At 51.8% G+C, this 57,671-nt stretch carries 44 protein-coding genes, 1 tRNA gene and 2 pseudogenes (1 of these 47 running past the window's edge); 29 read left to right on the top strand and 18 right to left on the bottom strand.

Annotated elements, in window-relative coordinates:
* Both CIK94_RS01205 and mnmG read right to left on the bottom strand, forming a co-directional pair.
* Positions 1-132, bottom strand: the beginning of a protein-coding gene (locus tag CIK94_RS01205; RefSeq protein WP_094389232.1) for an adenine phosphoribosyltransferase. It extends 399 nt beyond the left edge of the window; only the first 132 of its 531 coding nucleotides appear in the window; its start codon is at positions 130-132; its stop codon lies off the left edge, out of view.
* Between the two features lie 43 nt (positions 133-175).
* On the bottom strand, positions 176-2,047 hold the full coding sequence (gene mnmG, locus CIK94_RS01200) for a tRNA uridine-5-carboxymethylaminomethyl(34) synthesis enzyme MnmG (RefSeq protein ID WP_094389231.1): 1,872 nt from the start codon (positions 2,045-2,047) through the stop codon (positions 176-178).
* Between the two features lie 221 nt (positions 2,048-2,268).
* Between mnmG and CIK94_RS01195 the strand changes: the two genes are divergently transcribed.
* Genes CIK94_RS01195 through CIK94_RS01185 form a run of 3 tightly spaced genes read left to right on the top strand, consistent with a single transcriptional unit; the run spans position 2,269 to position 5,742 of the window.
* Positions 2,269-2,946: a succinate dehydrogenase/fumarate reductase cytochrome b subunit gene (locus CIK94_RS01195; protein ID WP_094420834.1), complete on the top strand. Its 678-nt coding sequence runs from the start codon at positions 2,269-2,271 to the stop codon at positions 2,944-2,946.
* Positions 2,947-2,995: 49 nt separating this feature from the next.
* Positions 2,996-4,978, top strand: coding sequence for a fumarate reductase/succinate dehydrogenase flavoprotein subunit (locus tag CIK94_RS01190; protein WP_094420832.1), 1,983 nt, complete (start codon positions 2,996-2,998; stop codon positions 4,976-4,978).
* Positions 4,979-4,983: 5 nt separating this feature from the next.
* Entirely contained in the window at positions 4,984-5,742 is a 759-nt protein-coding gene (locus CIK94_RS01185; protein WP_094420830.1) for a succinate dehydrogenase/fumarate reductase iron-sulfur subunit, read from the top strand.
* Between the two features lie 241 nt (positions 5,743-5,983).
* Here the strand turns inward: CIK94_RS01185 and CIK94_RS01180 are convergent, their stop codons facing one another.
* The 3 genes from CIK94_RS01180 to CIK94_RS01170 form a co-directional block, all read right to left on the bottom strand.
* On the bottom strand, positions 5,984-6,763 hold the full coding sequence (locus tag CIK94_RS01180) for a TerB family tellurite resistance protein (protein ID WP_094420828.1): 780 nt from the start codon (positions 6,761-6,763) through the stop codon (positions 5,984-5,986).
* A gap of 263 nt (positions 6,764-7,026) precedes the next feature.
* On the bottom strand, positions 7,027-9,408 hold the full coding sequence (locus tag CIK94_RS01175; RefSeq protein WP_094420826.1) for a hypothetical protein: 2,382 nt from the start codon (positions 9,406-9,408) through the stop codon (positions 7,027-7,029).
* Between the two features lie 316 nt (positions 9,409-9,724).
* Entirely contained in the window at positions 9,725-9,907 is a 183-nt protein-coding gene (locus CIK94_RS01170) for a hypothetical protein (protein WP_094420824.1), read from the bottom strand.
* A 303-nt stretch (positions 9,908-10,210) separates the two neighbouring features.
* Between CIK94_RS01170 and CIK94_RS01165 the strand changes: the two genes are divergently transcribed.
* The 5 genes and pseudogenes from CIK94_RS01165 (at position 10,211) to CIK94_RS01150 (ending at position 15,426) form a co-directional block, all read left to right on the top strand.
* On the top strand, positions 10,211-11,578 hold the full coding sequence (locus CIK94_RS01165) for an ATP-binding protein (RefSeq protein WP_094420822.1): 1,368 nt from the start codon (positions 10,211-10,213) through the stop codon (positions 11,576-11,578).
* 163 nt (positions 11,579-11,741) lie between these two features.
* Positions 11,742-12,779, top strand: coding sequence for a Holliday junction branch migration DNA helicase RuvB (ruvB, locus tag CIK94_RS01160; RefSeq protein WP_022311211.1), 1,038 nt, complete (start codon positions 11,742-11,744; stop codon positions 12,777-12,779).
* A complete protein-coding gene (gene coaD / locus CIK94_RS01155) occupies positions 12,776-13,222 on the top strand; it encodes a pantetheine-phosphate adenylyltransferase (RefSeq protein ID WP_022311210.1) in 447 nt (148 codons plus the stop codon). The genes ruvB and coaD overlap by 4 nt, the downstream gene beginning before the upstream one ends.
* Positions 13,219-13,638: pseudogene (gene ybeY / locus CIK94_RS14530) on the top strand (rRNA maturation RNase YbeY); the annotation flags it as partial. The gene coaD and the pseudogene ybeY, both read left to right, overlap by 4 nt.
* Before the next feature lie 51 nt (positions 13,639-13,689).
* Positions 13,690-15,426, top strand: a complete 1,737-nt coding sequence (locus tag CIK94_RS01150) for an alpha-amylase family glycosyl hydrolase (protein WP_173845652.1) — start codon at positions 13,690-13,692, stop codon at positions 15,424-15,426.
* A gap of 180 nt (positions 15,427-15,606) precedes the next feature.
* On the opposite strand, the gene CIK94_RS01145 is transcribed toward CIK94_RS01150, so the two are convergent.
* Complete coding sequence (locus tag CIK94_RS01145) at positions 15,607-16,629, bottom strand: helix-turn-helix transcriptional regulator (protein ID WP_158216489.1); 1,023 nt, start codon at positions 16,627-16,629, stop codon at positions 15,607-15,609.
* Positions 16,630-17,067: 438 nt separating this feature from the next.
* Here CIK94_RS01145 and CIK94_RS01140 point away from each other — a divergent pair, with 438 nt between their 5' ends.
* From CIK94_RS01140 to CIK94_RS01075, 14 genes and pseudogenes are all read left to right on the top strand, one after another.
* Complete coding sequence (locus CIK94_RS01140) at positions 17,068-18,645, top strand: hypothetical protein (protein ID WP_158215071.1); 1,578 nt, start codon at positions 17,068-17,070, stop codon at positions 18,643-18,645.
* Between the two features lie 80 nt (positions 18,646-18,725).
* Entirely contained in the window at positions 18,726-21,806 is a 3,081-nt protein-coding gene (locus CIK94_RS01135) for a SusC/RagA family TonB-linked outer membrane protein (RefSeq protein ID WP_094389218.1), read from the top strand.
* Positions 21,807-21,819: 13 nt separating this feature from the next.
* The gene (locus tag CIK94_RS01130) at positions 21,820-23,220 is read left to right on the top strand and encodes a RagB/SusD family nutrient uptake outer membrane protein (protein ID WP_094420816.1); all 1,401 of its coding nucleotides are present in this window, start codon (positions 21,820-21,822) and stop codon (positions 23,218-23,220) included.
* A 7-nt stretch (positions 23,221-23,227) separates the two neighbouring features.
* The gene (locus tag CIK94_RS01125) at positions 23,228-23,686 is read left to right on the top strand and encodes a Calx-beta domain-containing protein (protein WP_022310115.1); all 459 of its coding nucleotides are present in this window, start codon (positions 23,228-23,230) and stop codon (positions 23,684-23,686) included.
* Between the two features lies 1 nt (position 23,687).
* Positions 23,688-25,202 (top strand): hypothetical protein, encoded by a 1,515-nt coding sequence (locus tag CIK94_RS01120; protein WP_094420814.1) that lies wholly within the window; start codon positions 23,688-23,690, stop codon positions 25,200-25,202.
* Positions 25,199-26,701, top strand: a complete 1,503-nt coding sequence (locus CIK94_RS01115; protein ID WP_094420812.1) for a calcineurin-like phosphoesterase C-terminal domain-containing protein — start codon at positions 25,199-25,201, stop codon at positions 26,699-26,701. The genes CIK94_RS01120 and CIK94_RS01115 overlap by 4 nt, the downstream gene beginning before the upstream one ends.
* Before the next feature lie 83 nt (positions 26,702-26,784).
* Positions 26,785-27,105 (top strand): metal-sulfur cluster assembly factor, encoded by a 321-nt coding sequence (locus CIK94_RS01110; protein ID WP_094387609.1) that lies wholly within the window; start codon positions 26,785-26,787, stop codon positions 27,103-27,105.
* A 12-nt stretch (positions 27,106-27,117) separates the two neighbouring features.
* Positions 27,118-27,882 carry a UDP-2,3-diacylglucosamine diphosphatase gene (locus CIK94_RS01105; RefSeq protein WP_022310111.1) on the top strand — a complete coding sequence of 255 codons (765 nt, stop codon included), beginning with the start codon at positions 27,118-27,120 and terminating at the stop codon, positions 27,880-27,882.
* Positions 27,883-27,921: 39 nt separating this feature from the next.
* Positions 27,922-28,272, top strand: coding sequence for a Fic family protein (locus tag CIK94_RS01100; RefSeq protein ID WP_216821923.1), 351 nt, complete (start codon positions 27,922-27,924; stop codon positions 28,270-28,272).
* Between the two features lie 298 nt (positions 28,273-28,570).
* The gene (gene fucI, locus CIK94_RS01095; RefSeq protein ID WP_094387610.1) at positions 28,571-30,346 is read left to right on the top strand and encodes an L-fucose isomerase; all 1,776 of its coding nucleotides are present in this window, start codon (positions 28,571-28,573) and stop codon (positions 30,344-30,346) included.
* 134 nt (positions 30,347-30,480) lie between these two features.
* Positions 30,481-31,785, top strand: a complete 1,305-nt coding sequence (fucP, locus tag CIK94_RS01090; RefSeq protein WP_094389214.1) for an L-fucose:H+ symporter permease — start codon at positions 30,481-30,483, stop codon at positions 31,783-31,785.
* A 213-nt stretch (positions 31,786-31,998) separates the two neighbouring features.
* Positions 31,999-32,808, top strand: coding sequence for a hypothetical protein (locus CIK94_RS01085; RefSeq protein ID WP_144008238.1), 810 nt, complete (start codon positions 31,999-32,001; stop codon positions 32,806-32,808).
* Between the two features lie 822 nt (positions 32,809-33,630).
* Positions 33,631-36,327, top strand: a pseudogene (locus CIK94_RS01080) (SusC/RagA family TonB-linked outer membrane protein).
* A gap of 12 nt (positions 36,328-36,339) precedes the next feature.
* Positions 36,340-37,956, top strand: a complete 1,617-nt coding sequence (locus CIK94_RS01075) for a RagB/SusD family nutrient uptake outer membrane protein (protein WP_094420810.1) — start codon at positions 36,340-36,342, stop codon at positions 37,954-37,956.
* 89 nt (positions 37,957-38,045) lie between these two features.
* Here CIK94_RS01075 and CIK94_RS01070 read toward each other — a convergent pair whose 3' ends face one another.
* The 3 genes from CIK94_RS01070 to CIK94_RS01060 are packed head-to-tail and all read right to left on the bottom strand — an operon-like array spanning position 38,046 to position 40,419.
* On the bottom strand, positions 38,046-38,879 hold the full coding sequence (locus CIK94_RS01070; protein ID WP_094420808.1) for a CPBP family intramembrane glutamic endopeptidase: 834 nt from the start codon (positions 38,877-38,879) through the stop codon (positions 38,046-38,048).
* Complete coding sequence (locus CIK94_RS01065) at positions 38,876-39,808, bottom strand: bifunctional riboflavin kinase/FAD synthetase (protein WP_094420805.1); 933 nt, start codon at positions 39,806-39,808, stop codon at positions 38,876-38,878. The genes CIK94_RS01070 and CIK94_RS01065 overlap by 4 nt, the downstream gene beginning before the upstream one ends.
* A complete protein-coding gene (locus CIK94_RS01060; protein ID WP_371591638.1) occupies positions 39,805-40,419 on the bottom strand; it encodes an HAD family hydrolase in 615 nt (204 codons plus the stop codon). The genes CIK94_RS01065 and CIK94_RS01060 overlap by 4 nt, the downstream gene beginning before the upstream one ends.
* Positions 40,420-40,724: 305 nt before the next feature.
* On the opposite strand from CIK94_RS01060, the gene CIK94_RS01055 reads away from it, so the two are divergent.
* The 7 genes from CIK94_RS01055 (at position 40,725) to CIK94_RS01025 (ending at position 46,873) form a co-directional block, all read left to right on the top strand.
* A tRNA-Ile gene (locus CIK94_RS01055) sits at positions 40,725-40,798 on the top strand.
* A gap of 617 nt (positions 40,799-41,415) precedes the next feature.
* The gene (locus CIK94_RS01050) at positions 41,416-41,730 is read left to right on the top strand and encodes a DUF3853 family protein (protein ID WP_173845650.1); all 315 of its coding nucleotides are present in this window, start codon (positions 41,416-41,418) and stop codon (positions 41,728-41,730) included.
* A gap of 1 nt (position 41,731) precedes the next feature.
* Positions 41,732-43,132 carry a virulence-associated E family protein gene (locus tag CIK94_RS01045; protein ID WP_094420801.1) on the top strand — a complete coding sequence of 467 codons (1,401 nt, stop codon included), beginning with the start codon at positions 41,732-41,734 and terminating at the stop codon, positions 43,130-43,132.
* A 251-nt stretch (positions 43,133-43,383) separates the two neighbouring features.
* Complete coding sequence (locus tag CIK94_RS01040; RefSeq protein WP_094420799.1) at positions 43,384-44,088, top strand: hypothetical protein; 705 nt, start codon at positions 43,384-43,386, stop codon at positions 44,086-44,088.
* Positions 44,089-44,321: 233 nt separating this feature from the next.
* The gene (gene mobC / locus CIK94_RS01035; RefSeq protein WP_094420797.1) at positions 44,322-44,750 is read left to right on the top strand and encodes a plasmid mobilization relaxosome protein MobC; all 429 of its coding nucleotides are present in this window, start codon (positions 44,322-44,324) and stop codon (positions 44,748-44,750) included.
* 14 nt (positions 44,751-44,764) lie between these two features.
* On the top strand, positions 44,765-45,943 hold the full coding sequence (locus CIK94_RS01030; protein WP_094420795.1) for a relaxase/mobilization nuclease domain-containing protein: 1,179 nt from the start codon (positions 44,765-44,767) through the stop codon (positions 45,941-45,943).
* Between the two features lie 3 nt (positions 45,944-45,946).
* Positions 45,947-46,873, top strand: a complete 927-nt coding sequence (locus tag CIK94_RS01025; RefSeq protein ID WP_094420793.1) for a hypothetical protein — start codon at positions 45,947-45,949, stop codon at positions 46,871-46,873.
* A gap of 141 nt (positions 46,874-47,014) precedes the next feature.
* On the opposite strand, the gene CIK94_RS01020 is transcribed toward CIK94_RS01025, so the two are convergent.
* The 9 genes from CIK94_RS01020 to CIK94_RS00980 are packed head-to-tail and all read right to left on the bottom strand — an operon-like array spanning position 47,015 to position 57,459.
* Positions 47,015-48,223 carry a PDDEXK nuclease domain-containing protein gene (locus CIK94_RS01020; RefSeq protein WP_216821922.1) on the bottom strand — a complete coding sequence of 403 codons (1,209 nt, stop codon included), beginning with the start codon at positions 48,221-48,223 and terminating at the stop codon, positions 47,015-47,017.
* A gap of 18 nt (positions 48,224-48,241) precedes the next feature.
* Positions 48,242-48,763 (bottom strand): very short patch repair endonuclease, encoded by a 522-nt coding sequence (locus tag CIK94_RS01015; protein WP_256388330.1) that lies wholly within the window; start codon positions 48,761-48,763, stop codon positions 48,242-48,244.
* Positions 48,756-50,948 carry a DUF2357 domain-containing protein gene (locus CIK94_RS01010; protein ID WP_094420789.1) on the bottom strand — a complete coding sequence of 731 codons (2,193 nt, stop codon included), beginning with the start codon at positions 50,946-50,948 and terminating at the stop codon, positions 48,756-48,758. The genes CIK94_RS01015 and CIK94_RS01010 overlap by 8 nt, the downstream gene beginning before the upstream one ends.
* A 6-nt stretch (positions 50,949-50,954) precedes the next feature.
* A complete protein-coding gene (locus tag CIK94_RS01005; RefSeq protein WP_094420787.1) occupies positions 50,955-52,559 on the bottom strand; it encodes an McrB family protein in 1,605 nt (534 codons plus the stop codon).
* The gene (locus CIK94_RS01000; RefSeq protein WP_044079554.1) at positions 52,552-53,274 is read right to left on the bottom strand and encodes a hypothetical protein; all 723 of its coding nucleotides are present in this window, start codon (positions 53,272-53,274) and stop codon (positions 52,552-52,554) included. Before CIK94_RS01000 ends, CIK94_RS01005 begins: the two co-directional genes overlap by 8 nt.
* Positions 53,271-54,521 carry a DNA cytosine methyltransferase gene (locus CIK94_RS00995; protein WP_094420785.1) on the bottom strand — a complete coding sequence of 417 codons (1,251 nt, stop codon included), beginning with the start codon at positions 54,519-54,521 and terminating at the stop codon, positions 53,271-53,273. Before CIK94_RS00995 ends, CIK94_RS01000 begins: the two co-directional genes overlap by 4 nt.
* A 7-nt stretch (positions 54,522-54,528) precedes the next feature.
* Positions 54,529-56,172, bottom strand: coding sequence for an ATP-binding protein (locus tag CIK94_RS00990; protein ID WP_094420783.1), 1,644 nt, complete (start codon positions 56,170-56,172; stop codon positions 54,529-54,531).
* Positions 56,159-57,256 (bottom strand): DNA cytosine methyltransferase, encoded by a 1,098-nt coding sequence (locus CIK94_RS00985; RefSeq protein ID WP_094420781.1) that lies wholly within the window; start codon positions 57,254-57,256, stop codon positions 56,159-56,161. The genes CIK94_RS00990 and CIK94_RS00985 overlap by 14 nt, the downstream gene beginning before the upstream one ends.
* 2 nt (positions 57,257-57,258) lie before the next feature.
* Positions 57,259-57,459 carry a helix-turn-helix transcriptional regulator gene (locus CIK94_RS00980; protein WP_044079560.1) on the bottom strand — a complete coding sequence of 67 codons (201 nt, stop codon included), beginning with the start codon at positions 57,457-57,459 and terminating at the stop codon, positions 57,259-57,261.
* Between the last annotated feature and the right edge of the window lie 212 nt (positions 57,460-57,671).

Genomic DNA, 57,671 nt, shown 5'->3' with positions numbered 1-57,671 from the left:
TACCATCTCATTGGTAATAATCCTAAGACATTCGGCGCTCTTGAAGAGCGTGGTTACATCTCTGAAATTTACGCCCTTGATTGGCCAGTCGGGAATGCAGCGTAAATTCTTCATTAATACTTCGTTGTTCATTGCAATTATAATATTTATAGATTTATCCTTGTTTCACGTGAAACTACCTTCCCATAAGTACCAGCAGCACATTGATGTCGCTGGGTGACACTCCAGGGATGCGGCTTGCCTGTGCCAGGGTCTCGGGGTTAATCTTCTCGAGCTTCTGGCGACCCTCGGTCGAGATTTCGTGGAGCTCGCTGTACTTGAAGCGACCCCTAATCTTGATATTCTCCAGTCTGTGCATCTTGTCGGCAATGATGCGTTCGCGCTCGATGTAACCCTTATACTTGATTTTGATTTCTGCCGCCTCGCTGGTTTCCTCCTTGCGGTTGGGCAGACCCTCTATCAGTGCGCGGAGCTGGGGCACGGCGTCGGCCATCTGCTGGATGCTCACCTGGGGACGGCTGACGAGGTCGGCGACCTTGCATCCCATGCGGAGTGGGGTAGTGCCGATGCTCTCGAGCCACGGGTTGATGTCGGCGGGCTTGACGCTGGTGCTGGCGCAGAAGTCGATGATGCGCTCTATGCCCTCGCGCTTCTGCAACCACCAGTCGTAGCGCTCGCGCGATGCCACTCCGAGGTGATAGGCACGCTCAGTGAGTCGGGCGTCGGCATCATCCTGTCGCAGAAGTATACGGTATTCTGCGCGCGAGGTAAACATGCGGTAAGGCTCGTCGACCCCCTTGGTGGTGAGGTCGTCGATGAGCACACCTATATAACTCTCGTCGCGCGCCATGACAAACGGCTGGCCTCCGCCACACTTGATGGCAGCGTTGATGCCCGCCACGAGACCCTGTCCTGCAGCCTCTTCGTAGCCCGTGGTGCCATTGACCTGTCCGGCGAGGAAGAGCCCGCTGACGACCTTGGACTCCAGCGAGTGGTCGAGCTGGGTGGGGTCGAAGTAGTCGTACTCGATGGCGTAGCCCGGGCGATAGAAGCGCGCGTCGCGCAGTGCGGGGATGGCGTGGAGTGCCTGCAGCTGTATGTCGATAGGCATGCTCGACGAGAAGCCATTGAGATACATCTCATTGGTATTCTCCCCTTCGGGCTCGAGAAACAGCGGGTGCTGCTCCTTGCCGGGAAAGGTGACGAGCTTGGTCTCTATCGACGGGCAGTAGCGCGGTCCGGTGCTCTGTATCTGCCCGTTGAAGAGCGGCGAGTCTGCCAGTCCGCTGCGGAGTATGTCGTGAGATTGCTTGTTGGTATAACAGGTCCAACAAGGCAGTTGCTGCAGTGTGCGGAGAGGAGCCATATAACTGAACTGATGAAATCCCTGTTCGCCGGGTTGCTCCTCTGTGTCTTCGAAGTGTACACTTCGTCGGTCGATGCGTACGGGCGTGCCCGTCTTCATACGCCCTACGCGTATGCCGTGGCTGGCTATGCTCTCGCTGAAGTTCAGGACAGCCGGCTCGGCGCATCTGCCACCCGGCACCTTATGCTTGCCGATGTGCATGAGTCCGTTGAGGAATGTGCCTGCCGTCACCACCACCGCGCGGGCATGGAATGTTACTCCCCAGATGGTGGTAACTCCCACAGCCACACCGTCTTTGACGATGAGTGTGTCTGCCTGGTCCTGCCAGATATCCAGATTGTCGGTGTGGTCAAGTATTTCGCGCCATTTCCAGATGAACTTTCCCCTGTCGCATTGCGCCCTTGGCGACCAAACGGCTGGGCCTTTTCCCTGATTGAGCATTCTGAACTGTATGGCAGTGGCGTCGGTGACGATTCCGGTCTGACCGCCGAGAGCATCAATCTCCCTGACTATCTGTCCTTTAGCTATGCCACCGATGGCCGGGTTACAGCTCATCTGTCCAATCTTGTTCATGTCCATAGTAATCAGGCACGTCCGAGCGCCCATCCGGGCAGCTGCGGCAGCGGCTTCGCAGCCTGCGTGTCCGCCTCCGATTACTATCACATCATAATCAAATTTCATTATGTTGTAATATTTTCCGCAAAAGTAAGAAATTAAATCCAATTTTTTGATGGTTTTGCTTTGAATTATAATAAAAATATAGTATTTTTGCATCCGCTGAGCCTCTATCATACCTTATAATAATGTGCGAGCAGTCATTTTAGGGTCTATGGTAGTGGCTCTCGGTAGTATTGTCATGATATAACATTACTAACAATTAAATAATTAAATTACAATCATTTATGTGGTTAATCAATTCATCTATTGGTAGAAAGGTAGTGATGTCTGTAACCGGCATTGCGCTTATCCTTTTTCTGACGTTCCATTGCTGTATGAACGTTGTAGCCCTATTTTCGGGTAAAGCCTACAACATGATTTGTGAGTTGCTTGGTGCCAACTGGTATGCCCTCGTGGCTACTCTTGGTCTGGCTGCTCTCGCAGTGTGTCACATCGTGTATGCGTTTATCCTCACCGCACAGAACCGTCGTGCGCGTGGCGCTTCACGCTACGAGGTAACCGTCAAGCCCGAGAAGGTAGAGTGGGCTTCGCAGAACATGCTCGTGCTGGGTATCATCATCCTGCTGGGTCTGCTGCTCCACCTCTTCAACTTCTGGTACAACATGATGTTTGCCGAGCTTACCGGTATGGCTGTTGGCCATCTGCCCCACGAAGGCTTCGCCTTCATCCAGGACACCTTCAAGAATCCTGTTTATGTAGTGCTGTATCTCGTGTGGCTTGCCGCTCTGTGGTTCCACCTCGCTCACGGTTTCTGGAGTTCTATGCAGACCCTCGGCGTAAGTGGCAAGGTATGGTTCAAGCGTTGGCAGTGCATCAGCGTGGTTTACACCAGTCTGCTCATGCTCGCCTTTGTAGTAGTGGTTCTGGCTTTTGCCTTCAATTGTGCCCCCAGCCTCTGCTGAATCGCCTAAGTAATTAATTCATGTAACAATCGAAAAAGTAATAGTAATTATGGCTAAGACTTTAAATTCAAGAATACCCGAGGGTCCAGTAGCTGAGAAATGGACCAATTACAAGGCTCATCAGCGCCTGGTTAACCCCAAGAACAAACTCAAGCTCGATGTCATCGTCGTAGGTACAGGTCTGGCTGGTGCCAGTGCTGCCGCCTCACTCGGTGAGATGGGATTCAACGTGCTCAACTTCTGCATCCAGGACTCTCCCCGTCGTGCTCACTCTATCGCCGCCCAGGGTGGTATCAATGCCGCCAAGAACTATCAGAACGACGGCGACTCAGTATATCGTCTTTTCTATGACACCGTAAAGGGTGGTGACTATCGTGCCCGCGAGGCCAACGTATACCGTCTGGCTGAGGTGTCTAACAATATCATCGACCAGTGTGTAGCCCAGGGTGTACCTTTCGCCCGCGAGTATGGTGGTATGCTTGCCAACCGCTCTTTTGGTGGTGCCCAGGTATCACGTACCTTCTATGCCAAGGGTCAGACCGGCCAGCAGCTGCTGCTCGGTGCCTACTCTTCTCTGAGCCGCATGGTTCAGGCTGGCAAGGTGAAGCTCTACACCCGCTACGAGATGGAGGATGTGGTAATCGTTGACGGCCACGCCCGTGGTATCATCGCCAAGAACCTGGTGAGCGGCGAGCTCGAGCGCTTCTCTGCCAATGCTGTGGTTATCGCCACCGGTGGTTATGGCAACACCTACTTCCTCTCTACCAATGCTATGGGTTGCAACTGTACCGCTGCCGTTCAGTGCTACCGCAAGGGCGCATACTTTGCCAACCCCTGCTACGTACAGATTCACCCCACCTGTATCCCCGTTCACGGTGACAAGCAGAGCAAGCTGACCCTGATGTCTGAGTCGCTGCGTAACGACGGCCGTATCTGGGTTCCCAAGAAACTTGAGGACGCCAAGCGTCTGCAGGCTGGTGAAATCCAGGGTTCTGATATACCCGAGGAAGACCGCGACTATTACTTGGAGCGTCGCTATCCTGCCTTCGGTAATCTCGTTCCGCGCGACGTGGCCTCACGTGCAGCCAAGGAGCGCTGCGACAAGGGCTATGGCGTTAACAACACCGGTCTGGCCGTATTCCTCGACTTCTCTGAGTCTATCAACCGTCTCGGTATCGACGAGATTCTCCAGCGTTACGGCAACCTCTTCGACATGTATGAGGAGATTACCGACGTCAACCCCGGCAAGCTGGCCCGCGAGATTGACGGCGTGAAGTACTACAACCCCATGATGATCTTCCCCGCCATCCACTACACTATGGGTGGTATCTGGGTAGACTATGAGCTCCAGACCACCGTTCCCGGTCTGTTTGCTATCGGTGAGTGTAACTTCTCTGACCACGGTGCCAACCGTTTGGGCGCTTCTGCCCTTATGCAGGGTCTGGCTGACGGTTACTTCGTACTGCCTTACACCATCCAGAACTACCTGGCTAACCAGGATCTCTGGCCCCGTCTCTCTACCGACCTGCCCGAGTTTGCTGAAGCTGAGAAAGGCGTTCAGGCTGAGATTGACCGCCTGATGAACATCCATGGCAAGCGTTCTGTCGACTCTATCCACAAGGAGCTGGGCCACATTATGTGGGAGCATGTGGGTATGGGCCGCACCAAGGAGGGCCTTGAGAAAGGTCTGCAGCTGCTCAAAGGCATCCGCGACGAGTTCAATACCAACCTCTTCATCCCTGGCACCAAGGAAGGGCTTAACGTCGAGCTCGACAAGGCCATCCATCTGCGCGACTTCATCCTCATGGGCGAGCTTATCGCCTACGATGCCCTGCACCGCGAGGAGAGCTGCGGTGGCCACTTCCGCGAGGAGCACCAGACCGAGGAGGGCGAGGCTAAGCGCGATGACGAGCACTTCTTCTATGTAGGCTGCTGGGAATACCAGGGCGACGACAACAAGGCCCCTGAGCTCATCAAGGAGCCTCTGGAGTACGAGGCAATTAAGGTTCAAACACGTAACTATAAGAATTAATAATCATGGCTAAGAATATATCATTCACACTAAAGTATTGGAAGCAGAACGGACCCAAAGACAAGGGCCATTTCGATACACACGAGATGAAGAACATCCCCGACGATACCTCGTTCCTTGAGATGCTCGACATCCTCAACGAGGAGCTTATCGAGGCTGGTCAGGAGCCTTTCGTTTTCGATCACGACTGCCGCGAGGGTATCTGCGGTATGTGCTCACTCTACATTAACGGTGTGCCCCACGGCAAGACCGAGCGTGGCGCTACCACCTGTCAGCTCTACATGCGCCGCTTCAACGATGGCGATGTCATCACCGTAGAGCCCTGGCGCTCGGCCGGTTTCCCTGTTATCAAGGACTGTATGGTAGACCGTGGTGCCTTTGACAAGATTATCCAGGCTGGCGGCTACACCTCTATACGTACTGGCCAGGCCCAGGATGCCAACGCCATCCTTATCTCTAAGGAGGCTGCCGACGAGGCCATGGACTGCGCTACCTGTATCGGCTGCGGTGCCTGTGTAGCCGCTTGTAAGAACGGTTCAGCCATGCTCTTCGTAAGCTCTAAGGTTAGTCAGCTGGCTCTTCTGCCCCAGGGCCGTCCCGAGGCAGCCAAGCGCGCCAAGGCTATGATTGCCAAGATGGACGAGCTGGGCTTTGGTAACTGTACCAACACCCGTGCTTGCGAGGCTGTATGCCCCAAGAACGAGTCTATCGCCAACATCGCTCGCCTCAACCGCGAGTTTATCTCTGCCAAGTTGGCCGACTAACCGTCGGACATGGTATACAATCAACAGCCCCGCAACGGCATTTGCTTGCTCGTTGCGGGGCTTTTTCGTGTCTGCGGGTGATGTATAGTCCTGTGCCGCGAGAGTCGCTCTGAGCGCAGCAGAATGGCTCTTGGCGCAGTTTTATCTGCCGTCCGTCGCCATCAGGATGCCAGTTGGTGCACGTCGGTATTGCTCTATCGTCGGCTGTTGCTGCCTGCCGCATGGCAGGCGTCGCCAGAGCCTACATGTTTCTTGCCTGATAGATCATCTCCTTGGCGCGGTTTATCTCCTGCAGTTTGCGTGTGGCGGCTTCCTTGACGTCGTCGCCGAGCGTAGCCACACGGTCGGGATGGTTGAGTTTGACCATATTTCTGTATGCAGCCCTCACCTCTTCGTTGGTGGCGCTTGGCGAGATGCCGAGCACGCGGTAGGCGTCGTCAAGCGAGTCGCCGCCGAGCGACAGCATCTGGTTGACCATCTGTTCGGTGACGCCCAGGTTGACGGCCACCTGCTTTACGGCTTCTATCTCTGCCGGATGCACGGTACCGTCGGCCTTGGCGATGACGATGAGGAAGTCTATGAGCTGCAGTCTGTGCTCTACGGGCATAAAACCAGCAATCTCATCACACACTTTGCGTATCTCCTGCTGCCATTCGGCCTCACCTCTGTTTTTGCGGTATTCGAAGAGTTTCAGCAGGATGTTGTTGCCCTCTTCCACACTCGTTTCGCCGAACGTATTGCGCAGGAATTTCCTCACCGTTTCCATCTCCGAGTGCATGATTTTGCCGTCGGCCTGTATTACGTGCGACGCCAGCACCATCAGCGAGAAGAGAAACCTGCTACGGCTGTCTTCCGCGCTCGTGCTTGTCGTCTCTGTGCTGCTTTGTGCTGCCGTCGGCTTGCTGTCGCCACTCCATATACTGTCGATAACCGAACCGATGACAAAACCGGCGATGGCTCCCAGCACACTCTGTGTCTGGGCAAATCCGCTAAAGAGTCCTATCCACTTGATAAATCCCATAGTTGTACTTATTTTGCCTGCAAATATATCGGTTTCTCATGTCATAGCCAAACAAATCACCCGAAATCGTCCTTTCCCCGTGCTGTTGGGCCCCGTGTCGGTGCCCGTTTTCCCCTGTTTTGTCGCCGGTTGCAGTCTCGCCGACGCCCCCAGGCTCCGTATTCATTGCCCCGCCGATGGCGCTTCTCTGGATATAGATAAACCCCAAACGGGCTAATGACCGTTTGGGGTTTATGATACATCGTATGCTTTTTTGAGAGTTTCTATTTCAGAATGTCCAGAAGCCCTTTCACGCCTTTTTTCATCATGCTGGAGCCCTTCTTCTTGTCTTTCTTTTTGCCTCCGTCTACTATCTTCTTGACGGCAGCGGTGCCTTCGTTGGAGCCTTTCATGTAGTCTTTGCCCATCTTTGCGCGTATGGGGTGCAGTGCTTTTGCGTCGACATAGCAGCGTGAGCCGGTGAAAGGTTCTATTGTAGGCAGACTGTTGTACATTCCGTTCTTTACGCGCGACGCCCAGATGCGGTCGCCGTTGCCGAATGTTGATACGAAGGTATAGTGGTTGCGTTCGCCTGCGGCTGAGCAGAAGTCTTCCAATTCGCCGGGAGACACAGCCTGATACCAGCCTGTGCGGTGTGCCATGGTGGCGCGTTCTGCGGTGGTGAGTGCGAACTCAATGGTGCATACTTCGTTGGGTGCGAGTGTCGTTGCTGTCTTGGGGTCAATCACTTCCAGGGCGTTGCAGAACGCCATAGGCTCCTTTGCCCATTCCTTTATCTGTGCGCGGTCGGTGTATTTCGGCAGTCTCGACTCGTATTCGCTGTAAGCCAGTTCGGAGTTCTGTTCCAAGTAGAGCAGTGTGCGGTGTATGTATGCCGCCAGTTCCTGCCGTGTCACGCTGCCGCTCTGTGGCAGTGAGGCGTCGTCGAGTCCGATGGCACTGGCTGATGCGTCCTTTCCAGACATCTCCTTCACGAGCAGTGTCATGATGGAGCGAAGCTGTTTGCGGGTGACGGGTTTGGTGTAGTCGTTGCCGAGCACGGCGTCGTCGATGAGGTTGTCGCACAGTGCGCGGTTTACGCCGTCCTGCGCCCACACGCTCATCTTGGCTTCCGACTTGCGTGGCAGTATGAACATCTGGTCGCTCGGCAGCTCCGTCTCCAGCAGGCATATATCTTCCTCGCTCTTCATACTTTCGAGCGTTGAGACTTTGAAATCTTCGAAAGAGCCTTCCATACCCATCATTTTCTGGTCTCTGGGTGTGAGGTGTCTCATGTGATAGCTGTGTGAGATGCCGCAATAGATGCAGCTCTTCCAGTAGAGGTGCTCACCGGCTGCGTTTACGCCGATGTATGCCTGGTCGTTGGCTATGTTCTCGTTCATGTCGTGCCATTCCAGTACTTCGGCTGCCGGTCTGGCGCTGAAGGTGTGCGCTTTGTTTCGTTCGCACTTGCCGCAAACCTTGCATGAGTAGTACCATTTGAACGGTTGCTTGCATGTGTTGTACTGGCACACGCGGTCGGCAGCCTCTATCTTGGCTGTGAACACATGCTTGGTGCAGGTGAGAAGTTTGGTGGCTGCCACGCCAGCCTTCTGTGCCTCAAACACATCGCCGCGGTATGTGCGTATGGTGTATGTCGGCTCGGTGGCGTCGAGAGCCAGACAGTCGAGCACAGCCTTGCCTGCGTTCTCGGGGATGAACAATGTGCCCTTGGCGGTGTAGAGCTTTGTGCTCTGTTCCATATAATTGCGTCCCCATTTTGACAGCCGCTCGACGGTGGCCTCGTTGAGGTCTTTTACGTATTTCACGGCATCCACCTTGGGGCTAAGCCACACCTCTTTCAGATTGAATGTGGAGGAGAATGGGGCACCGAGTGTATTTGCGAATTCTGAGATGTTGTAGTTTTCCGCCCCGTTGCTTACGTCGATTATCAACTTGGTCATCAGCAGGGTGTTGTGATTTTTGTATGCATGTCCGCTCGACGAGATGTATTTCTCATGCATGAATTCGTAGAGCTGATCGATCTTGTCGACTACGAGCACATCCAGCGGGTGGTAGTGTGGATATACTTCGTCGGCCTCTTTGCGCGATATGTAGGGCAGGGTGGAGCGGTATTCCTTCTTCAGCACGTCGTAGTCGGAGAAATGGTCAACTTTCTCCTGCGGTCCGGCCTTGCCACCAGGTATGGTAAATTTCACCTCCATAATGGGGAAGTAAGGTGCGCTTGTGAGCACGCGTGCCGGTATCCCGTTCACCGTGGCCTTGAAGTTTTCGGTCGACAGAACGTTGGAACCGTCTCTCTTTACCCATTCGGTCTGGTAATCTCCGTCTGGGTCTATCACTATCTCAATTGTGGCTATGTAGGGGTATCCAGCCTTCAGTGTGGGGATGCCCTCCTTGTTCTCGCCGAACTCGCCATCCCATGAGATGTCGCGCATTGTGATGACACCGCTCTTGAACAGGTCGCCGTAGGCGGTGTTCACCGCTTTCAGGGCGAGTTTTTCGGCTTTCTCTAAGTCCATTCCTGGAGTAGGGGCGTCTATCGTTATCTCCACCGATTTTATTTTCTTTTTGGCGGTGTCGGCCCACAGCGTGGCGGGCAGCAGAAGCAGAGCCGCTGCAAATGTCAAAAACAGCTGTTTCATATTGTGATTAATTTGATTGTGTTATGTTGAATTGTTATTTATGGTGTTTGGTTACTGTTAGTTTTTGATGGATACTGGTCGCATATGCAAACTTATCCTTAATTCCGCAACACTATTACAAATTAAACTCTTTAAGTACCTGAGCAACAAAAAGTTCTCAGACAAGCCAAGCGGCAGAGCCGAGCGCCCCAGGATTTTGCCATGTCGAAGAATTCACTTATCTTAGTGTTGCACAAACAAACAAGAGAATCTGACGATAGACATGGCAAAAATACAAATTAAATCTGAGAAACTCATTCTTTTTGGAGGAATGTTTTCAAGTAGGAAACTTTTTTAATCGTTTTTTCAAAACTGATAGACACATTGTGGCTGTCTGCTTGCTGCCGCCACTCCATATACTATCGATAACCGAGCCGATGACAAAACCGGCGATGGCTCCCAGCACACTCTGTGTCTGGGCAAATCCGCTAAAGAGTCCTATCCATTTGATAAATCCCATAGTTGTACTTATTTTGCCTGCAATTATATCGGTTTCTCATGTCCTATCCAAACAAATCACCCGAAATCGTCCTTTCCCCGTGCCTTTAGGCCCCGTGTCGGCGCCCGTTTATCCTTGTTTTGGCGCCGATTGCGGTCTCGCCGACGCCCCCTGGCTCCGTATTCATTGCTCCGCCGATGGCGCAAGTCGATGGATAATAGTTAAATAATGAAAGAAAAGTCCCTTTTTGTTTGTTATTATGTTCCGAAAACATTATTTTTGCAAAACATAATAATTGTAGTCAGATATAAAGAGCGTAGAGTTATGAAGTTTGTAGACAGAATTGACGAACAGCGACGTCTCCACGACGCCCTCCATGGCGACCATCCATCTGCCCTTGTCGTGGTGTATGGCAGGCGAAGGCTCGGCAAATCCACCCTCATCAAGAAGGTGCTCCGAGATGATGATGTCTATTTTATGGCCGACAACTCCGAGTCCGTTCAGCAGCGCAGGCTGTTGGCCAAGGCTTTGAGTTATCATTTAGCGGGATTTGACAAGGTCGAATATCCTGACTGGGAATCGTTGTTCCAGCAGCTTAACTACCGCACTACTGGGCATTTCACCCTCTGTATTGATGAGTTCCCCTTTTTAGTGAAGGTAGATAGTACCTTGCCGTCTGTCCTTCAGAAGCTCATCGATACCAAGGCTCTGAAATACTCCATACTCCTTTGCGGTTCGTCGCAGCAGATGATGCAAGGGCTGGTGCTCGACGCCGCCGAGCCACTCTATGGCCGCGCCGACACCATCATTCAGCTGACACCCATCAAGATTCGGTTCTTGCAGGAAATCCTGCAGAGCGACGCCGTGGCCACCATCGAGGAATATGCCGTATGGGGAGGTGTTCCCCGTTATTGGGAGCTTCGCGAACGCGAACTTTCGCTGATGGAGGCGGTGCGTTATCATATCCTTGACGTCAACGGCACACTCTATGAGGAACCTTCCCGCCTCTTTATGGATGACCTCACCCAGACCACGCTCTCTTCCACGCTTCTTTCTCTTATCGGCAACGGCGTCAATCGCTTGTCCGAGATAGCCGGCAAGATGGGTAAGCCTTCCACGGAACTGAGTCGGCCTCTGGGCAAGCTCATCAACCTGGGATTTGTAGAGCGCGATATCCCCTTCGGGGAAAGTCCGCGCAGCACCAAGCGTAGCATCTACAAGGTCGCCGACCCGTTTATGAACTTCTTCTACCATTATGTCATCCCCAATCGTTCGTTGATAGCTTTGGGCAGGTCAGAGATGGTCTGCCGGATGATACAGTCGGGCCTGTCCGATTATGTGGCAGCCTGTTGGGAGATGCTCTGCCGTCGTGCCGTGAGCGGAAATGTCATTGACGGAACAATATGGAATGTCGCCGGAAGATGGTGGGGTAGCGTTTCCCGCGACAAGAGTGTAGAACTCGATATCGTGGCCGAGTCGCAAGACAAGAAGCGCGTGCTTATAGGCGAATGTAAATGGACCGAGGGCGAATATGCCGAGCGCCTGTTTGATGACCTTAAGGAGCGCGCTCGTCTCTGTCCTTTCATCAAGGGTCGGCAGGTGGTTTATGTCCTGTTCCTCAAGCGTCCGGCTAAGGATGGCATCACCACCAACGTGTTCCTGCCCCAGGATGTAATCAACGACGAGTTCTAATAAGTGTCTCGTTACTTGTAGACGCTATGCCCGTCGCCCCCACGGCTATCGCCGTGAAGTTAGGCTGCGTCTCGGCAATAAAAATAAACGAGTTTATTTTGTATTTCGCTCGACTTGCACTAACTTTGCACCATACATTATTAATTATTAATAAGACTATACATTGAGAGACGATTTTGATATACGGGAGGAGTCGATGTCTTCTTCTGAGAAGGAGTTCGAGAACGCGCTCCGACCACTTCGCTTCGGCGATTTCTCGGGCCAGAAGAAGGTAGTCGAGAACCTTGAAGTTTTTGTCGAGGCAGCCAAGTACCGCGGCGAGCCCCTCGACCACACCCTCTTGCACGGCCCTCCCGGACTGGGTAAGACCACGCTGAGCAACATCATCGCCAATGAGTTGGGAGTGGGATTCAAGATTACCAGCGGCCCCGTGCTCGACAAGCCAGGCGACCTTGCCGGCATACTCACCTCTCTCGAACCCAACGATGTGCTCTTTATCGACGAGATTCACCGCCTTTCACCCGTGGTCGAGGAGTATCTGTACTCGGCGATGGAAGACTACCGCATCGACATCATGATAGACAAGGGTCCCTCAGCCCGCTCCATACAGATAGACCTCAATCCCTTCACCCTCGTGGGAGCCACCACCCGCAGCGGCATGCTCACCGCCCCGCTGCGAGCCCGCTTTGGCATCAACGCCCACCTGGAGTATTACGACCCCGAGACCCTGAAGCGCATCATCAGCCGCTCGGCAGGCATCCTGCGTGTGCCCATCGACGACGATGCCGCCCTGGAGATCAGCCGACGCTCGCGCGGAACGCCCCGTATCGCCAACGCCCTGCTGCGGCGTGTGCGCGACTTCGCCCAGGTCAAGGGCAACGGACGCATCACCACCGAGATTACCCGCTTTGCCCTCAGTGCGCTCAACATCGACCAGTATGGTCTCGACGAGATTGACAACAAGATACTCCTCACCATCATCGACAAGTTCCGCGGCGGACCCGTGGGACTCTCCACCATCGCCACCGCCATCGGCGAAGACATGGGCACCGTCGAGGAGGTCTACGAGCCCTTCCTCATCATGGAGGGATTCATCAAGCGTACTCCCCGTGGCCGCGTAGCCACCCCATTAGCTTACCAGCATCTGGGCCGCAACCCTCTGGGTGGCGAACCCCTCATGCAAGACTTGTTCGGACAATGAAGACAGCACTATTCACAGGCACTTTCGACCCCTTCACCATCGGCCACCACTCAGTGGTGACGCGCGCCTTGCCCCTCTTCGACCGCATCGTCATCGGTGTGGGCGTCAATGAGCGCAAGCAGACCCGGCTCAGCGCCCAGGAGCGCCGTGAGGCCATCGAGCGCCTCTATGCCGACGACCCCCGTGTCGAGGTAGTCACCTACACCGGTCTCACCGTCGAGCTCGCCCATAGCGTGGGCGCCTCGTGTATCCTCCGCGGCGTGCGCTCTGTCGCCGACTTCGAGTATGAGCGCCAGCAGGCCGACCTCAACCGCCGCATCGGCCACATCGAGACCCTCCTGCTCTATGCCGAGCCCGGTATGGACAGCATCTCGTCGAGCGCCGTGCGCGAACTCGAGCATTTCGGTTATCCTACAGACTCTTTTATTCCCCATAAGCAATGATTACATACAATGTAGAGGGCGTGCGCATGCCCGCCATAAAGAAGCGCGCCACCAATGCCTGGATCAGGGCCGTAGCTGCCAGCCACGGACGTCGTGTGGGCGAGGTGGGATATATGTTTGTTGACGACGAGAAGATACTCGAGGTCAACAATGAGTACCTCGGTCACAACTATTATACCGATGTCATCACCTTCGACTACGATGAAGACGACGTCATCAACGGCGACATTGTCATCAGCCTCGACACCGTGCGCTCCAATGCCGAACTCTTCGGCAAGACCTACGACGACGAGCTCCACCGTGTCATCATCCATGGCATCCTCCACCTCTGTGGCATCGATGACAAGGGTCCCGGCGAGCGCGAGCTGATGGAAGCCGCCGAAAACCGTGCCCTCGCCCTGCTCAGCGACATGCAGCGTCAGGGCAGAGGCTCCCAGCCCCGCTCTGGCTTGCTTTATCCTTCTTCCATGAAACGACAGTTTCTCCCCATCCTGCTGGCGGCATTTCTTGCAGCCTCCGGCGTCCAGGCCCAGCCATCCGCCAAGGGCCCCGAATGGCTTTCACGCGCCATTTTCTATCAGATATACCCTTCTTCCTTCCAGGATAGCGACGGCAACGGCATCGGCGACCTGCCCGGCATCATCTCCCGCCTCGATTACATCCAGTCTCTTGGCGTCAATGCCCTTTGGCTCAATCCTGTCTATGAGTCCGGGTGGTTTGATGGTGGCTACGACATCATCGACTTTTACCGTATAGACCCCCGATTCGGTACCAACAGTGACATGGTGCGTCTCATCGACGAAGCCCACAAGCGCGGCCTGCGCGTGTGCCTTGACCTGGTAGCCGGCCACCCCTCCGACCGCTGCTGGTGGTTTGTCGAGTCGGCCACCGCCGACCCCAACAGCCGCTACAGCGATTACTACATCTGGCCCGACTCCATCTCTGCCGACGAGCGCGAGCAGATACGCCTCCGCCATGCTTCTGCCCATCCCGCCAGCGACACCCGTGGCCACTATGTCGAGAGCCCCTATCCCCGTGCCCGCTACTATATGAAGAATTACTTTGAGTGCCAGCCCGCCCTCAACTATGGCTACGCCCATCCCGACCCCTCCCGACCCTGGGAGCAGGCCGTCACCGCGCCCGGTCCGCAGGCTGTGCGCCGCGAGCTGCGCAACATCATGGCGTTCTGGTTTGACAAGGGAATCGACGGGTTCCGTGTCGACATGGCGTCGTCGCTCGTCAAGAACGACCCCGACCGCTCTGCCATCCGCCAGTTGTGGCAGGAGATGCGGCAGTGGCGCGACAGCCACTACCCCCATTGCGCCCTCATCGCCGAGTGGGCCAACCCCGCCATGTCCATCCCCGCTGGCTTCGATGTCGACTTCTTCATGCACTTCAACCGCCCCGGTTACCCCTCTCTCTTCTTCGACCGCGACACCCCTGCCGGCAGCCGTTCGCCCTTTGAGTACAGTTACTTCAACCGCAACGGCCGTGGGCGCATCGACCAGTTTATCGACAATTTCTCCGAGTGCTACCGCCTCACCCGCGACCGTGGCTATATCGGTCTGCCCACCGCCAACCACGACTTCCAGCGCCTCCGTGCCGGCAGCCGCAATACCCCCGACCAGCTGCGCGTGGCCATGACCTTCCTGCTCACCATGCCCGGCATACCTTTTGTCTACTATGGCGACGAGATAGGCATGCGCTACCAGCCCGACGCCCCCGATGTCGAGGGAGCCACCGACCGTGCCGGCAGCCGCACCCCCATGCAGTGGGAGCCAGGCCCCACTGCCGGCTTCTCCACCTGCGCCGTCGACAGCCTCTATCTGCCTGTCTCTACCGATGGCGGCCTCCTCACCGTCAGAGCCCAGGAGGCCGACCCCCGCTCGCTGCTCCACTACGTGCGCCATCTGCTTCGTCTGCGCCGCGATGTGCCCGCGCTGGCCAATGAGGCTGGCTGGACGCTGCTCAGCGACAAGATGCGCCCTTACCCCATGGTCTACCGCCGCTCCACAGCCGACGATGTCTGCATCGTCGCCGTCAACCCCTCTGCCGCCAGCGTGAGCGCCTCCATCCCCACGCTCTCGGCGCCAGTCGAGGCCATCGCCCAGAGCGGCAAGGTCAAGTACAAGCGCGGCGCCACCACCGACCGCATCGTTATGGGCCCCGTCTCGGCTGTCGTCTACCGTCTTTCCCGCCCTTAGCCACCGTCACCATACAAGTATGGGGGATGACAAACCGCCTTTTCTGGCGAGGATGTCATCCCCCATATTCTTTTCGTAAGTTTTGCTGTCGTTGAGGCTCCAGCCGCTTGTCGCTTCAGTCCTCCGCCGGAGACCACTGGTGGTACTGGCTGTTGTCTTTCCTTTTCTTAGGGGCGGTTTTTACCCCCCCCCGTCGGCCTCGCTCTGCAGGTTAATTCTGTATTCACTCGGCGACATGCCCGTCTGCTCACCGAATACACGGTAGAAGGTCTGCACGCTTGCCATTCCGCACTCCTGCGATATCGCCTCTATCGTGTAGTCAGGGTGCAGTTGCATCAGTTCGATGGCTGCATCTATGCGCAGAGAGTTGATATAGTTCTTGAAATTGGTGTGTACGTAAGTCTTGAACAGGTTGGCAAACTTGTTTTTGGGCACATAGACCTCTTTGATTATGTCTTCGCGCGAGAGGTTGGGGTTCAGATACATTTTCTTTTCCACGATAGCCTTCATAATCTGGGCAAACAGATGGTCTTCTTCTGTCGACCCCGGGCGCATCAGCCACAGTTGCACAGCCGACTGGTCGCGTGGCGCTTCCACCAGTTCACCTCTCTCATAGCCGTAGAGCAGTCGCTTGTAGCGCTGCAGTCGTCCCAGTATCTGCATCTGCGCCTTGTCCTTGCGGCGGGCCCTGTGTATGTAGTACGAGAGGAAGCCTGTGACCATCACAGCGTAGATGAGCGCCAGCGCACAAGCCACGGCGAGCACATAGTCGATGTCGTAGTTGTCGCCCTCGTCCTCTGCCGCCTTTACCGGTGCTTTCGTCACCGCTTCGGTCTTTCTTTGTCGCGTCTCCCTATTGTTGGGCTGAATTTCCGACCGTGTTGCCTTCTTGCGGTTAATCATCATGATGCGGTAGCTTATGTAGGTGGCTTCCTCGTAACGCTTCATCATGCGGTAACACTCAAATTGAGGAGCCAGAAACACTACGATGAAGCTCGCTGTCAGCGTGTCGTTGTTTGCCGCATACGTCTTCTCGGCTTTCTGAAGCAGCTTCAGCGCCTCTTCATACTCCCCCCTCTCGATGAGTCGGTTGGCCTGGCTGCTCATAATCACGCTGTTGGCCTTGTCGTCCTCGCGTTGCTGCGCATACAGGTTGCTGGCAGTCATGAGAAAGATTATAATCAGTAGTCTCAGAGTGTACATGTGTGTTCTATTACGGATAAACAGTTCTCTTTGGATTGTAATTCTTACAAAATTAGAAAAAGATATCCTATAAACCGTTGTTTTTACATTATTTAAGAGTATCTCCTTCTGTTTTGCAGTCATCTTCATGTTTTTTGCGAGACTTGAAACCATCATTTCGCGTCGTGCAATGCTGGTTTCGCATCGTGCATTATCCGTTTCGTGCCTTGAAATATAGATTCAGACCATCCCGGCGCAGCCCGCGGCGACCCCGCCCGTATCGCGCGTGCCCGCCCTGCTTCCGACAAGGGTCATCGTCGGCGCCCGAATTCACACTTTTTGTATGAAAAGTCGATAAATAATCAAGAAATGTACATAAAAACGGCGAAAATCTAACAAAAAATCATAAAAGTGCGTGAAATTATGTATCTTTGCATGGTCAATAGCAACTACAGGCATATGGAAAAGCTACCCGAGAGTAACAGTAACCGTTGGCCGAGGCCCGTCCAGATGCGCGGTGAGACACCTCGCACAGGATTGTTGGCGCTTCGCCGAGGCTGTAGGTGCATCGCTTTTCTTGCCGCTTGCTGTTTCGGTCTTACGGCTACAGCCCAGAACCCTTCAAGTTATGTTCCCACGAAGGGCGAGATAGTCTTCAGCCTCTACCAGTCGTCAGAGGGAAAGCCTATCCACACCCGGCCGAGCAACCCCTTCACCTCCCATCGCCGTGCCAACCAGTTCTACATAGACCTGGACAACGCCCAGGTCATGCAGACCTACGACGGGCTGGGCATAAGCCTTACCGACGCGTCGTGCTGGCACCTCTCGCAGTTGCCCCAAGCCCGTCGCGACAGCCTGTTGCGTATGGTCTTCACCGCCGACGGGCTCAATATGTCGATGATACGCCTCAACTGCGGTTCGAGCGACTATGCCACCCAGCCCTACAACTATGACGACCATGCCGGCGACGAGCGCATGCGCCACTTCAGTATCGGCCGCGACGCCATCTACATGATACCCGTCATCAGAGAGGTGCAGCGGCTGCGCCCCGACATCTTCACCTTCTCCTCGATGTGGAGTGCACCGGGGTGGATGAAGGACTCGGGGCTCATGTATGGCGGCAGCCTGCTCGACCGCTGGCTTCCCGCCTTTGCCAACTACTGGGCCAGCTATCTCAACGCCTATCGTGCCGCCGGCGTCAGGGTCGATGCCATCACCGTGCAGAACGAACCTATGACCGACCAGCAGGGCTTGAGCGTAGCCACCCTCGTGTCGGCTGCGCAGGAGGCCAAGCTCATCTCCCGCCTGCTCCCCGACGCCTTTGCCCGCTATGGTCTCACTCCCCAGATATGGATGCTCGACCACGACTACGACTATGCCGACAGAGTCTTGCAGACCCTCGCCGCCCCGGGCGTGCTGGAGCATACCGGCGCTGTGGCATGGCACCCGTACACGGGCAATGCCCGCGAGATACTGGCTGTGCGTGAGCGTTATCCCGACCTCAAGTTCCATCTCACCGAACGCGGGCCCGCCATCAATGAGCGCGACGTGCGCGACGAGAAGTGGTGGACCGACATGGTCTTCGACGCCTTCAACTGCGGTTGCAGTTCGTTCAGTGGCTGGAACCTCCTGCTCGACGAAAACGGCACCCCCAATATCGGTCCCTTCGGCTGTGGCGGCCTTGTCACCGTCGACAGTTCCACCGGCGCCCTCACGCCCGACTGTATGTGGACGGTGCTGCGCCATATCGGCCCTTACGTGAGCCGTGGTGCCCGGGTCCTCGACATAACCCCCACCCAGGCCGAGCACTGGGTAAGGATGGCGGGCGAGAAAGACGCCCATATGCGAAAATACAACGTACTGGCTTTCCGCAATCCCGATGGCAGCCATGTCATCGTTATCGGCGGCGGACACTACAAGTGGCCCCGCCAGGTCAATGTCAAGTATCGTGACCAGTATATGACCGTGCAGCTGCCTATGGGCACATGGTCCCTGACCACCATCGTCATCCCCGCTGCTGGGGACATGGCGTCGTGACACTTAGCACAATTAATGTATGACCCTGCATCGACGAGCGTCGGTGTATGGTCCAAGTCGAATTCAGTTTATATAATGTTATGAAGAAGATTGTTTATTTATTCTTGCTTCTCATGCTTGCTCTGGCATACCCGTCGGTATCGATGGCGTCGCCCACAGGCATGGAGACAGGCACCGACCAGGATGGCAACAATTCCATCTCGGGTATCGTGACCGACCAGAATGGCGAGCCGCTTGCCGGCGTTACCGTGCTGCAGCGTGGCACCCAGAACAAGACCATCACCGACCTCGAAGGCCGCTACACCATCCGTCTCAAGGCGGGTAGCGGGCGTACTCTCGTCTTTACCTATATCGGTATGGTGTCGCAGACCATCCCTGTCAAGGGCAGCGTGGCGCGTGTGATGATGAAGGAAGACGCCACCGCTCTGCAGGATGTGGTGGTAATCGGCGCCTATGGTACCGCCCAGAAGCGCAGCGACCTCGTGGGTAGTGCCTACCAGGTCAACGCCGACCAGCTCAAGGGCTTGCCCCAGCAGCGCCTCGACGTGATGCTCGACGGACTCATCCCCGGTGTCAAGATAGACCCCAATACCGCCGACCCCGGCAGCCCCCGTACCCGCTACGAGGTTCGTGTGCGCGGTGAGGCTTCGCTCAACGCCTCCAACGAGCCCCTCTGGGTTGTCGACGGCACGCCCATGTACACCGGCGACCGCACCAACCTGATGCCCGGTACCAGTTATACCGTGAGTCCGCTGTCATTCCTCAACCCCGAAGACATCGCCTCTGTGACCGTGCTCAAGGACGCCACCGCCACCTCTATCTACGGTGCCGACGGAGCCAATGGCGTAATCCTCGTCACCACCAAGAAGGGCCGTCAGGGCAAGATGCGCATTACCGTCAATACCCAGTATGGCATCGCCCATATCGACGAGAGCACTGCCCCCAAGGTGCTTGGCGCCAAGGAGTGGCTCTCGCTGGCTCGCGAAGCCTACGCCAACTCGGGCAAGGACATGCGCACCTTCCCCTTCCAGGACAATGAGCTCAACCAGTACTCCACCACCGATACCGATTGGCGCGACGTCTTCTACGACACCGGTACCACCTTCCTTACCAATGTGGGTGTAAGCGGCGGCAACCAGAAGTCAGACTACTACGTCTCGGGCCAGTACTACCAGAACGACAAGACCGTCAAGGGCAATACCCAGCAGCGTCTGTCGCTCGCCACCAACATCAACCTCAAGCTCAACAAGCGCCTCAAGGTGGGTGTCGACATCTCAGCCTCTTACAACAACAACGACCTCTTCGCCCTCGGCCGCGAGTATTATGAGCTGCTGCCCATCTATTCGCCCTACAATGCCGACGGCACTCTGCGCCTCTACAATATGGAGGTCGACGGTCTCAACGCCGACGGCACTCCCCACTTCACCAAGAAGCGCTTCATCAGCAACTCAGTCCTCGAGCGCGAGCAGAACGACAACAACCAGAAGACCTGGTACCTGCGTTCCAACTTCACGCTCAAGTATGAAATCCTCAAGGGCCTCACCTATACAGGCCAGTTTGCCTACGACTACAACAGCACCCTCGAAGAGACCTACAGTTCGCAGAAGAACTGGACCGGTATGGACTCCGACGGCACGCCCATCGGCTATGCCCGCCGCTCATCCGTAGACATCACCAACTGGAATACCATCCACCGTCTCAACTTCAACCGCACCTTCGGCCGTCACTCCGTGTCAGCCCTCGCCGGTTTTGAGGCCGGTTCGCGCGACTACACCACTATGTATGTCACCGGTTCGGGTTTCATCAACGACAATATCCGCGACGTGAGCCAGGCCAACACCACCAAGGGCTACAACTCGAGCAGCCGTCGACGCAAGGTGTCGCTGCTGGGTCAGGCCACTTACTCCTACGACCACCGCTACTACCTCACTGTCAACGCCCGTAAGGACGGTAACTCCCAGTTTGGCAGCGATGTGCGCTGGGCCAACTTCGCCTCTGTCGGCGCTTCGTGGAACGTGCACAACGAGAAGTTCTTCAACATCCCATGGGTCAACGTCCTCAAGCTCAAGGCCAGCTATGGTGCCAACGGTAACTCACGCCTCGGCTCTCAGGAGTCGCAGGGTACCTACGTCTACAGCAGCTCCTACTCCTACAACGGCGAGCTCGGCGGTGTGCTCGGCACTATCCCCAACAGCCGTCTGAGCTGGGAGACCACCTATATGACCAACCTCGGTCTGCGCCTGGCTGTGCTTAACCGCATCGACTTTGAAATCGAGTATTACCACAACCAGACCAAGAACCTCCTGAGCCGTCTGCCCATCTCGCTCCTTACCGGCGACACCCGTGCCTACCGCAATGTGGGCGAGATCGTCAACAAGGGTATCGAGATCAACCTCACCACCCGCAACTTCGTGCCCAAGAAGGACGGCGACTTTGCCTGGACCACCGACTTCAACCTCGCCCACAACCAGAACCGTCTCACCAAGTCGTACAACGGCACCCAGGTCAACTTCGGCGAAATCTCCTGGATAGAGGGACAGGACACCAAGACCTACTACATGGTGCGCTGGGCAGGTGTAGACCCCCTCGACGGCAGCCCCATGTGGTACGATGCCAACGGCAACATCACCAAGGTCTATGACAGCACCAACAACCGCGTGCGTGGCAAGAGTGCCAATCCCACCGTCACCGGCGGTATGACCAACACCCTCAGCTACAAGAACTTCTCGCTCCGCTTCCTGCTCAACTACCAGTTTGGCGGCTACGCCTACAGTTCGTTTGCCAGCATCATGAACTCCGACGGTTACAATGTGCTGAGCTACAACCAGGCCATCGAGCAGCGCAACTACTGGCGCAATCCCGGCGACATCGCCATGAACACCCGTCCTCAGGCGGGCGTCTCTACCGGTTCGTCGCGCACCTCTACGCGCTATCTCTACAAGAAGGATCTGGTGCGCCTGCAGAACGTGGTGTTCACCTACCAGCTGCCCCGCAGCCTCGTCAATGGCTGGAAACTCTCCAATGCCTCGGTATCGCTCATCGCCGACAACCTGTTGGCCTACAGCCCCTACTCAGGCAGCGACCACAACTCCTACAAGACGCTCATGAGCGGCTATCCGCTCGAGCGCACCTTCACCCTGTCACTCAATGTCGGATTCTAAACCCAGTATCACAATGAAGAAAACTATTATATATGTCGCTTTAGCGATGGTCACTCTGCTCACCTCGTGCGACGGCTTCCTGACCGTCGATGAGAAGGGCAAGGCCACCATACCGTCGTTCCTTTCCGACCCACGCGGTCTGCGTGCCGGTCTGTTGGGTGCCTACACCCAGTACTACAACAGCTACGACAACGAGTTCTTGAAGTATCCCGAGGTAGCAGGCAATATGACTTCGCTCAACCTCTCCTCCGGATCGTCCATGCTCGACCAGTACAACTATGTGCCCAATCCCGTGTCGGCTACCACCTCTTACTATATCTGGTACCGCATCGGCGAGGCTATGGCCAATGCCAACAACATCATCAAGTATGCCCCTGCCGTGGCTGCCGACTATCCCACCCAGAAAGATGCCATCGACAACATCCTGGGCCAGGCCCTCGTGCTGCGCGCCCTCTGCCACTTTGACCTCGTGCGTGTCTACGGCCAGCCCTACAACTACACCGCCGATGCCTCTCATCTGGGCGTGCCCAAGGTAGACCGTCCCCTCGGCCCCAACGACATCCTCGGCCGCAGTTCGGTCAAGGACATCTACGCCTTCATCCTCGAAGACCTCGGCAAGGCTGCCGCCCTGCTCAGCGACAGTCACGCCGCCGATGTACACTACGTGTCGCTCCAGGCTGTCAATGCCATGTACTCGCGCGTCTATCTCTATATGGAAGACTGGGACAACGCCCTCAGGTATGCCCAGCTCGCCCTCAACGGCGAGAGTCTGGCGCAGGGTGCCGACTATGTCAATATGTATGACAACCTGAGCACCCGCGGCGAGGCCATCCTGCGCCTGAGCGGTGCCGACCTCACCGGCCGCCAGAAGGAGTTCTATGCCAGCGAGTGTCTGCCCGCCGACACGCTGCTCTCGCTCTACGACGCTGCCGACCTGCGCCTGCAGCTCATCCACAAGGACGGCGTGAAGCAGTGTGTCAAGTACACCGCCACCACCATCCCCGACAATCAGCCCAAGCGCGAAGACCCCATCGTCTTCCGTCTCTCCGAGATGGTGCTCAATGCGGCTGAGGCTGCCTGCCACATCAGCGGCAAGCAGGGCGATGCCCGCCAGTATCTGCGCCAGCTGCTTGAGCGCAATGTGGGTGCCGAGAAGGCTGCCCAGGTGCTCGACGCCACCGCCGATGGCGACCTGCTCGCCCTCGTGCAGCGCGAGCGCGTCAAGGAGCTATGCTTCGAGGGCCACAACTTCTTCGACATCACCCGCTGGAAGCAGAACCTCGTGCGCGAGCACAACACCAACTCTACCGTGCGCTCGCTCGCTTACCCCAACGACCTCTTTGTGCTGCCCATCCCTCAGTATGAGCTCGACGCTAATGAGAACATGAAGCCCAACCCCACTGTAAACAAGTAGAAACGTCATGAAGAAAATCATAGTAATGCTCCTGGCTCTCGTCGCCCTGTGCGGCTGCCAGAAAGAAGAGTTCGAAGGCTTTGATATGCCCTTCGTCAAGGTGACAACCACTACCGGCGCTTCACAGACGGTGGTGCTCTCCAATGTCAACAATATCAATACCTACGTGGTGTCGGTAAGCAGCAAGATGCTCACCACCGCCCTCGTGGTCAACTACGAGATTGTGGTGGGCGACGGTCTGCAGGAAGGTGTCGACTACGAACTCGTCACCACCGGCAACCAGCTCACCTTCGAGCCCGGCATCTACGACATGCCCATCCGTATCAAGTGGCTTGCCCATCCCGTCGATGAGACCAAGGACAATACCCTCACCATCCGTCTCACCGGCAACAGCCAGAACCTCCATTTGGGAGTTCCCGGTCCCGATGGTCTCCAGAAACAACTTGTAATCGAAAAAAAGAACTGATATGAAACACTTAGGATATATCATAGCGCTGCTGGTGGTGATGCTTGTCCCCGCCGCCTGTACAGACAGCAACAATTATGTATATAATGATGTCAACGCCCCCGCGATGCTCAGCTTCGGTTTCTACAAGGCCGACAATCCCGGTGTGCTTGGCTCCGACTATGTGGTAGAGCTCACTGCCGACCAAACAGGTGGCGCCGCCACCCAGACCGTAAGCGTGGCGCTGCCTCCCACGGTAGAGAAGGACAACCTCGTGGCACGCTTCACCACCAGCGAGGGCACCACCGTCAAGGTGGGTGGCGCCGAGCAGGTAAGCCAGACCACCGCCAACGACTTCAGCCAGCCCATCGACTACATCCTCACCCGTGGCAACGTGAGCCGCCGCTGCGAGGTCACCGTCACCAAGGCTTCGCTCCGCTGGGTTGAGACTGCCCAGGTGGCAGGCATCACCACCTACGGCAACCCCGTGCTCAAGATTAGCCCCGTAGACCAGAAGCCCTACATCGGCTTCAAGACCCGTGCCGGCAACTCTGCCACCGCTGCCAACCACAGCACCGTGCTCACCCTGGGCGACGACGGCGAGTGGACAGCCGTGGGCGGCGAAGGTTTCGGCCACACTGTCAACTCTTCTTACTTCGACTTCGACATCGCCCCCGACGGCACACTCTATGTGGCTTATGCCGACCAGCAGGCCACCGTGCTCAAGAACGGTATGAGCGTGATGAAGTATAACGGCAGCGACTGGGAGTTTGTAGGCACTGACAAGGGCCTGCTCAAGGCAGTGTCCAACTATGTGGGCTTCTGTGCCCTCGACGGCGAGCTTGTGGGCGCCCAGGTCAACAACTCTTCCAAGGCCGACTATCCCAACCGTACCCTCGTCGTGTCCAACTACAAGGACGGCGCATGGAACAGTCAGGTGCCCGGCGCCATCACCAACCAGGTGTATATGGCCAATGTGGCTGGCGGCAAGGACGCTGCCTATGTCATCAGCATCAACCGCGGCGCTGTCAATGGCGTCAACTATGGCTACAACGTGCTGCGATACCAGGGCGGAGAGTGGACACCGATGATTGTCAACTATCTCGAGCCCGGCAATGCCACCAACAACATCGCCATGATAGGCGTCACCGTGACCGCCGACGGCACCCCCTACATCTGGACTATGGACGACGCCAGCGGACAGCTCGGCGTGCGCGTCAAGTATTATGACAAGACTCAGGACGCCTGGCTCACCCTCGGCGGCAACGTGCTGCCCCTCGGCTTCACCCCCGACCGTCATACCGAGGTGGCCCTCGACACAGCCCCCAACGGCACGCCCTATGTGGTCTATACCAACACGCTCGACCAGGGCTTCCCCTACATGATGTATCTTGACCCCGACACCCGCCAGTGGAGCAATCCTGCCAAGCTCGCCGACCTGGACGCTTCTGGACTTAACCTCAAGTTTACCTCCGACGGTGTGGGCTATGTCACCTTTACCAACAGCAATCACTTGCATACATTACGTACCGAATGACAAAGACTTTTTCAACCTTATTGATACTCGTGCTCTCGGTAGTGGAGGCTGCGGCTCAGCCCACTGCCGGGGGCAGAGTGTTTATAGACGCCAATGGCAACGGGCGCTACGACCGTGGTGAGACGCTGCTTGCCGGTATTCCCGTCTCCGACGGCTGCCGTGTGGTCACCACCGACGCCAAGGGCCGTTACCGCATCGAGGTGGGCGAGGGGAGCAGCCTCTTTCCCATCCTGCCTGCCGGCTACACCATGCAGGGCCACCGCCTGGTCAACAGTGCCTTCGTCTATCCCGCCGTTGCCGGCTCCCGCCACGACTTCGCCCTCGTCACCAAGCCCGTGAGACAGCGCTTCAGACTCAACGCTATCGGCGACATCCAGGTAGGCAACTCCCAGGAGCTGGAGTTTGCCTCGCGCACCATCCTGCCCGAGCTCATGACCAAGGACAGCACCGATGTCAATATTTTCCTTGGTGACCTGGTCAACAACAACCTCGCCCTCTATCCCCACCTGCAGCGCATGATAGCCCAGTTGCCCTCGCGCTCCTATACCGTGGTGGGCAATCACGACCGTGACGCCGACAGCCTGCTCTGGCGGCAGACCGCCACCTACAGCGCCTCCTTCGGCTCGCCGGTCTATGCCTTCAACGAGGGCGACGTGCACTTCATCGTGCTCAACAATGTCTATGGCCGTGGCGCCCGTGGCTATGAGGGCCGTGTGAGCGAGAGCCAGCTCCAGTTTGTGCGTGAAGACCTCGCCCATGTCAGCCCTTCACGCCTGGTAGTGCTGGTGATGCACATCCCCCTCGCCGTGACCCGCAACCGCGACGAGCTCTTCGCCGCCGTGGGAGCGCGCCCCGTGCTGGCCCTCACCGCCCATCTCCACCGCGTGATGCGCGACTTCCATCGCTACGACGGCCGCACCATTCCCGAGTTGGGCGTCGGCGCCACCTGCGGTTTCTGGTGGGTCGGCGAGCGCGACTGGGAAGGCGTGCCTATGGCACTCCAGCAGGGCGGCACTCCCCGCAACTACTTCGTGCTCGACTTCGACGGTCCCCGCTACACCTTCCGCTGCAAGGGCGTGGGCCTCGACGACCACCGGCAGATGACGGTGCATGTCGTGGGCATAGACAGCCTTGACCACCGTCTGCGCGACCTCCGCGATGTGGCTCCCCGCCAGGCCCTCATCACCGTATGGGGCGGCTGCGACTCCACCCGCGTGCGCTGTCGCGTCGATGGTGGCGCCTGGACGCTCTGCCAGCGTGCCGACGTGCTCGACCCCAATGCTGCCCGTGTGCGCGAGCAGAACCTCTCCAAGGGTTATCCCACCCCCTACAGCCGCCGCAACCCCATCCGCCATCTCTCTTCGCCCCAGATATGGTCGCTGCCCCTCAGCGAGGCTCAGTGTAAGGGTGCCCATGTCATCGAGGTCCAGGCCGACGACAGCTACGGACTCCGGGCCCACGCCCTGCGCCCCTACTGCTATGTAGAGCCCGCCCGCTGACGCCGCTGCCGAAAAAACAAGCTGAAAAGTTTTGTCCTTTGGGCCTTTTCCACTAATTTTGTCGTATCAATCAATTCACAGCTATGACACAAGAAGAGAAAACCCAAATAGAGGAGCGCATCGTGGAGGTGCTCAAGACCGTGTACGACCCCGAGATACCCGTAGACATCTGGAACCTCGGCATGATATACAAGATAGATGTCAAGGACGACTACACCGTAGACCTCGACATGACCTTCACCGCCCCCTCGTGCCCCGCCGCCGACTTCATCCTCGAAGACGTGCGCACCAAGGTCGAGAGCCTCGACCAGGTCAAGACCGCCAATGTCAATCTGGTCTTCGACCCCGCTTGGGACCAAAGCATGATGAGCGAGGAGGCGAGGGTAGAGCTCGGCTTCGATTAAAACGGAATGGTTATGAAGAACGTCTATTTCCTCTCCGATGCCCACCTGGGCTCGCTCGCCATCCCCCACGCCCGTATGCAAGAGCGCAGGCTGGTGCGGTTTCTTGACAGCATCAAGGACAAGGCCGCTGCCATCTATCTCTTGGGCGATATGTTTGATTTCTGGAACGAGTACCGCTACGTGGTGCCCAAGGGCTACACCCGATTTCTCGGCAAGCTCTCCGAACTCACCGACAGCGGCGTAGAGATACACTACTTCACCGGCAACCACGACCTCTGGACCTACGGCTACCTCGAGCAGGAGTGTGGCGTCAAGGTCCACAAGTCGCCTATGACCACCGAGATTTACGACAGCGTCTTCTACATGGCCCATGGCGACGGTCTGGGCGACCCAGACCCCAAATACCGCTTCCTGAGACGCGTTTTCCACAGCCCTCTGTGCCAGCGGCTGCTCAATATGATGCATCCGCGCTGGGGCATGTGGCTCGGGCTCAACTGGGCCAAGCACAGCCGACTCAAGCGAGCCGACGGCCACGAGCCCCCGTATATGGGTGAAGACCGCGAGTATCTCGTGCGCTATGCCAAGGACTACCTCGCCACCCACAAGGATATAGACTACTTCATGTTCGGCCACCGCCACATCGAGCTCGACCTGATGCTCTCGCGCAAGACCCGCCTCATGATACTCGGCGACTGGATATGGCAGTTTACCTATGCCGTCTTTGATGGCGAGCACATGTTTATGGAGACCTATGTTGAGGGCGAGAGCCAGCCTTGACCCTTCCCCGAGAATTACATTTAACCAGATGCGCCATATATGCAGCGTGGTAACTGTTGCCACTGCATATATGGCGCATCGCCTTTGTTGCGGGTCGCTGGAGCGACGGTCTGCCGCCGTGCCAGACCTTCTTTGTCGCTTAACTTGGTCACTGATGAAGAAAAAGTGACCAAGTCGGTGACTAAGTTAAATGACACGCTTAATGACATTATCGATTTCTGTTCTACTCCGCGTAGTATGATTGAAATCATGGAGCATATTGGACTTAAACACAGATACAATATGAAGCATCGCTATATTGATCCGCTTTTAGAGGGTGGCTTCTTGGTTATGACTGTTCCTGAGAAATCTAATAGTCGTAGTCAAAAATACAAGAGAGCTTTGACTTAGTCACTTTACTTAGTCAGTAGTGAGTGACCAAGTTGATTTGTGGCGGAACGTTCATTAGTTATGCGTCAATAGATGCACTTTAGAATTATAGGGCATGCTCACTGTCACCGCTCCCGATACCCTCGGCGTCGGTATTTTGTTCTTTTAACATTAAAAAGGGTATGAAAGACAAAAAAAATGGCTACTTTTGTTTCCATCTACACAAGAGTAGCCATTGCCGTGTCACCGAGGGTGGTAGCGTCGATGGTCTCTCTGCTAAAGACCGGTAAATCGTTTAACATTATAATACATAAAAACCATGAAGTATCCTAAAATTGGAATCCGCCCCACCATCGACGGCCGTCAGGGTGGCGTTCGCGAGAGTCTTGAAGACAAGACTATGGCCCTGGCTCAGGCTGTGGCTGATCTCATTTCGACTAATCTTAAGAATGGCGACGGTTCGCCAGTAGAGTGTGTCATCGCCGACAGCACCATAGGTCGTGTGGCTGAGAGCGCCGCTTGTGCCGAGAAGTTTGAGCGCGAGGGTGTGGGCAGTACCATCACCGTCACCTCATGCTGGTGCTATGGTTCGGAGACCATGGATATGAACCCCCACTATCCCAAGGCTGTCTGGGGCTTCAACGGTACCGAGCGCCCCGGCGCCGTGTATCTGGCTGCCGTTCTGGCTGCCCATGCCCAGAAGGGTCTGCCTGCTTTCGGCATCTACGGCCATGATGTGCAGGACCTCGACGACAACACTATCCCTGCCGACGTGGCAGAAAAGATACTGCGCTTTGCCCGCGCCGCACAGGCTGTGGCTACGATGCGCGGCAAGAGCTATCTGAGCATGGGTAACACCTGTATGGGTATTGCCGGAAGTATCGTCGACGCCGACTTCTTCCAGGACTATCTCGGCATGCGTACCGAGTATGTGGACCTGGTCGAAATCCTGCGCCGTGTGGACGAGGGTATCTATGACCCCGAGGAGTACAAGAAGGCCATGGCTTGGACCGAGAAGTACTGCAAGGCCAATGAGGGCCACGACTACAACGAGGAGATAGGCAAGGCCAAGACCCGCGAGCAGAAGGACAAGGACTGGGAGTTCACCGTAAAGAATATGCTTATCATCAACGACCTGATGCACGGCAACCCTCGTCTCGAGGAGCTGGGCTTCAAGGAGGAGAGTCTGGGCCACAACGCCATCGCTGCCGGTGTGCAGGGCCAGCGCCAGTGGACCGACTATATCCCCAACTTTGACTTCCCCGAGTCGCTGATGTGTACCTCGTTTGACTGGAACGGCACACGCGAGGCCAACGTGCTGGCCACCGAGAACGACTCGCTCAACGGCGTGGCTATGCTCTTCGGTCATCTGCTTACCAACAAGGGCGTGATGTTCTCTGACATCCGTACCTACTGGAGCCCCGAGGCTGTGAAGCGCGTCACCGGCAAGGAAGCCACCGGTCTGGCTGCCGGCGGTTTCATCCACCTCATCAACTCGGGTGCCACGACGCTCGACGCCACTGGTGCGATGACCGACGCCGAGGGTAACCCCACCATGAAGCATCACTGGGAGATGACCCAGGAAGATGTTGAGGCTTGCCTCAAGGCCACGACATGGTATCCTGCCTGCCGCGACTACTTCCGTGGCGGTGGCTATTCAAGCAACTTCCTCACCCGTGGTGGTATGCCTATGACCATGATACGCGTGAACAGAGTCAAGGGCTTGGGTCCCGTCATCCAGCTCGCCGAGGGTTGGAGCGTAGACCTCGACCCCGAAATCCATGACATCCTCAACAAGCGCACCGACAAGACCTGGCCTACCACATGGTTTGTGCCACGCCTCGACGCTTCGCGCGACGCCTTCAAGGATGTATACTCAGTGATGAACAACTGGGGCGCCAACCATGGTGCCATCGCCTATGGCCACATCGGTGCCGACATCATCACCCTCGCCTCTATCCTGCGCATCCCCGTATGTATGCACAACGTGGCCGACGACCAGGTGTTCCGCCCATCGGCATGGAATGCCTTCGGTATGGACAAGGAGGGTGCCGACTATCGCGCCTGCCAGAACTTCGGTCCTGTGTACAAATAATGGGTCAATGAACAATAAGTAGACAATCATAGAGAGAGGAGAGACGCCGTGGGGCATCTGGTCTGTAACGGCCACGGTGCCGGTGGCGGCTCCCCTCTCTCTGTCGTTTTAATCGTGTAATAGAAATTGAAGCAATGAACAAACCTCGATTAGTGGAGAAGAAGTATCTCTTGCCCTTCGTGCTCCTGACCACCCTCTTTGCCCTCTGGGGATTTGCCAATGATATCACCAACCCCATGGTGGCAGCCTTCCAGACGGTGATGGAGCTCAAGGCCAGCGAGGCGTCGCTTGTGCAGTTTGCCTTCTATGGCGGCTATGCCACCATGGCGGTGCCTGCGGCGCTCTTCATACGCCGCTACAGCTACAAGAGCGGCATCATGCTGGGTCTGGCACTCTACGCGTTGGGCGCATTCCTGTTTATACCGGCTGCGGCGTATCAGGAGTTCTCCTTCTTCTGCATCTCGCTCTATGTGCTTACCTTCGGACTGGCGTTTCTGGAGACCACGGCCAATCCCTTTGTGCTCTCGCTGGGCAGCAAGGAGACATCGACACGCCGTCTGAATCTGGCGCAGGCGTTCAACCCCCTCGGTTCGCTCATGGGCATGGGCGTGGCGTCGTTTATCGTGCTGCCCCACCTGTGGTCTGACCGTCGCGACGCCGCCGGTGCCATCATCTTCCCGACCCTCACCGAGGCAGAGAAGTCTGGCATACGTCTGCACGACCTGGTGGTGATACGCGACCCCTATGTGGCTATCGGGCTGGTGGTGCTCATCATGCTGATGGTCTTTGCCCTCACGCGGATGCCACGCACGGAGAGCACAGGTGAGCATGCCCGCGTGGGCGACACCATGCGCCGGCTGCTGGACAACAAGCCCTACATGGCCGGCGTGGTCACACAGATGTTTTATGTGGCTGCGCAGATTATGGTGTGGACCTTTATCATCCAGTATGCCGACCGTCTGGGCATCAACAAGGCTACGGCGCAGACCTACAACATCGTGGCGATGGTACTCTTCCTCAGCGGACGATTTATCAGCACCTTCCTGATGCGCTATGTCAACACCCGTCTGCTGCTGGCTATCTTTGCCACCGGCGCCGCCCTCTGCACGCTCTGCACCATCTTCATCCAGGACATCGTGGGCCTCTACTCGCTGGTAGGCATCAGCGTATTCATGTCGCTCATGTTCCCCACCATCTATGGTATAGCCCTGGAGAATGTCAATGCCGAAGACGCCAGTCTGGGTGCTGCCTTCCTGGTGATGGCCATCGTGGGCGGAGCCATCATGCCTCCGCTCCAGGGTATGATCATAGACCGGGGCGTGGTGATGGGTCTTCCCGCCGTCAACGCCTCGTTTGTGCTGCCTCTCATCAGCTTTGTAGTGGTTTTCACCTACGGTTTCTGCCAGTATCAACTGAGCCGCAAGCATGGCGGTGTGTAACCGTGTGACACTATAAATAACGACAAGGGCCATCCACACCAGCGGATGGCCCTTGCTGTTGATGGCGGGCGGAGGGGGCGATGGTTAAAAACGATTAACGGTATTGATTTTTAACGGAAAAGACTTGCTCCGTATCTTCCATTTTCCCTATCTTTGGGCTGTAATCTATCAAGAGAGAGTTTTCCCAATGTGTAACATCCAATGTATTTGCCTATGAGAAAGTGTTTGATGACCGGCATCCTCCTGATGGTGGCATGTCTGGCGTTTGGGCAGACGCCCAAAGTGTTGGTGTATAATCCGTATACGAAGAAGGGCGACTTGCCACCCGAGTGGTTGAAGAACAAGGTGACCCAGCAGCAGTATGACTCGCTGGCACGCCTGTCGCAGCATTATGCCGTGAGCTATGACCACTTCAAGGCGCGTGGGCTGACTCAGGACGACATACGCCGGTATGTGAAGCGTACGGAGGTGCTGCTCAGCGAAGCGCAGCTCAAGAACACCACCGGTGGCTCTGGTCCTGAAGAGTGGAGGAAGAAAGGCATAACGCTGACCGACACCTGTCATTTCAAAGTGCAGCCTCTGCCGGTGGGTGTGGAGCCTCTGATGCAGGCCAAGAATGACGAGGGCGATGAGGTGGTGCGCTACATCCTCTATTCTGACATCGACGGCTATGACGCCCATGTGATGGTCGAGGTAAAGCTCTCCAAGGACGATAAAGGCAATACGCAGTTTGTGGTGAGCAGGCTGCTTCCCTACAGCGTGTCGGGACTCAGAGTGGAAAACCGTGCTACGCTGAGGCGTTCCGATGGCGTTGCCATGCGTGAAGTCAGCAGCGGAACCTTTGATGCCGGTGGCTGTACGCCCGTCTACTTCCTGCAGGGCTTCTTTGGCTTTGACGATGCCAAGGGCTACAAGCACATGTGCAGCCTCAACCATCAGTTCTTCCTGAAGCTGGGCCCCGACAGTGACTCCCGTCCTGCCAATGTTGCTCCCACGGAAGGCTGGGGTGCCGGCGGCAGTTAGCGGTCTGCCTCTGGGTGTGGGCAAGGGAAGTGTGAGTGACCTCTATATAATATAATGTATAGGTATAGACTTGCTCCCGCTTTAGAAAGATTGGGATAGGGTCTTCCCGTGGCATCTCCCTGCCTATCAGCTTTGTGCCGGTTGCCTCCGATTTAGAATTATTGCTGGGAGAGTGGCTCCTAAAAGCCCCTCTCCCAGACGCATCTCAAGAGAAACGGAGTCATACTCTCGGACTTCGTACCACGCCCTGCGCCGTGTGTCATCTGCGGTGGCTCAGATATGACCAATGCAGTCGTAAACGGAGAGAAACAGTAGACAACCGCAGTGTTATTGATTATGTAGACTTGCATAACCACTATGAAAACATTTTTCTATCACTGACAAGAAAACCACAAAGTGTCTTTCGTGGACTCACTATAGTATAACTCTCCAAATGAAAGATGCCGGCGCGCACTCTTGGCATGAGAATGAAACTGCCAACGAGATGTAGAACACTTACACTTTAGAGCTCAACGTATTCTCTCAGTACAATCATCGTCTCTTGAAGTTGCAGAACTTGTAATGCAGAGTATCAGTAAAATAAGGGAAAAATCCAATAAATGCATAAACTTAGTGCTAATTACATTCTCTTTACATAAGAGTAACAGCCTCAGTTTCTTGTTTTGTACTGACACCATGTAATTAACAAAAGATAATGCGACTATTAATGGTTTCTATCGTTAATAAAGCATAAATAATGGAGTCTTTATACTTTTTTTCATGCGTTGCGCCTTATCTTTGTTTCTTGGAAATCATCCTTAACCTAAATAATAGAAATAGAAAATGTCAAATGGCAAAAAAACCACATTACTTCTTCTATTGCTCTTTTGCAGTTCTTTGGCTCATGCACAAAAGCAAGTTCCTATAGAACGGAAAGATACCATTGCCAATGAAAGTAATATAATAAAGATAGTTGGAAATCATTCCAACAAGGGTGCTGCCAACAACGCCCTCGACGTGTTGAGTGGTCAGGCTGCTGGTGTCAATGTGACATCCAACGGTCTGGATCGTATGGCTATGCTCAATAGTGTGCGAGTACGTGGTACAACCTCCATTATCGGAGGTAACGACCCTTTGGTACTGATTGACGGTGTCACATCCGATGTGTTTACACTTTCTACAATCTATCCTGCCGACATTGAGAGTTTCCGCATCTTGAAGAATGCTACCGAGACTGCCATGTACGGCTCACGAGGAGCTTCAGGTGTCATAGAGGTAAAGACCAAGAAAGGCACAGGACGAGGATTTCAAATCTCGTATGAGGGTAATGTTGGCTTCGAGCGGATGTATAAGCACCTTAATATGCTTGATGCGGAGGAATATGTAGCCACGGCAAAGGCTTTGGGAATATTTTGCAACAACGGAGGTTTCAATACCGATAATTATAAGGTGATAACACGCACGGGTATGGTGAACAATCATTACCTTGCATTCAGCGGAGGTACGCCACAGTCTAACTATCGTGCGTCTTTCGGAGTGATGGACCACAACACCATCATCAAGAAGATGGATTATAATGTTTTTGTTGCCAAAGTTGATGTAACCCAGAAAGCCTTCAACGACAGACTTACGGGAGACTTCGGTGTGTTCGGCTCGTCATTCAAGAACCATGACATTTTTGACACACAGATGCTCTTCTATTCTGCAGCCTGCCAAAATCCGACATTGCCAGCGGGAACTGACGAGAACGGGAACTGGCTGAAGAACGAGTCAGCCACCCACATCAACCCTCCTGGCATAGTGCTTGACGAGAAAAACGACTCCAGGGATTTGAATTTTGACGCACACATAAAGCTGAGCTATGACTTCAATCCAAACTGGCGCATTTCCACATTCGCATCATATCTGTATGGTTCTACGGAAAACGGAATGTTTTGCCCTACATGGGTATGGGCACAGGGCAACGTGTACCGTGGCGAGTTCAAGAAGGAGGAATGGCTGGGCAATGTGGCCCTCAGTTTCAACAAGCAGATAGGCATACACAGAATATCCGCAGAGGCAAGCAGCGAATACCGAAAATTGACAAAGACAGCCTTTTGGATGTATGCCAAGGGCATTCCGACAAATGATTTCGGTTACAACAATCTGGGCGCTACCGCAGTCCGACCTTATGGCGGTACAGAAAGTACATACGAAGATCAGTCCTTGGCTTCCGTGATGGGAAGTGTCACCTACTCTTTGCTTGACCGCTACTTGCTGTCGGTTAATGCACGTGGTGACGGTTCTTCAATGGTTGGCGACGACAATACATGGGGATTTTTCCCGTCCGTATCATTCACTTGGGATATGAAGAAGGAGAATTTTCTTGCCAACGTGAAGCCGTTGTCCATGCTCAAGCTCCGTACAGGCTTGGGACAGGCTGGCAACCTTGGCGGTATCTCTGCCTACACAACCATGAACACCGTAAGACAGACGGGTATAGTACCTGTAAAGAGCTCTCCAACAGTGACACTCGGAATGGTGAGAAACAACAATCCTGACTTGAGGTGGGAAACAAAGACCACCTTCAACATCGGTGCTGACTTCGGTTTCTTTGCCAACCGCATTATGCTCACGGCAGAGTACTACTATTCAAAAACCTCCGACATGCTCTATGCCTACGAGGTTCCCGTTCCACCATTCGCTTATAACACATTGCTGGCAAACATCGGTTCCATGTCCAATCGCGGATTGGAGCTTGGCTTGTCTGTACAGCCCATAAGCAAGAAAGACATGGAACTGAACATCAATATGAATCTGTCGTTCCAAAGTAACAAACTTATCTCTCTGAGCGGAGATTACAAGGGTATGAGCATGACGGCAGCGAACGTCACCGCCATTGGTTCACTGGACGGTGCAGGACAGAACGGTGGCGACAACAATGTGGTCTATCAGATAGTAGGACAGCCGCTTGGCGTTTTCTACCTGCCACATTGCAAGGGACTCGTCAAGAATGAGAATGGCAGTTATTTTTATGACATTGAGGACCTTGATCACAACGGTAAGGTTGACTTGAGCGATGGTGGCGACTGATACATTGCCGGACAAGCCACACCAAAGGTGACTCTTGGTTCAAATATTAGTTTCAGATACAAGGACATCTATGTCGCGTTGCAGATGAACGGTGCATTCGGGCACAAGATCTTCAACGGAACAGGACTGGCTTACACAAGTATGGCGTGCTTCCCGGACTACAATGTCTTGAAGGATGCTCCAAAGAAGAACATCGTAGACCAGAGAGTCTCAGACTATTGGCTCGAAAAAGGCGATTATCTGAACTTTGAACACTTGACATTAGGATATAATGTACCTTTGAAAAGCAAGTTTGTACGTTCCTTGCGTGTATCATGCAACATTAGCAACCTTGGAACAATCACAGGCTATAGAGGTTTGACCCCAATGATAAACAGCTATGTTGTTAACAGCACGATGGGTATTGACGACAAACGCAACTATCCATTATACCGTACTTACTCATTGGGATTGAGTGTACAATTTTAAAAAGAAAAGAGCATGAAGACGATTATTAAATACATATTAGCAGTACCGCTAATGCTTTGCTTCAGTAGCTGTCTTGATGAGCATCCCAAAGACCAACTGGACCAGGAGGCAATCTACAATAATGCAGATAATATATACAAAAACGCAGTAGCTTCCCTGTACAACTACATAGGGAGCAATCAGGAGTCTGAAGGGCTTCAAGGAACTTGCCGGGGTATTTACGACTACAATACTTTGACTACCGATGAGGCTATGATTCCGATTCGTGGAGGAGACTGGTATGATGGCGGTTTGTGGGAGAACATGTACCAGCACAAGTGGAATGCCAATGATATTAACTTATATAATGTATGGAAATACCTCTTCAAGGTAATAGTTATATCTAACCAGTCGCTTTCTATCATTGATAGCCATAAGACTCTGCTTTCAGCAGAACAGACAAGAAATTTCACGGCAGAGGTAAGAGCTGTACGAGCCTTGTTCTACTATTATGCGATGGATATGTTCGGCCGTGTTCCTATTGTGGCATCATACGATGTGAAACTGGAGCAAGTGGTGCAAAGCGAAAGAAGCGAGGTATTCAAGTTTATTGTTGACGAGTTGCAGGATGTTGCCCCACAGCTTGCCGACGAGCATTCCAACAAGGAGGGTGACTATTACGGACGTGTGACACGCCCGGTCGTAAACTTCCTGCTTGCAAAACTTGCCTTGAATGCGGAAATATATACGGATGACAATTGGACCGACGGCAAGCGACAGGATGGGAAAAGCATTTACTTCAATGTGAATGGCGAGAAGAAGAACGCTTGGGAAACATGTATCTGGTATTGCGACCAATTAAGGCAAGAAGGCTATGAATTAGAAGGTGATTACGCTTCAAACTTCGCTGTTCACAACGAAAGTTCAAAGGAGAATATTTTTACCATTCCGTTGGACAAGAACCTATATTTGAATGAATATCACTATCTTTTCCGCTCACGCCACTACAAACATGGCGGGGCTTATGGTGGTTCTTCCGAAAACGGAACATGTGCAACAGTCTCAACCGTCAAGGCTTTCGGTTACGGAACGGACCATGTTGACAATAGATTCAAGACAAACTTCTATGCTGACACCGTGCTTGTTGATGGAAAGAAGATATATCTAGACAACGGAAAACCATTGGTGTATATGCCGTTAGAACTGAAGCTGAACCTCAGTGACAGTCCATATAAACAGACGGCAGGTGCCCGTGTGGGCAAATACGAGGTTGACCGAACCGCCTATTCGGACGGACGGCAGGTTGACAACGACATCGTCCTTTTCAGATATGGTGACGCACTGTTGATGGAAGCCGAGGCGAAAGTACGCAATGGCGAGGACGGTTCAAGGGAGCTGAACGCTATAAGAGATCGAGTTGGAATGCCTCATGTGGAAGCTAATTTGGACAACATTTTAAAGGAGCGTCTGCTGGAATTGGTTTGGGAAGGTTGGAGACGTCAAGATCTCATCCGTTTTGGCGAATATACCAAGGCATATGATCAAAGAACTCCATTAGAAAAGGAGTTTACTGGGTTTACAACGGTTTTTCCAATACCACAAAGATGTTTAGATTTAAACAAGAAATTAAAACAGAATTCAAGTTATTAATATAATAGTCATTGATTAAGTAACCTTATATGCCAAGCGGGGTATCGACATCCATCGATACCCCGCTTGGTTTGTGGCTGTTGATGACTTTATGCCTTCTTGAGCCTTACTGCCAACTGGAAGAGGGCAGGGATGAAGAGACAGAGGCTGAAGCCCACGGCCATCCATACGTGCTGCTGGGTGCCGAAGACGTCGATGAGGCGCGCTTCGGGATTGGCGGTCACGAGATTGGTGATGATATATACGGCAGAATTGTTGATGGAGTGCATGATGACGCCGGGCACGATGCTGTCGGTGCGATAGTAGAGCCAGCCGAGCAACAGTCCCATGGGTACCACGTGGAGCATTTGTGCGAGGTTGCCGTGGACGGCGGCGAAGAGCACTGCCGAGATGGCTATAGCCACCCAGTGGTAGCGACGATGGGTGAGGGTGAGCAGGGTGCGGAGGATGGCGCCGCGGAAGACCAGCTCTTCGGCAAGCGGCACGAGCACGCCCAGGACGGCGTAGCTCACGGGTTCGCGCAGCATGGCAGAGAAGGCGCGGAGGGTAGCTTCGGGCATCTGTACGTCGGTCAGCTCTTCGATAAAAGCGAAGGGGATGAGGGTACCCAGAGAGAGGATGACTACCCAGAAGAGCACGGCCCACGGGCGCGACTGCAGGTAGCTGCGTGAGACGGGCGCCCAGCCTCGGCGCACAAAGAGCAGCGAGGCGAGCACGGCATTGATGGCGAAGAAGATACAGAGCGTCTTGCCGTCGGACAGCATGCTGCCGTCGGTCATACGGGTGACAATCTCTGAGGCGTTGAAGCCCTGTGCCAGAAGCGAGCAGATGCCTACCACCTGCATGACCACAATCTGGATGACTATGAATACGAGCAGATAGATACCTACCTGCACTAATCCTTTGGCTATTTTCTTGTTCATATCGTGTGAGTTAAAAGTTGTCGGGCTTGGCGCTCGTCGTCGGCGAGCTGGGCAGTGAGGGCGACCTCGTCGGCAAAGCGGCGTTCGTCGCGCATACGGTGACAGAAGGCCACCTCAAGACTGTGGTCATAGAGGCTGGCGTCGAAATCGAAGATGTAGGTCTCTATGGTGGTGTCGGTGCGGCCGAAGGTGGGGCGGCATCCCACATTGGTCATGGCGGGGAGCCATGCGCCGGTATCGTCGATGCGCACGCGGGTGGCATAGACGCCACGGGCAGGCAGCATCTTGGAGATGTGGGTCATGTCGAGATTGGCGGTGCGGAACCCCATGCGCCGGCCTTCGGCATATCCGCTTACGATGGGGGCTCGGAGCGAGTAGGTGTAACCCAATGCCTGTCGGGCGCTGTCGACATCGCCCTCGGAGAGACATCGCCGTATGAGCGACGAGCTCACCCTCATGCCCTCATGCTCGAAAGGCGTGCCAGCCATCACGTCGATGTCCAGCTGTCGGCCGTAGGTTACGTAGTCGTCGAACCCCTCGGCACGGTTGTGTCCGAAGCGGTTGTCGTAGCCGGTGACGAGTACTCGCGCGTGGACTTGCTCGCGTAGCACCTGGCGCATAAATTCGTAGGCAGAGAGTGCGGCGAGACTGCGGTCGAAGTGGAGCAGTACGCAATAGTCGACGCCTGTGGCTGCGAGCATCTCCAGTTTCTCGTCGGTGGTGCTGAGCAGTTGGGGGATGAAGTCCTGCTGCAGCACCTGGCGCGGATGAGCATCGAAGGTCACCACCGCTGTGGCCAGCTTGCGCTCGGCGGCAATGGCGCGCACGTCGTCGATGAGGTGGCGGTGGCCCAGATGCACGCCGTCGAAGAAGCCTATCGTGGCTACTGTGGGCTGGGGTATGGTGTCGGTATGGGTGATGATTTTCATAAGCGTTGCATCCAGTCGTTGGCCGCAGACTGCAGCAGTGTGTGTATGCCCAAGGACTGGGCTGCGCGGCAGTTGTCGGCATTGTCATCGATAAAGAGCGTCTCGTCGGCCTGTAGACCGGCGTCGGCGAGCACATAGCTGAAGATGGCGGGGTCGGGCTTGGCCAGATGCAGCCGGTAGGAGAGATAGATGCGCTCAAACATGTCGTCGGCACGCCAGGGGCCATAGTTGAAGAGATGGTCGGCGCAGAGTCGCCAGTGCATATCGTTGGTATTGCTGAGTAGGAACAAGCGGTAGTCGCGGCGCAGACTGAGCAGGCGTTGTTTCTTCTCGTCGGCGATGGTGGTGAGCAGCGCGTTCCAGGCTCCGACAATCTCGGCGTCGGTGGCTGGCACAGCGGTGATGCGTCTCACCTCACGGCAGAACTCGGCGGTGGTGGTGTGGCCTATCTCTATGTCGTAAAACAAGTCTTCGGTGCGGTGGAGGCGCACGTAGTCGCTGATGGCGTGGCAGCCGATGGCATCGAAGGCATCGATGCAGCGCTTTCCGTCGAGGTCGACGAGCACGTCGCCCAGGTCGAAGACTATATTCTTAATCCCTGTTAGCATCATTATTATAATATTGTGGTGCAAAATTACTGAAAGTATAGAGCAGAACAAAGCAAGTTACCCTATTTTTTTGCTCGGGCGCACTGTAATTTGTTCAAAATTAACCAAAGTCACTGATTCCGGGCGTCGGCATACCCCTGCCACAGCCCGCGTTGGCTATCATTTTGTCAACCATCGTCTTAATGGTTGATACCAAATGCGGAAAGTAGATGCCCTTTTCAACTTTTTTGCCGAAAAATTTGGTAAATTCCATCCAAAGCAGTATCTTTGCACCCACAAAAGCGAGTACGTATCTACGTATGAGCCCCGGACTTGTAGCTCAGTTGGTTAGAGCAACAGACTCATAATCTGGAGGTCCCAGGTTCAAGCCCTGGCTGGTCCACACTGAAAATCAGTAACTTAGAAGAAATTCAAGTTGCTGATTTTTCGTTTCGGGAAAACAATGGGAAAACACAGCGATTTTGAAAACTCCCTGATTTTTTGATAAACTTGGCATCATATCAGCCCAAGTAAGACATGTAAATAAGGTTTCTCGGAGTATCAAAATCTCGGTGGAAAAACAGTTGGGAAAACAAAATTAAGGCCATCTTTCCCTATCAAGCAGACATAATCACTTGCACATTGGGGTGTTTCCAAAACGGGTATACCTCTATTATAATCCTTCGTTAGATAGGATAAAGTTCGAGCCGCATGACTCATCTTTGAGTTTTGCGGCTCATTTTGTATACCCTGTATCAAATACGCCTGTTAGCCCCTGTTTTCTGCCTTTTACCTTGTCCAATCCTTAAATTGTGTTTCAAAACCATACAAATTAAACTTACTCAGTTTTTGGCGTATAGCACTCATAATTCCTTACTGGATTAAACAGACTACCTTTGCCTTCGAATTCCTCATCACGGGAGTTCAAAGATGGTTCATGAACCGAAAAAGAATGTTTAATCAGAACGTCAGGAAGTACAACTGGCAGACCACAAAAAAGAATTTGGTTTTATGACAAAATTGGTAACAATAGAGCAATTGCTGGAGAAGCCCATCTGCATGATGTCGGGACAAGAGTTCGTTCTGCTACTCCAGAATGCTGAGAAGCAAACGGCAAAGGTACCTGCCGAGGTGGTGCCAGAGAAACATTATGAATATGGTATAGCTGGAATCGCCAAAATCTTCGGGTGTAGCATCCCTACCGCCAATCGCATCAAAAAGAGCGGAGTCATTGATGCAGCCATCACTCAGGTGAACCGAAAGATTACCGTTGATTCCGAACTGGCTCTGAGCCTAGCCAAGGAAGCTGGTACTACCATATCTATTAAGAAGTAATATGGAAAACGATTGGAAAAACAGCCTATCGTTTGACGACAAGGGTAATCTGACGAAGAGCATCAGCAACTACAGGGCCATCTTCACCCACGATGAGAACCTGAGTCAGATCCGCTTCGACACCTTCTGTCAGGACGACATCTCCTTCTCTCCGTTGTTCCTCAATGTCAACGGCAATAAAGTGGATGAGGAGTCGGTAGGAAAGATTCAGGACTATCTGGAGCAAACCTACCAACTCCGCCTGACTCAAAACAAGGTGTTTGAGTTGCTGAAGACAACGGCTTCAGAGCGCAGCTATAATCCCGTCCAGGAATTTATCCGCAAGGAGGAGTGGGATGGTGTGCCGCGTATCGAGACTGCCATCATCGACTACCTAGGTGCCGAAGACACTCCCCTTGTCAGAGAGCAGACTAAGTTGTGGTTCGTGGCTGCCGTGGCTCGTGCCTTCGAGCCTGGTTGCAAGTTCGACAACGTGCTAACTCTGCCCGGGCCACAGGGAATAGGCAAGAGCACGTTCTTCAAGACCATTGGCGACAAATGGTTCAATGACTCTTTCTCCTTCGCAAGTGGAGACAAGGAGAAGGTGGAGACCATCACCAACGGATGGATTATTGAGATTAGCGAACTCAACGGCATGAAGAGGGCCAATGATGCAGAGGCGGCAAAGGCATTCCTAAGTCGTAGGAGCGATTCTATGCGACCCGCCTACGGGCGCAAGGTGGTTGAGTTTCTGCGGCACAATGTCTTTGCTGCCACCACCAACGAGACCAATTTCCTTCAAGGCGACAATGGGAACCGCCGTTGGTGGATAATCACAGTGAATGGCAACGGGCATGTCTCTACGTGGCTACCCCAATTGCAGTCTGTGGTGAACCAGTTATGGGCAGAGGCTTACACCTATTATAAGATGGGTGTCAAACTCTATCTCAGTCCCGAACTGGAAGCAGAGGCAAACGCCGTGCAGCTGAACCATTCAAGCATCCACAATGACCCCATCCTTGACGACATCCGTCTCTATCTGGAGCGCATGGTGCCAAGAGCCTACTCCACTTGGAGCATCCCGATGCGTGCTGCCTATCAGAAAGGGGCATATACCGAATCTACACCCGACAGCAAGCCAGAGGTGCTGCTCAACATGGTTTGTCCTCGACAGATCATAGAAGAGCTGCCCAACGACTTGGTGCGCCGAAATCCTGCCAAGTACACCGCACAGTACATCAACCGACTGATGTCTCTGGTAGATGGGTGGGAACGGAGTGAGCAAGAGAAGGTCAAGGGCTTGCACCCTGCCTACTGCAACAAAACGGGACGAGCAAAGCATCCCTGGGTGAGGATAGGTAATGCTACGCAAGGTATAATAGAAGGGAAAGAAGAAAGCATAGAGCCCGAACTTCCATTCTGACCTCATAGCATTCTACTGTCCCTTTGTCCCAAGAATTTTATCAACAAAGAAAAAACAAGATGCTTAGAAAAAAACAAGAAGTGTTTTCCCAACCGAGGGACAACTTGGGACAAGCCCCAACCCTTCCTCATTTTTGGGTGGTCACTCACTCCAACTGTCTGTTGGTCAAATCCACTGATAGCGAAGCTGGCGACAAGACAACAAACCTTACTTTTTTAAAAGCTATGTCAAATTTTAAAATCTGAAAAACAATGAATAACAATTCCACTTCACTACCTTTAACCAAGGTAAACCTTACGCTCACCTCAGAGGCGGTGGACTTCCTTTCCGAGACAACAAACGGCACAAGCCATTTCGCCATTCTCGGACAACTGATAAAGAACATGTCCATAACACCCAGTTCCACCACCAAACGTGGCAATGTCATCACGCTTGATGTGGGCCAGGTTGAGTGCTCTATCCATTCCTACTGCGCAAAGTTCGGAATCGGGCGCAAGAAGTTTGAGACTATCATGCGCAAGATGGAGCAATACGGAATCATCCGTATGCACCGCTCTCGTCTGGCTACCGTTGCCGACATAACTTGTATAACCTCATGTCTCTTGCCTGATGGCAGTACCATGACTAATGGCATTGATGGTAATCCGGCAGACCATTCCGATGGGCAGCCAGACAACCACGCTGCCACACCCTATGCCAGCAGTCATGTCTATGATGGTAAAGCGGATGCCGCCTCCGTCCTCGGCAGTCAGAGTCTTTCAGACACAGGCCGTCCTTCAGCTCTAGAGTCATCCGTCACTCCCATGGGTAAGCCTGGCACTCCTGACCGCTCCGTGAAACGAGGCTATGCCACAGTCATGCTTTCTGATCTCTTCGCTGGCCAGGAGTGCAGGGAACCTCAGAAACCACAATCCCAAAATGGGAGCATGGTCAAGAATGATGGAGACGTTTTTTAAGGAAGCAAGTTTGTGTTTTTGGTCGCCAAAAACCACGTCAGCCCCTATACGCCCACGTATAGCCGCTTCCTCTGATGCAACGGGCTTTGCCCTGCATGGTGTCAAACTCGCTGATGCTACTTCGCACACCACAGAGCCAGACCGTAAACTTGCTATCCTTAAAAACGTCTTCTTTCCCTACCTTTATATATAGGTATCATTAGATTGTAGAATAAAATTAAAACTGATTGTATATGGAAGAAACCAATAGAAAGAACGGAGGCATCGACACCCGCCGAGTTGGAGGGAGGCCGAAGCTTGCCAGATATGAACGTCGCAACCATCACCACAAGGTGAGCTACAACGACGAGGAAGAGAACATCATCCAGTATAAGGCGGAACAGGCTGGCAAGCCTGATGACGTTTATCTGCACGAGGCAGGGCTGGATGCCGTTGTACAGGCACACATGAGCGATGAGAATATAGAACAACTGAGAGACGTGTGCGGCATGGCAAACAATACCAACCAGATTGCGCATCAAGCCAATGCTGGAGGGGTCGTTTCCGTACGCTTCAAGGCTGAGCAGCTTATCATCTCTTTGACAGAGCTTATCCGCAGAATCCTTCGAGGTGGCGAGTTGTCAGAGCCTATAAGTACAACAGACGACTGTATCACCCATTAACGAAAGGAGCAACTATGATTTGCAAGATAAAACATGGGCAGAACTTCCAGGGATGTCTCGACTACATCACCGGAAAGTACGACAAGGACAAGAAAGCCAAGGTCATCATGCACAGTGAGGGCATCCCGCTCTTGGACAACAAGACTGTTGCCCAAATCTTTGAGGCATACGCCACAAAGGGGAGCAACAATATATGCGAACCTGTGGGACACTATGCTTACTCCTTCCACAAGAAGGACGGCAATAGAGTGACTGATGAACTGATACGTAAAATCGTCCGAGAGCACATGGAACTGATGGGTATTAAGAATACCGAGTTCATCATGACGCGTCACTATGACACCGACCATGACCATGCCCACATGATGTGTTCCATGGTGGATAGAGACGGGCACGTTATCAGCACAGCCTATGAGAAGGAGCGCAATGCGCGTATCTGCAAGTATCTAACAAAGAAGTACGGACTCTACATCTCCGCAGGCAAGATGAACGTCAACAGAGACAAGCTCCGTGGCAGGGAGAAACTGAAATACCTGTTTTACGATAAGGTGATGCGCTGCAAAGCTCAGTCAGCCGACTGGCAACAGTTCGACAAAGTTCTCCGAGCCGAGGGACTGAAGTTGCGTTTCCATTACAACAACGTTAACGGAAAATTGATGGGAATCGCCTTCACTGACGGGAAATACACCTTCAGCGGAAGACAGCTCGACAATGAGTTGAAACTCTCCTCCCTCACAGAGAAGTTCGGTGACCTGAAGCGGATAACTCATGACAATGTGCGTGATTGGTATGAGGATTACAGACAGCAGCTCCACTATATTAATGACTGGCAAGGCTGCAAAGCCATCGACAACGCATACCCTGAATTCGACAAGTTGTTCCCTAATGGAAAACTGCCATCTGGCGGTTATACGTCAACTGACGGTCTGTTGTCGCATCTGTCCTTGGAATATCAGACAGATTTCCAAGAGGAGCATGAAAACTCTAAGGATGGTAAGACCTCCTTTGTCGCTCTTGAATTGTTGTGCGACCTGTTGCTCATGCCATACGTCCAACCACTCTCCATCGGTGGTGGAGGTGGCAGTGGCAACAACCGCGGCTGGCGCGACCTTGACGATGATGACAAGGAGAAGTACCGCTTTCGCTTCAATTACTCACATTCCAATAAACCTCAATTCAAACGTAAACGATAAGCTATGGCTACAAATAAACAAAAAACTCAGAAAGTGGCTGACAATGATGCAGCCGCTCTTGGCTATCTTCGTAAAAGCGACCTGTCCCACAAGGCAGAGATTCAGATGCTCATCACCCTTGCAGAGGCGCATGGTATCAAGATGGCCTACAATGAAAAAGACGGCGAAGTGACTATTGAGCGAGTAGAAGGTTTAGCTCGGCGGCCCGAAGGGGAAAGCCAACCCGTAAAGGAGTCCGCCCAGATGCAACAATCTTTCGCCCAGATGCAGAGAACGCCGAACCAACCGCCTGACCAATCAGGCATTGATTACGTCAGGTTGGGCAATGCCCTGAAAGAGCATGTTGAGAAGGCTCTGCAAAATGCAGTGGAAAGCTCACCCGTCCATATTCAGGCTATCTTCGACACTTCTGTGCATATGAAGAATAACGAGACCTCTATGTCACTTGCCCGTGAGGAATGGGCCAAGTGGGTGAAGGACGTTGGCAGTGAAACTGTATCACGGCTTACCAATGCACCATTCCCAACCAGAATTCCAAAGGGTAAGGCTATAACATTTGGAAAAGATACCGTGTACAAGGTGCCAGAGAACGAACTTGATGTTGCGCCAAGTCCCCCGTCAAAAGAGGCAGAAAAGCAACCCACGAAATATCGCCGTCTGCACCAACTCAGGAGTCACGTCTGGAGTGACATGGTGACCTCATGGTGGAAGTGCTTCGCCTATACTATTGCCCTATGCAGCCTTGTGCTTGCTGCTGCCTCATGGTATAGACAGACCCTGCTTGAAGCAGTAGTCAAGGAGTACTACATCATCAAGCCGGTCTTGAAGCAAGACCGAAAGTATGCCCCTTTCATTCACACGATGGATTCAGTCATCCTCAAAGATGGCATTGACGAAGTGTGTGAGAGGGTATATGGTGAGAAACGTTGAACCTCCTCGCTCAAAAAACCTGATTGGTGGTTTGCCAATCAGGTTTTTCTCTATGGAGAACGAAACCGCATACCTAATTCTGGTATCTGGTTTCTACAATTAGCATGTCATAACCACATTCTTAATTTGCGAATGTGGTTTTTAATCTTCACTTCCTTCTTCATCGCCATCTTTGTTGCCGCTTTCTTCAAATATACGTTGAAGCTCTTCCTTTGGAGGCAGCACCTTTAATAGCTCTGGCTCCATCTCGTCTGCGGTCTTATATGTTGCTACACCCATAGGTTGACGGAAATCCTGCATGATGTACTCTACATATGCTCTATCTGCTTTCTTGCACAGGATAATACCAATAGGTGCTTCTTCTCCCTCGCGACGATCTTCATCGTTGAGAATGCGAAGGTAGCTACTCAACTGGGCAAGGTAAGCAATCTTGAAGTTGCCACGCTTCAACTCGAATACTACTGTACGGCGAAGGTCACGGTTATAGAACAAAAGGTCTATCCAGTGGTCGTGACCCAGTTTGTCAAAGTGTACTTGGTTGCCGATAAATGTAAAACCGCGTCCAAACGTCATAATGAAGTTCTTCACGTTGTGGACGATATTGCTTTCTATGACCCTCTCATCCACTTCTTCGTCGTGCATACCCAGTTCTTCCACATTGATATAGTCAAGCAGATACTCATCCTTGAACATCTGAATGGCACGATAGGCTTGTTTGTAGTCTGGCAGCGTAGCGAGAAAGTTATTCGGCATATTGCCTTGATGATGATAGAGGTCTTGCTGTTTAATGATACCAGGCAACTCGTCTGTGGTGGGTTTGTAGTTGTGACAATAGCGTATATAGAACAGACGTTCGTCCGTATCTTTCGTATTCTCCAATATACGTATATGATGTGTAAAACTAATGCTAAGAAATTCCACTAAAGGGAAGTCTTGCAAATTCGCCAATTGCAATTGGCGAATTATATTCCCCTGACTATCAATAGAGTCATCGTTATCTAGAGATACTGAAGCCTGATTCTCCAATTCGCCAATTGCAATTGGCGAATTGGGTTCTATGACATTCCATGTCTCATAAAACAAGCGCATGTTTTTGAGGCTGGATACGCCGAAGCCCCTTAACCCAGGTAGTTCCTGACGCAAACGGAGACTAATAGTTTCAATTGCACCAGATCCCCATTTTTGGTTGCGTGTATTCTCGGAAATGTATCTTCCTACACCATAATACAGGGCCAACTGTTCCTGATTAACCCCTTTTACAGCCCGTGCCTGACTTTGCAGGATGGCTGTCTTGATGGTCTGTACAGCGACTCTAAGTTCCGATATCATTTGTATCTCTTTGTTACTCATATATTATATAACGTATTATCATGTTACTTTATTTTTGTACGCTGTAGGAACATCCTCCGCTGCCATCATTGGCTCTTCCTCTGGTATCTCATACTGCTTGACAGTCCTGTCTTGCAGAAAAATCTTATTGAGTGTATATGCCAGCGATTCCAATGTATCTTCTCTTTTGACTGGTTTCAACTCGCATTCCCAAATGGTGATAGAATGCCAGCCCATAGCGGCAAGTTCATGTTGAACTTTCAAATCTCGTTCCTTGTTCCGCTTTACTTTGTTGACCCAAAACTCTGTATTGGTTTTTGGAACGGTATAATACTTGCAACCCTCATGCCCATGCCAGAAACAACCATTTACAAAGATACAAGCTCTGTACTTCCGCATCACTATGTCTGGTTTCCCAGGCAGTCGTGGATGGTTTAGCCGATAGCGATAACCATGCGACCACAACCATTTTCGCACCACCATCTCTGGTTTCGTGTCCTTCGACTTGATAGCCGCCATGTTAGCGTGGCGTTGTGGGGATGTTTGGAGTAGTTCATATATTGTCGATAATCACTTGTTCTTTGCAATGCAGGAAAAACTCCTCACGAGTCTTGCAGAATCCTCGATAAGCAGCTCTTGCCATTCCGAACTTAGCAGGTTGTGCAAGTTCTTTCCAATCAGACACATCGAATTTTATGCGTATTGGATATTTCTCATTATCGACATGAGTAAGGTTTGCCTTGACCACTTTATAATAGCCCTCAATGTGTCCACCAGGGATAATGGGCGCAATATAGCGGACTGTTTGAATATCCTTTGTCTCTTCCATTCCCTTACGCCCCATAATAATAGTGCCAGCCTTTCCTTCCAGCACGGCATTCACATCTTCATTCACTTCTGTGTCGAGCGTAAGAATCATATATACGGCATCCTTTGGCTCTTCTGATGTGTAATACAATCCTTTCTGAGGTATGCTATCATCAAGGATTTCAGTTGAAGCTTTGCCAATCAGTGATTCAATGAACTGGACCAACAAGTCACGATTTTCTTTGTCTTTCGGACGCAGTGGGAATGCACCGATGTTCACTTCATCGATGGTCTTGTAGAACTTCGACACTTCGACTTCCGCTTTCTGACCATCACCGGGGAACAAGATATATCCACCGATGACTTCTTTCTTCAGTGCTGCATCTTTGTTCTCTTTGTAATATATGGCATCCCTATATCGGTGCATCTGGTTGATGGCATCTTCCGGTGGGGTGTCCACGCCATTAACACGCCCTTCAATCCTGTATTTTGCATCAAACAGATATGTCATTTTCATATCCTTTTGAAGGTCGTGCTTAGTCAACTGAAGCACGATATCAGGTTTCTGCGCTACGGTTGGAACGACAAGCCTATCCATGCTTATAGTGTCGTTCTCCTTGTCGGTATGCTTGGGGTTGTATACCAATTCAGCCAGTTCTACATCATCCTTCTTGAATAGGATGCGAGAATGTTCTCCCTTGCCCAGTTCCCATGTGAAAGTGCCGTTCATTTCCATACGGTTACGATGGTCAACGTCTTCTGGTTTGATGCCAAGCAGGTCTCTGACAATATGGCTCACTTCTATGAAACACCAAATCTCGTAGAGGGTAGCTATGTCTTTGGATTGCAGACGGTATATGCCATCGTTGAGAGAGTAGGCGCGACGAAGCAGATTCCAAGTTCTGTACACCTGACTGTAACCACTGGCTTTCTGTAAAATGAGACTTTCCTGATTCATGCCCTTGAAACGTCCGACGGTTCGGAAGAATGGATTCCTCTGTAGGTGCGTCAATGTGTCGAGCATCGCTTTCATTTCTTCTTTGAACGGGTCGGACGCGCCTTTGATGGCTTCGATGCGCCTTTTCAGACTCTCATACTTTGCAGCTATTTGACCCAATGCGTGTTTGAGGAAACGGTTTTCCTGGGTGTCATTGCTCTGCACTTGTTGTTCCACCATATATAGGTGTGCGGGTTCCTTTCGGTGCTCGGCCAATTCATTCTCGATGGCGATGGGTATTCTTGTCAGCTTGTCAGCACGCACGTATGTCTCGATGCCGTGAAGTCTATGGCGTGGACGCTCAATGATGCTTTTCACGGCATTCACAAATTTCGTTTGCTCTCCTGCAAAGATGCTCCACCATACAAGTTCGGGCGTTTCGCCTTCTGGGTCAGGTGAAAATCCGTGGAAGGTACGCTTCATGTAGTCGAGTGACAACATGCGGTACTCGCTCTCTATGTCTTCGATTATCTTTCGCCAATGCTCATGATAATTGAGCTTGGTACTCAACACATCGAAGCCAAAGCGAAAGTGGCGTATCTCCGTTCCAACGGTATAGTCAATCAGAATCTCGCTTTTGCCTATGTCGTTGCCGTAGTTGAGGAATCCTGCAAGAATGCCCCTGCGGAAACTGAAGTTCTCATTGTCACCTTGTAGGATGCTACCGAATCGGGCATTACTGACATAGTTCTTGAAGTCCACCCATATTGGGTATTCGGCATTGTCGAAGAATACAGCCGCTTGGGTCTCACCGTTTGCTATTTCTCGGCTGGTGCCGTCCTCATCCAGTCTGACTACAGACGCAACACCATCCGACCATGAGTAAGTGGAGGTCAAGTTTCCCGCTCCCACATTCCTCACAGCCTTGTGCCAAATTGCATCGAACTTGCCGCATTCGATGCTCATTGTGAAGTCTTGGTGTTCTATCGTCAGAAGTTCCATAAGCAATTAACTCCAAAAACTGGTGTAACCAGATGTCAGGCGCCTCTTCATTTCCGTTAGCTTTGCCAAAGATACGGAAACGTATGCTTTCTTACCCTCTCCTTCTTCAAACAAATTCGGGCAGACTGTTACAAGACCCGTTTTAATTGTATTCTCCAGTCCATTAAGAAAACTTGCACTGACCTTTGTCTCGTCACCTTCGATACGCGAGAGAATCTTCATGTTCGTTATCTCGTCCAAGGCGCGAGCTATGACATAGTCCTGAGATAGAGCATTCCCTTTTGAATCCTTGTTATATGGTAGATTATTCACCACATAGAGTAGAACTTCATTTCTTGTACGATATGCAACCTTAAAAGGTGTGCCTTCAAGCTTGTCGTTGATTCCTTGTAGGTAATCAAGAGCAATGTCGCACACATTCTGAAAGTCAAAATATACATCTACGCCTTCAACAAATTCACCTATGAGTTCTGTCTTGCCAAGTTTGCCAATCATTTCGTGGCGGGTGTCAAGACCACCTTTCAGATTGACTTCATTCATTTCGATGGTCATGGCGCGGTCAAGTACCTTTCGTGAGAACGAGAAGGTTGTCTCGTCCATGTTGACGGTTCCGACAACGACAAGATTGGTTGGTATGCTCAGACGTTTTCCGCCTTTCTCCGTCAGATATTGGCTGCGGAGGTTGTCATCATTGGGGAAGAGTTGGTCAATCAGACTCTTGTATTCGTCGGTATTCGAGTAATCTACAATCGGGTCAGTGGTGATGGTGCCATCCTCCTGCCGCTTTCGGCTTTCTATTACGCTGAGATATTCAGCGAAGTATTGCTCCACGGGAGCAAGATTCATTTCATCAAGACAAAGGAAATAGGGAGTCTCGGGGTCTTGGATAGCCTTGACCATGAATTTGAGGAATGGTCCGATGACATAACGTACACCGTCTATCCTGCTGACATAGCCAATCAGTTCTGACGAGTCGTGCCAGTTGGGTTTCACCTGCACCATCTCAAAATTTTTCGGCTTCTGTGCCTTAAACTCTGCGCTACCTTCATCCCAACATGCGCGCGCAAGTTCTCTCACTATACGGCTCTTGCCCGTACCTGATATACCAGCCAGTAAAAGGAACGGTTTAGACTTGATGGCCGTAATGAAAGGGCGATATTGTTCTTTTACATCCTTTATCGCTGGTTCTCTAAAAAGTTCGAATTGAACTTCATTTCTTTTTAATGACAATCTATCATATATTTCTTGGACAGATAGTGATGCAGGCAGATAGAAAAGGTCGTAATGATATCCTTCTCTTTTTCTCAACGCAAAGTAATCGTTACTATTATTCTCTAACGTAAGATGTAACCTTTGCAGGAAAAAGTCTTTAAGATTTAATGTCCCATCATTATTCTGGTAGATTTTGTAATCACCTCTTGCAGGACTAAGGCTAAGACTTGACTTTATAGTCATTCCTTCTCTGCCATTTGAATCAATGTAATGGCACACAATTTCTTCCTTATCTTTCGTAAAATGGAAGAACGATTGAACAACGGCAGAATTGAACTCTATTTGTTTCCCTGCCGAAGGGTTCAAATCATTTGCTCTAAACTTGAATACTCTAATCATAGTGTTCAATGTTACCCCATTGTTCTGCAAGTGCTTCTGCAAAACCCGGGAAGGTTTTACTTCTTAGTTTTCTTCTCTCTTCTGTGGAGATTTTGGTATTAAAAGAATCAGAATACCATTTAGGCAAAGAACGACCACTTGAAAGCACAACACGTGGCCCCTCTTCAACCATATTTGTGGGTTCAAGTAATGGTAAGTTATGTATCCACAAACAAGTTTTCTTGGAAGCATGATCACCAAACCAGAAAGGTTGAACAATCTGGTCAGGTTTCCTATACTCTGTATTCATACAACCTACAGGATTTTCGATTGCCCAATGCTTTATATCCGTTTTTGTGAACTCCATAAAGAATTCTATGGCCTCCTGTTTCATCTTTCTTCTGCCTAGATGATGAGGGTGTTCTCGTCTTTGCTCTATGGGCAAATCCGCATCGTCGGGATGATATAGCCATCTCGCTCCGCTCACGGATAAATATGTGCAAGGTGGGTGGGCAATCATCAAATCCCATGTTTCGCCTTCTGGCAAATAGTATTCCGTACCATTTTCTAACATTCCACCATGATTGGGAATAACTTGCAAGACATCCTGTTTGAAATGCCATTCAGGATGTCCGCCACTACATTCTAATATATCGCAGCTGTATGCGTTATGACCTCTAGCACGAAAGGCTTTGCAAACAGCCTGGCTCTCTTCACATGCTACTAATACATTCATTTTGTTTCATCTAAAAATTTATATAGTGCTGTTGCTATTGCTTTTGCAAAATTCACAGGAACAGCATTTCCAATCATTTTATAATTGTAAGAGGTACTTCCGAGAAATTGATAATCTGTCGGGAAGGTCATGAGACAGGCTGCTTCACGAATAGTTATACTTCTCTGTTGTTCAGGGTCAGGATGGATAAACATGTATCCATCTTTACTCAAATGAGCAACTACGGTATGAGAAGGCTTGTCCCATTCAAGACTTTTATATTTCTGATACAGGGTTTTGTGGCCGGTTTTCTTATAGTAGTAATCAATCATTGCTTGATGACTAATATGGTTCATGTTGTTCTCTACCCATTCTTTGAATATAGCCCTTTCACGAGGCCCATGATTTCTGGCTTCATGTTGAGTTATTTCTGGATTAGGATTCTTCTGATGCGACCTAGTGTAACGTCCTTCTTTTATTGGCTGGGCTAACGGATATAGTGGCGGAAGTTGCCCCAATGCATCTCTCACCGTTAACTTTACCTTTAAATTTTTCTCCTTGTCAATTGCAGCATAAAGATTATCCAAATTCAGTTCTGTATCATTCCGAGTACCAAGAATAATCACTCGTGGACGATGTTGCGGTACATTAAAGTTTGCGGCATCGTACAATGCCGTTGGCATTTCCTCTGGAGTTCGTATCTTATATCCTATTTGAGTAAAGGCATCATAGATCCTTTTACGGACGGGTATACCTCCGGGCTTTGCACTAAGTAGCCCACCCACATTTTCAAAAACAAACAAATCCGGGCGGAATGCATCTACGACCTTGCAAAAACTCTCAAACAAGTAGTTCCGATAATCATTTTGCATGGAATCTTTATCTGTGGCTCTACCATGTATGGAATAGGCCTGACATGGGGGACCACCAATAATCAAATCCACGTGTTGATTTCCTACAAGACCTTTTAAGCCTTCTGTCCTAACTTCATCTGCATTGTGCAAACCATATTTCTGATTAGATTCATCAGACCAAAATCCGTTTATAAGTTCGCCTGTTTTTTGAATGTCAAAAAGAATAACCTTCCTTTTTGAATCATTAATGGACTCACCCCATTTATCCACTAATCGATTCCGCAAAGTATCCACCATAGGCTTTTCCCATTCCACATGGGCAAGAGCATTGAAACGCCCTGTCTGCAGAAAACCTTCAGAAAGTCCTCCACAGCCAGCGAACAAGTCAATGAAAGTATATTTCTTTTTTGCCATATTATCTTTATGCCATATTCAATAAACCCACAATACGAGCTTTTATGTTTTCGTAAGTCGTGTTTAACTTATTTTTAGCAACCCTTGTTAATCTTGAGGTATGAGCAAGAGCGTCTCGAATGGGCTTATATTCGCAAGCATCTTTGAACAAAGTGTTATTTTTCCCTTTACCTTCTTTTCCTTCAACTAAGAAAGCCAAATCATCCATAGAGCAATATGACAAATCAGAGTCATCCTCTCTGATATCAATACTTATATTTGCCTTGTTTTTGGCTTCTTCTGCTCTTTTTTTCCAATCTCCCAAGCGTTTCTCCCAATCATCAGGAAAGGGGATTCCTTTTTCTTGGATGTATTTACGCAACAAATTTTCAGAGAGGAAGCATTCTCCATATGACGCAAAATTGAATTCTGCGTCATCCCTTAACTCATTAAGCCAACTATCAACTTTTTTACGGCTTTCTTTATTGTCTTTTGAAGGTTTAAAGTCCTCTACAACCACATTGAAAAACTCTTGGGACTTTCGCTGTTTTTTTGTTAATCGGGGATTTTCAGAATCTCCATCTTGATTAATCTCAGAACGCCAAATGTCCCAGTCGTTAATAACGGTTTTCAGAAGTCCTTCCAATTCTTTTAGAAAAGAATTAAACTTAGGATCGTCTGGAACGACTCCTTCGCGACTACTTGTGAAACGATCATTCTCGTCATCTAATTCATCAAAATGAATCTGGCCGTATAGATAGCTCTCAACGATTCGAGCCGTAGGGATGTGTCGCAAAACATCTTTTTCCCTTAATCTTCCATTGACATATAAGTCTATACTTATTTTTTCATCTGTACCCCTAATCTTCAAATCCGAAGGGGTTTCAACAGATGCAATGAAACCCTTTATTTGTTGATTGTCAATGGAGATTTTCTTCTTTTTTTTGAATGCCCCATCATTTATGTAGGGATCGTCAATGCCATTTATTATCCATGCAAACTGCGTCTTCCCCTTTATTTGAGACAATTCGTCTAATGTTATAATTTCATCATTAATGAAGATATTGAAGGATGAATCCTTGAGAGAAAAACGAAAATATAATGCCACGAGTTTGCGTATATAGTCAATCCTATTACGGATTCCATCTTTGATGCCATTAAAAATAATAAGTGTACCTCTACTACCCAGAATAGCAGAGTACTTCCTTATCGTTTGTTCTTCAGGGATACCAAGTTTGTAATCAGTGGAGTTTTTATCATCTTTTATAGCATCATCTAACCCAGAATTATCAATAACACCTCCAACAATATCTGAATCCTCATTTTTGGTGAGAACGGTTATTGTTTGAGCACAAGATAATAGAGCAAGCTTCCCGATGCCCTTTCTGCCTATAAAAGGACGACCGCTTTTTGTATGAGACATATTGTCCTTTCGCTTGGAATAGCCAATTTTAAGGAACTTGTTTTGAAAGTCATCTTCATTCATTCCCAATCCATCATCTCGAACAATAAGTTCCTTCTCTTCACGGTCAATAGTAATATATACATTTTGGGCATCCGCATCCCAAGAATTAGATACGGCTTCACCTAATACGGTTATGAAGCTTCTATACAGATTTCTACCTAGATGATTCAGTATGCTTAATGAAATGTTAAAATTATATTCTTTCATAGGGCGTATTTCTTATATGAATTTTGATACTCTCTGCAATCACTTCTCCCAATTTTGGCGGGACTGCATTCCCGATGTATCGAGACGCTTTAGTCAGAGAAATCTCTTGCTCATTGGGAAAGAACTTGTAAGTAGCAGGAAACGTTTGAATCAATGCTGCTTCACGAGCAGATATAGCTCTATTCTGTTCGGGATGGCCAAAGCGACCATTTCCAATACCAGTACATTCGGTTGTCATTGTAGGCGCAGGTTCGTCCCATACCATGCGGCCATATACGCTACCAAAACTTTTGCCACCTTCTTTTTTGTGGCATTCCAACATCAAATCCTCAGGCCAGTCCTTCCAACTACCTCCGTAGGGAGTGGCCAACATTCTTCGCATGTTCAACGGTGAAAGAGTTCTTGCTCTATGCAGAGCATCGGTCGGGCAACACTCACCAGCCTTCAAAGGAGGAAGCTGCCCTATCGTGTCTCTAACAGTAACGTAATTCTCTTTGTAGTGGGTTGGCGGAATCAAGTCAATCATTCCAAGTCGAGATGCCAACAAAACAAGACGTTTTCGAGTCTGTGGTATACCATAATCTGGGCAATACACAACTTGGAAGAACACACTGTAGCCTTCCGTTTCTAAACCCTTAATAAAATCTCCTAAGACCGATTGCAATTTGAAAGAGGCAATTGCAGGTACATTCTCCATTGTAACAATATCCGGATGAACTTCTTTTACCAAACGACCAAATTCGTATAATAAATTGTATTTCTTCTCATCCTTGTTCTTATTTTTGAATGCATATGACGAAAAAGGCTGACATGGAGCACAACCTGCTAAAACTTTTATTGCCTTCTTTGAATATAATGGTGCGATATCCTCTTTTTGAACTTCCCTAATATCTTTGTAAACAAACTTGGCCTCGTTGTTCGTTTCATATGCATATTGGCAAGTCCAATCTAAATCAAAGCCCGTCAGAATCTTGAACCCCTTTGACTTCATGCCATAGCTCAGTCCTCCTATTCCGCAGAACAGGTCAACCACTTCAATCTTTGGAAGTCGGCCTCGTCTCTTTTGTATTTCACTATGAGGCATATCTATTCGGTAATAAGCTCCCTTTTCTCACATCCTATCAAATCTGCTATTTTGGCCAACGTCTGCAAGTCAGGCTGGTGCATGTTGGTACACCACTTACTCACTGTTACGACAGAAACACCCAACTGTTCTGCCAGCCATTTACTCGTCTTCTGGTTCTCGACAAGAACTACTTTAATTCTATTAAGAGGTCTTTCGCTCATCTTTATTTAATTAAAACTGAGTGCAAATATAATAAAATTCAGTTTCTTCGCCAAAGAATAATCGAGAAAAACGGTTTTGAACGGTTGACTATTCCTAAAATTAGTTGACAGAATTGGATGCGATTAACTAATTAGGTTTACTACTTTTATTCAGTTCTCTGTTTTACTTTACAAGTTCTGTTAGTTGAACTGATTTGTTTTACAAGATTTCA

The sequence above is a fragment of the Prevotella sp. P4-51 genome (genome assembly GCF_002251455.1).
GTDB lineage: Bacteria > Bacteroidota > Bacteroidia > Bacteroidales > Bacteroidaceae > Prevotella.
Note: the sequence above shows the minus strand (reverse complement) of the source record. Positions and strands in the feature narration are given on the sequence as shown.

What these genes read in the sequence shown, in the direction of transcription:
- CIK94_RS01195 (WP_094420834.1), top strand. Translation starts at nt 2,269, where the DNA reads ATGTGGTTAATCAATTCATCTATTGGTAGAAAGGTAGTGATGTCTGTA.
- CIK94_RS01140 (WP_158215071.1), top strand. Translation starts at nt 17,068, where the DNA reads ATGGAAAAGCTACCCGAGAGTAACAGTAACCGTTGGCCGAGGCCCGTC.
- CIK94_RS01030 (WP_094420795.1), top strand. Translation starts at nt 44,765, where the DNA reads ATGATTTGCAAGATAAAACATGGGCAGAACTTCCAGGGATGTCTCGAC.
- CIK94_RS01150 (WP_173845652.1), top strand. Translation starts at nt 13,690, where the DNA reads ATGAAACGACAGTTTCTCCCCATCCTGCTGGCGGCATTTCTTGCAGCC.
- CIK94_RS00980 (WP_044079560.1), bottom strand. Translation starts at nt 57,459, where the DNA reads ATGAGCGAAAGACCTCTTAATAGAATTAAAGTAGTTCTTGTCGAGAAC.
- CIK94_RS01000 (WP_044079554.1), bottom strand. Translation starts at nt 53,274, where the DNA reads ATGAATGTATTAGTAGCATGTGAAGAGAGCCAGGCTGTTTGCAAAGCC.
- CIK94_RS00990 (WP_094420783.1), bottom strand. Translation starts at nt 56,172, where the DNA reads ATGAAAGAATATAATTTTAACATTTCATTAAGCATACTGAATCATCTA.
- CIK94_RS00985 (WP_094420781.1), bottom strand. Translation starts at nt 57,256, where the DNA reads ATGCCTCATAGTGAAATACAAAAGAGACGAGGCCGACTTCCAAAGATT.
- CIK94_RS01130 (WP_094420816.1), top strand. Translation starts at nt 21,820, where the DNA reads ATGAAGAAAACTATTATATATGTCGCTTTAGCGATGGTCACTCTGCTC.
- mnmG (WP_094389231.1), bottom strand. Translation starts at nt 2,047, where the DNA reads ATGAAATTTGATTATGATGTGATAGTAATCGGAGGCGGACACGCAGGC.
- fucP (WP_094389214.1), top strand. Translation starts at nt 30,481, where the DNA reads ATGAACAAACCTCGATTAGTGGAGAAGAAGTATCTCTTGCCCTTCGTG.
- mobC (WP_094420797.1), top strand. Translation starts at nt 44,322, where the DNA reads ATGGAAGAAACCAATAGAAAGAACGGAGGCATCGACACCCGCCGAGTT.
- CIK94_RS01100 (WP_216821923.1), top strand. Translation starts at nt 27,922, where the DNA reads ATGCAGCGTGGTAACTGTTGCCACTGCATATATGGCGCATCGCCTTTG.
- CIK94_RS01115 (WP_094420812.1), top strand. Translation starts at nt 25,199, where the DNA reads ATGACAAAGACTTTTTCAACCTTATTGATACTCGTGCTCTCGGTAGTG.
- CIK94_RS01175 (WP_094420826.1), bottom strand. Translation starts at nt 9,408, where the DNA reads ATGAAACAGCTGTTTTTGACATTTGCAGCGGCTCTGCTTCTGCTGCCC.
- CIK94_RS01040 (WP_094420799.1), top strand. Translation starts at nt 43,384, where the DNA reads ATGAATAACAATTCCACTTCACTACCTTTAACCAAGGTAAACCTTACG.
- CIK94_RS01085 (WP_144008238.1), top strand. Translation starts at nt 31,999, where the DNA reads ATGAGAAAGTGTTTGATGACCGGCATCCTCCTGATGGTGGCATGTCTG.
- CIK94_RS01025 (WP_094420793.1), top strand. Translation starts at nt 45,947, where the DNA reads ATGGCTACAAATAAACAAAAAACTCAGAAAGTGGCTGACAATGATGCA.
- CIK94_RS01075 (WP_094420810.1), top strand. Translation starts at nt 36,340, where the DNA reads ATGAAGACGATTATTAAATACATATTAGCAGTACCGCTAATGCTTTGC.
- CIK94_RS01070 (WP_094420808.1), bottom strand. Translation starts at nt 38,879, where the DNA reads ATGAACAAGAAAATAGCCAAAGGATTAGTGCAGGTAGGTATCTATCTG.
- CIK94_RS01165 (WP_094420822.1), top strand. Translation starts at nt 10,211, where the DNA reads ATGAAGTTTGTAGACAGAATTGACGAACAGCGACGTCTCCACGACGCC.
- CIK94_RS01185 (WP_094420830.1), top strand. Translation starts at nt 4,984, where the DNA reads ATGGCTAAGAATATATCATTCACACTAAAGTATTGGAAGCAGAACGGA.
- CIK94_RS01190 (WP_094420832.1), top strand. Translation starts at nt 2,996, where the DNA reads ATGGCTAAGACTTTAAATTCAAGAATACCCGAGGGTCCAGTAGCTGAG.
- CIK94_RS01045 (WP_094420801.1), top strand. Translation starts at nt 41,732, where the DNA reads ATGGAAAACGATTGGAAAAACAGCCTATCGTTTGACGACAAGGGTAAT.
- CIK94_RS01170 (WP_094420824.1), bottom strand. Translation starts at nt 9,907, where the DNA reads ATGGGATTTATCAAATGGATAGGACTCTTTAGCGGATTTGCCCAGACA.
- fucI (WP_094387610.1), top strand. Translation starts at nt 28,571, where the DNA reads ATGAAGTATCCTAAAATTGGAATCCGCCCCACCATCGACGGCCGTCAG.
- CIK94_RS01005 (WP_094420787.1), bottom strand. Translation starts at nt 52,559, where the DNA reads ATGATTAGAGTATTCAAGTTTAGAGCAAATGATTTGAACCCTTCGGCA.
- CIK94_RS01135 (WP_094389218.1), top strand. Translation starts at nt 18,726, where the DNA reads ATGAAGAAGATTGTTTATTTATTCTTGCTTCTCATGCTTGCTCTGGCA.
- CIK94_RS01065 (WP_094420805.1), bottom strand. Translation starts at nt 39,808, where the DNA reads ATGAAAATCATCACCCATACCGACACCATACCCCAGCCCACAGTAGCC.
- CIK94_RS01180 (WP_094420828.1), bottom strand. Translation starts at nt 6,763, where the DNA reads ATGGGATTTATCAAGTGGATAGGACTCTTTAGCGGATTTGCCCAGACA.
- CIK94_RS01060 (WP_371591638.1), bottom strand. Translation starts at nt 40,419, where the DNA reads ATGATGCTAACAGGGATTAAGAATATAGTCTTCGACCTGGGCGACGTG.
- CIK94_RS00995 (WP_094420785.1), bottom strand. Translation starts at nt 54,521, where the DNA reads ATGGCAAAAAAGAAATATACTTTCATTGACTTGTTCGCTGGCTGTGGA.
- CIK94_RS01125 (WP_022310115.1), top strand. Translation starts at nt 23,228, where the DNA reads ATGAAGAAAATCATAGTAATGCTCCTGGCTCTCGTCGCCCTGTGCGGC.
- CIK94_RS01105 (WP_022310111.1), top strand. Translation starts at nt 27,118, where the DNA reads ATGAAGAACGTCTATTTCCTCTCCGATGCCCACCTGGGCTCGCTCGCC.
- coaD (WP_022311210.1), top strand. Translation starts at nt 12,776, where the DNA reads ATGAAGACAGCACTATTCACAGGCACTTTCGACCCCTTCACCATCGGC.
- CIK94_RS01010 (WP_094420789.1), bottom strand. Translation starts at nt 50,948, where the DNA reads ATGGAACTTCTGACGATAGAACACCAAGACTTCACAATGAGCATCGAA.
- CIK94_RS01020 (WP_216821922.1), bottom strand. Translation starts at nt 48,223, where the DNA reads ATGAGTAACAAAGAGATACAAATGATATCGGAACTTAGAGTCGCTGTA.
- CIK94_RS01145 (WP_158216489.1), bottom strand. Translation starts at nt 16,629, where the DNA reads ATGTACACTCTGAGACTACTGATTATAATCTTTCTCATGACTGCCAGC.
- CIK94_RS01110 (WP_094387609.1), top strand. Translation starts at nt 26,785, where the DNA reads ATGACACAAGAAGAGAAAACCCAAATAGAGGAGCGCATCGTGGAGGTG.
- CIK94_RS01120 (WP_094420814.1), top strand. Translation starts at nt 23,688, where the DNA reads ATGAAACACTTAGGATATATCATAGCGCTGCTGGTGGTGATGCTTGTC.